This is a genomic window from Thainema salinarum CENA647 (assembly GCF_057732415.1).
Window position 1 is genome coordinate 980,418 of record NZ_JBYJZJ010000015.1, and the last position, 56,032, is coordinate 1,036,449.

Sequence of the window (56,032 nt, forward strand, 5' to 3'; positions counted from 1 at the left end):
GTCGATTCCATTCCGCCTGCTTACTTTGGCGGCAACATGGATAACCGCAACATTGGCGTGGGCACCTCCCTGTACCTGCCGGTCGCTGTGCCCGGTGCTCTGTTTTCCGGTGGTGATGCCCACGCGTCTCAAGGCGACTCAGAACTGGATGGCACCGCCATTGAAACCTCGATTACTGGCGTGTTTCAATTCGTTCTGCACAAGCAAGCCGACCTGGCGGGCACCATTTTGGAAGGAGTCAACTATCCTTTGCTAGAAACCCCTGATTCCTGGATTGTTCACGGCTTTACCTACCCGAACTATCTAGAAGCCCTGGGAGAAGACGCCCAGAAGGAAATCTATACCCTGTCGTCTCTCGATCCGGCGCTCAAGGATAGCTCCGCCAAGGCCCGCGACTTCTTGATGAATGGCATGAACCTGACCGAGGATGAAGCCTTTTCGCTGATTACGGTCGGTACTGACTTTGCGATTACTCAGGTGGTCGATGGCAACTGGGGCGTGCATGGCATCATTCCTAAGGGCATTTTTGCCGAGGAGAATGTGAAACCTATGCCAGCCGCGAGCTAAAGGTGAAGGTCATATCAACGCTACTGTTGTCAGACCGAGGCCAATGCAGACTGTCGCGAGAGCGCTGACTACTGACAGCCGCTGCATCATTCCAGCTCCAAAGGGGGAGTTTTCCAGCCACTGTCTGCCATAAACGGCGGCTAACCCCAGAGTCGTGAGCACCGATGCCAGACCCAAACTAAAGACGCCAATGAGCACTAACCCATAGGCGATTTGGTGTAGTGCAATCGCACTCAGCAGCAATACCAGGGCCGATGGGCAGGGCACCAACCCACCCGAAATGCCAATGGCAGCAGCGATCGCCAGTCCTCTGGGGCATGGTGATCATGGTGATGGCGGTGGTGATCGTGGCTATGGTGGTGCTGGTGATGGGCAGACCGCAAGCGCACTGATAGTAGATTGAGCCCCACCAGGCAAATCGCCACCCCGCTGACAGCTCCCAAAATCGGATACACCTGGTCAAGATCGACGTAATGGGAGGCCAGTAGGGTGGTCACTCCCAAAATGAAAACCGCCAGGGTATGAGTCACCGTAGTGGTTAGCCCCAGCCAGAGAGCGGCCTGTGGGGTGCCCCGACTGCCCACCAGATAAGCCCCCACCAGGGTTTTGCCATGACCTGGAGACAGGGCATGAACGGCACCGAAGCCAAAGGCGGCCGTTACGCCTGCCGCGATCGCCGTCGGCGTAAACTGCCCGTTCAGCAACGCCGTTAACCGGCTCGCCATCTCAACATGAGCCAGAATGAGCAGTGGAGCCATAGTGTTGTTCTTCTAGAAAATGCTCTTTTGGGCGATCGCCCCTTGCAATTTCTCGACGACTTCTGGCACCGTCAGCGCTCCCAAATCCCCACTCTGACGGGTGCGAACGCCCAATGTCTGAGCATCCATCTCTCGCTGACCGATCACAGAAATAACTGGAATCTTCTCTAATTCTGCGGTGCGAATTTGCTTACCCAAACGATCGCCGCTGGCATCGACCTCTACCCGAAATCCTTCTTGTTTCAAGGTCTGGGCCACCTGATTAGCATAGTCTCGCTGGGCATCACTCACCGGCAACAGTCGTACCTGTACCGGAGCCAGCCACAGGGGAAAAATCCCGGCATAGTTCTCCACCAGAATTCCAAAGAACCGCTCCAGGGAGCCAAAAATAGCCCGGTGAATCATAATCGGACGCTGCCGGGAGCCATCCGCCGCGACATAGTTCAAATCAAACCGCTCCGGCAGGTTGAAGTCCACTTGAATCGTGGAACACTGCCACAGCCGACCGATGGCATCCTTAATCTTGATGTCGATCTTGGGACCGTAGAAGGCACCGCCTCCGTCATCAACCACATAAGCCCAATCTTTAATCTCTGTGGGTCTAATTCCCCGTGGCTTGCCACGTTAGTGGTAGCGCGGGAGTGCGTCCCGAAGGGCAAATTCCGTAATGCCCCGTCCGCTTGCGGCGGGGATAGGAATTTGAGCGCCCCGCGAGATTTACTCCTGATAGTCCGGATGCAGCACTAGGAGCCAGATTGGAGCAAAAGCTGACCCAACAGGGCTTGGATGTGGAGTCACTCATTCGCGCCGTTCACCAAGTTGAGGCCCAAACGAACGATACGTCGGATGCTGTGGGCAAATGGGTCAAAATCTCCGGGTACGCTCTGCCACTGGAACGCACGACTCAGCAACAGGTCTCTCAGTTACTCCTGGTTCCCTTTGTGGGAGCCTGTATTCATGTTCCTCCACCGCCTCCCAATCAGATCATCTATGTAGAGCCGTCGGTTCCAATTGACGATCCGGGGCTATTCACCCCAGTTTGGGTAGAAGGTCAACTGCATCAACAGTCAGCGACCTATGATCTCTTTCGCGTTGATGGCTCTCGTCCGATTCAGGTCAGCTATGCCATCAGCCTGCAATCGATTACGATTGATTCCAGTCGATCCACGGCTAGACAGTCATTTCGGCAATCGCTGTCGTCGATGCCTCATCTCTCTACTCAGTATTCTGGCCAGTATTCTTGGTGGCAGGCGATACAAGTCCAGAGCACCGCTCTTTTTGGCCAAATGATGGGGGATATCCGCGCTGACCATTCGCCATCCGCTTTGCTCTGGGAGTGCTGATCGCCTTTGGTTATGGAGTCGTTCACACGCTGGGGCCAGGACATGGCAAGGTTGTGATTCTGTCCTATTTTGTGGGCAATGGGGGCAGCGTTCGACGGGGCATTAGCATGGGAGTACGGATTGCGGTTTTGCATGTGATATCTGCGATCGCAGTTGTCCTGCTCACAGATATCGTGATCCGACAGACTATTGGTTCGACACCTGCCAGCTATCGCCTGATTCGATTAGTCAGCTATGCTGCGATCGCACTTATCGGCGGTTGGATGCTGCGACAGGCTTTGCGATCAAAGCAATCATCAAAACAACCATTCTCTTCTCATCAATCTGTCCAAGCTGAGCTACCAACGGTGACGCAATTTAGCGATCGCATTCTTCAACCTACTCAACCATCACCTTCGAAGCGCTCTCAGCTTGACTATTGTCGTTGCTTTAGCTGTGACCGTCGTCCAGGAACTGCTGGATGGCTCTCACTTGCTGTCGGTGCTGTGCCCTGTAGTGGAGCGCTCTTAATTATGCTCTACGGTCTAGCAAATGACCTGGTTTGGCCAGCCATGCTGATGGTCTTGGCAATTTCGTTGGGTATGGGAATAACGCTATCGGCCATTGGCTTAACGGCACTCTGGGGCAGAGCATACCTCAGTCGCCGCATGGATCGGGCAGCTCAATGGCGGTATCCGCTTTTCCAGTTGCTGAATATCGTTGGAGCTAGCGGCATTTTGCTGGTGGGGCTGCTGTTATTTCTTTCAACGCTGAGCGGCGGCAGGCTGCTGCCTAGCTAGAACCCAGACGGTACTTAAGTTTTATTAAAGACAAAAGCTATTGTGGGACTTGCGCCAAGCGTAATTCCACAATAGCTATTCATCACTACTTGGCTGCGATCGCAATTGTTAGAGCGAGGTTTGTTGCTGACTGGTTTGGCACGTTGCACAACTGCATCCCAACGCATCTAAAAGAGCATCATCCTGGGTTTGGGTAACGGATAGTGCGGTTCCTGTTAGTTGAAATTGGCTCGCCTCAACCGGAGACATCGTGCTGGCTGATGCGGGGCCAGCAACTGCGATCGCGACTGCCAACGATCCCGCACAACCCAGTACAGACAAGACATTCTTTTGATTCATGGCGTTGTCCTCAAAAAATTTTTTGCAATTGATAGTCCCAAGATAACCAATGCAAACCGAAAGCGGTAGCGGTGATGCTAGAGGTTTAACGTACCGATTTCAACGCAATCGTAATGTTGGGCGTTGCTTAATCTGGGTGTGAATTGTGATGTGGGGGTGGTGCTCCCACATCACAATTCATACTTAAAATCAGAAATCCCTAATGTTGGGCTGATAAAAAGCTGTGTTTGGCTCAGAGTAGTGTGCCCATAACTGAAGCCTGCTCCGAAGCCGATATGTCATGCGTCCTGTTACAAATTCGTTCTAAGAGCGGTCTATCATGACTAATGGCAATAACGCCGACCTGATGTTGGTGGGCAAAATCTAGGATCACCTGCCAGATCAATGCCTGGGTATTGGCATCCAGCATAGCGGTCATTTCGTCGGCAATTAGGTAGCGGGTGTGGCGGTTGAGAATACGTGCGATCGCAACTCGCTGCAATTCTCCACCGCTCAGCTCATGGGGATAGCGGGTCATCCAGCCGGGATGAATGCCAAGAGCATCCAGGTAGTGGAGCTGAGGTGGATGGCCTTCCCGCAGGATGCGGTCAATGCGCCAGCGAGGGTTGACCGACAGTTCTGGATTTTGAAAGACAAGCTGCACCGGACAGTAGCCTCGGTTGAGCAGCGGCTGTTCATCCAGCGTAACGCGACCTTGAGTCGGCACCAGATAGCCCGCCAGTAGTTTGCCGAGCGTTGTCTTGCCGTAGCCGGAGGGAGCCATCAATCCAACGACTTCTCCGGGTGCGACAGACAAGGTGCGATCGCGCACTACCCACGGCAGCTTAGAACTGTAGCGAAACCAAAGCCCTTCACCTTTCAGCATGGATACACCTCACCCAACCTTGACGAACAAATCTGGCTTCAGGACGCGCCTGCTCACACTCGGACGTGACCCAGGGACAGCGATCGCTAAACAAGCACCCTGATGGCAAATTTTCAGGACTGGGCTGGTTTCCTGGTATGGGCACAAACTCGTTTTGGGGCAGTGAGCGCCATAGCGCTTGGGTGTAGGGATGGCGCAAGTTACCCGTCGTAAAGTCTTGTGCAGCGGCAATTTCAACGGTAGTTCCGGCATAAAACACCGCTACCCGATCAGCAACCTGTAGAGCCGCTTCAATATCGTGGGTAATCAGGATCACACCTCGTCCTTCCTGAGCCAGTTCCCGCAGATGGTTTAGGGTTTCAGCTACCACGTCAGGATGCAGCCCTGGGGTCGGCTCATCGGCAATGACTAAATCAGCTTGCGTCACGACTGCCGTAGACACGAGCACCCGCCGCGCCATGCCGCCTGAAAGCTGGAAGGGATAGCGACGAGGAGTGGTAGCAGGCAATTCGTAGCGGGCAAAGGTGCGGTCTCTCAGCGTTCTGGCCGCTCCCGCAGACAGGCCGTTCAGTTGTCCCACCCGCTGCACCTGTCGCCCGACGGTCATCAGCGGGTCTAAGTAACCAACTGATTGGGGCACAAGTGCGATCGCTTTTCCGCGCAGTGCTTCGCACCGCTCTGGCGTCAATGGTTCACCCTGGAACTTCATCGTTCCTGATAGCTGGGCATTATCAGGCAGAATTCCCAGGATGGCGTGGGCCAGAAGGCTTTTCCCCGAACCGCTGGCTCCCACAACGGCTACTAGTTCCCCAGCCTCGACGGTCAGATCCAGATCAGTAATCACGGTGAGCTGCTTTCGGTGCAGTCCCTGATCGTATTGGGTAAAGGTAATGCTGAGCTTAGAAACAGAAAGCATCTAAATTTACAAACAAAGTGTTCATGATTTTTATGTGAAATCTAAGATGATTAAAATCAAAGATGATAAGTCCACCCGAGTTCTTACAAAAACTATTAAAATCAATCTCGCAATTAAGTGCGTTGCTGATTTCTTAAGATTGATTGGAGGCCCAAAAAAACGATAGAAATGATAGAGCCATATAATCCTATATAAACGAATAAATCAGCTAGATTAAACATCGGCATTCGCCAAAGTCGGAAATCAATAAATTGAACAACGCCACCGGCAAGAATGCGCTCAACAGTATTGCTAATGCTCCCAGCCAGAAGCAGACCTAAACCTATCTGCAATGATTTCGTGATTTTCTTACCAGATCGAGAAAGCAGTTTCGATACCAACAAAATGATGAAGCTAAGGCATAGAATAAATATTATGCTTCCTAAGATCAGGACAGAGCGATTATTTGCGGAAATGGCAAAGCTATTGGTTATATCTAGATAAGTGAAATGCAAAACATTTGGTATCAGAGGAATCGTCGCCAATTCTGATGGGTCTTTTGAACCGAACAATATCCTGGCTATAAACTGTACTAATAGACTCAGAAACGCTCCAGCCGCAGCGACTATCCATACCAACTGATTGTTAGTCATTTTTTCTCTTTTCACCCCTTCTTGCCGTAGACGAAAAATATGATAGTGCAGTTTTTCTATCCCTGACTTGTCTTCGGATCAAGCAAATTCCGCACGTTTTCCCCCAGCCAGTCAAAAGCCTTAACCGAGAGCAACAGCAGCAGTCCCGGCATGACGCCGAGCCACCAGTAGCCAGTAGAAAGATGGCGCATGGATTCAGCCAGAATGATACCGATGGCGGGAATATGGGGCGATAGGCCAATGCCGATAAATGACAGAGCTGCCTCGTGCAGAATGGCGTGGGGAAACAGCAGAATCAGCCCCACCAGCAGTTGCGGGATGACGTGGGGCACCATGTGGTGGCGGGCAATCCAAAGGGAAGATTGGCCAAAGCGGCGGGAGAGGTGGACGTAGTCGGAGCTGTTGACCTGTAGCACTTCGGCGCGAATCACGCGAGCCAAGCTTGTCCAATGGGTAAGAGCAACGGCAACGATTACCCCAGTGGTGCCGCCGCCCATGGCAAAGGCAATCAGAATCAGCAGCACCAGGTGAGGCAGGCTGAAGAATACATCGATAATCCAGGTAATGACGGCATCAACCCAGCCACCTAGAGTGCCAGCGACTAACCCTAATCCAGTGCCAATCAAGGCACTGATGCCAGCAGCTAGCAGTCCGATTCGCAAGCTCAACGACATGCCGTGCAGAGAACGGCTGAGCATGTCTCGGCCCAACCAGTCTGTGCCAAAGGGGTGAGCCAGGGACGGCGGCTGATTACGCTGAGTGAGGATGGAACTGAGGCCGTCGTTGCCGATGACCCAGGGGCTAAAGATAACTGCCAGTAGAAATAAAGCACAGAGGGTAATCCCCCAGAGAGTTCGCTGCCGTCGATTATTCCCCAGTTTTTGACTCGGAGCTGCAATCTTAGTCGCCGTAACCGTCATGACTGCCAGCCTCCTAAGCGAATGCGGGGATCGACGATGGGATAGGCCAGATCCGCCAGGGTGTTGCCGGTGTAGACGAAGATGGCGCTGAAGAACACGATGCCCACCAGCAGCGGCACATCGCTTCGTAAGGCAGCTTGCACCGTGGCTTCCCCTAGTCCGGGATAGGCGAACACCTGCTCGACTAAGACGGAACCGCCGAACAGCTCACTCAGGGAGGCGAACTGCAGCGTTAGAGCGGGCAGAATCAGGTTGCGAAAGCCGTGGTGACGCACGACACCCCAGAGGCTTTCTCCCTGAGCGCGGGCAAATAGGATGTAGTCACTGTGCAGCACGTCAATCAGCTTCTGGCGGGTATGCAGAGCAATGTTGGCGATGCCGATAATACTAAGAGCGATCGCAGGCAGCAACAGGTGGTGGAGGTGCTGCCAGAAGGTAATATCCGCTGCCAGCACACCAGGCGGCGCGGCACAGCAGATGGGCGTAACCTTCAGCGAGACGGAGAAGATGATGAGCAGCAGTAGCGCCACCCAGAAGGTGGGCGATGAGGCCAGAGTATAGGCGTAGAGCCGAATCACTCGGTCAATCCAGGTGCCTGCCAGTGCCCCCGCTAGAATGCCCAATCCCAGACCGAGCAGGCCGGAGAGCAGCCATGCGATCGCAAGCATCTGTAGCGATACCCAAAAGCGGCTGGCGATCACCTCTCCTACGGGCTGATTAAAAACCATCGAGGTTCCCCAATTGCCCTGTGCCAACTGTCCCAGCCAGTCCCAAAAGCGCACAATCATTGGCTGATCCAGACCCCAGCGTTCGGCAATTAGCTGCCGCTGCTCTGGGCTAATCTGTATCATGTCAGCACCGATATATGCCTGCACCGGATCGATCGGCGACAGGCTCAGCAGCACAAAGGTAAATGTCGCCACTGCCAGCAACAGCAGCAACAGCCGCAGCAGCTTATGGGCGGCAAACGTGAGAACGGGCTTTAATTGCATGTCCACTCCCACTCAGCGATATTGGCAGTGATTGGCCAGCCGTGGCCGTGGGGTTCGACCTGGGGTTGGCCGATGTCGAGACAGTCGCTGACGAAGTAGGTGTGGTCTAGATTCACTAGCCAAGCCCAGGCTGCATCACCCTTAGCGGTAAACCCTGTTTGTCCATCCCACTGGGCCGCTTTCCAAAATGCGATCGCTTCTGCTTCCGAGGATGCTCCCATCGCTAGGTCGAGCGTCTCGTCAATAGCTTGGTTGGCATAGTACCCGGCGTTATTGAAATCCCCTTGGGCCGACTGGCTGTGGTAGAGGTTGTAGATTTCCGTCTGGTCGTGGCTGCCCCAGCCGAACACCACCACGTTGCTGTGCATAGCTGGTCCAATTTCATCCCAGCTTTTGCCCTCGACGTTGGCCTGAATGCCAATCGGCTTAAGCATTTCCGCCGTTGCCAGGGCCAGGGCTTGACGAGTGCTATCGCTGGCCGGATAGAGAATCGTAAATTCGGCCTTCAAACCGCCTTTTTCCAGAACCCCATCCCCATCGCTATCGGCCCAGCCCCCTGCGGCCAAGATTTCCTGAGCCTTTTCCGGCTGGGCATCTTCAATATCGGCACTGGGTTCTTCCCAGGCCAGCCCAGTGACGGGGCCGTAGGCGACGGAGCCATAGCCTTCTAGAACGCCATCGACCAGGGCTTCACGATCAATGGCGTAATTGACCGCCTGCCGAATCGCTAGATCTGCCGTCACGTTATTACCGATGGGATCGCCATTGGGCGTCGTCTCGCCAGTTGCGGGAACATAAGGAAACATCAGACCCCGATTATCGACGCTGGTGACATCGTACAAGGTCATGCCGTCGATGCTCTGCACCGCTAATGCTTGGGGAACGCTGGCTACTTGGGCCTGACCCGCTTTGGCAGCGGCAAACGCGGCATCCTCTTCAACGAATAGAAAGACCAGTCGTTCGATGCCAGGAGCTTCGCCGTAGTAGTTGGGATTGGCCTCTACAATTAGCTGCTGCCCTTCATTCCACTGCACCATCTGATAAGGGCCAGAGCCAATCGGGTTGCGGGCATAGTCCGGCCCGTGAGCGTGCTCCGGTACAATGCCCAACGTGATCAGACGGTTAACGAAGGTGCTCTGGGGTTCCTTCAGGCGCAGTTCAACTGTGGTGTCATCTACAGCGACTGCCTCGTCTAGCACGGTTACGTCCGTCAGACCACCACTTTCTGCCGCCTGGTTGAAGGTGTAAGCGACATCGGTTGCCGTCAGGGGTTCACCATCGGAGAAGACAGCATCACCGCGAATGGTCACCGTCCAGGTCAAACCATCCTCGCTGACCGTGTAGTCCGTCGCTAAGTCATTGACGATGTTGAGATCTTCATCTCGCTTCAGCAACGTACTTTGGAAGAGGGGAGAACCATAGCGTCCCCAACCCAGAGTCGGGTCGTAACCCTCCTCGCTTTCGCCGCCGATCGCTAGCACAATCTGCTCAGTCGAGCCAGTTTGGGCGGGAGCCGCCGCTGATTCTGAGGTGTCAGTTGATTCTGTGGAGCCAGAACCGCACCCGACTAACATCTGTCCGATCAATAAAAGGCCAATGGGCCAGCTAGAAACTTTTATAAGCTGATGCATTACCTGTAAAACCGATAGGCCATTGCTCTAGACTCAAGCGCCTAGAGTTGGAGGCTAACACTGCCCCTTCCACGAAAACAATCCAGGGGGGAGGGATAGCGAGTGGTAGAAAATCTAAATTTTTCTCTTGTTCTCACATCTTGCACCTTGCAAACCAAAGACCCAGAAGGGTTATTTTGCCGCCGTGTCGCGGCGGCAAAATAACCTCTTCGGGTTTGAGTGCAAGATGTGAGTTGTTCGCAATTCACCCGCTGCCTTTACTGGGTTATTCACTGACCAACTGCAAAGGGTTGCTAGAAAATTAGAATGCAGTATTATTTGAGAATAATAATCATTTTCATTGGGTCGGGCAATTCACTATGGTCAACACAGCAATCGATATGGTGCCAGTGACCGTTCTTACGGGCTATTTGGGAGCTGGTAAAACGACTTTGCTGAACCGCATCCTCACCCACGAACACGGTAAAAAGGTGGCGGTCATCGTCAACGAGTTTGGAGAAGTGGGTATCGACAATCAGCTCGTGATCGATGCCGATGAAGAAATCTTTGAGATGAATAACGGCTGCATTTGCTGCACGGTTCGGGGTGACTTAATCCGCATTATTGGCAATTTGATGCGACGGCGCGACAAGTTTGACCATTTGGTGATTGAAACCACTGGGCTAGCCGACCCAGCCCCTGTCATCCAAACTTTTTTTGTAGACGAAGATATGCAGGGTCAGCTAAACCTGGATGCGGTGGTGACGGTGGTTGATGCGAAGCACATCCATGACCACTGGGATGCAGACGAGGCTCAAGAGCAGATTGCTTTTGCCGATGTCATTTTGTTAAACAAGACAGATTTGGTCAGTGAGACCGAACTAGCGGATTTATAGCGGTTTGCAAAATTATGCAGTACGCTCGTTTGTACTGCTTTGGTCATGCCTATGCGTCCCCACTCCGCTGATTTACGTCACCGTATCGTCACCCTTTACGAGCAAGGTGAAGGATCCATTCGACAATTAGCCAAGCGCTTTCAAGTGAGTCAAGATAGCGTCCGTCTGCTTGTGAAACAGTATCGAGCTACCGGAAGCATCGCCCCCAAACCCTATGTCGGCGGTCCTCAACCCACGCTTCAAGCCAGTCACCATGAGGTGTTACGGGAGCTAGTAGAAGCGGATAATGATGCCACGTTGGCCCAACTGGCTGAGCGCTTAGCCGCCCGAACCGGCATCCAGGTGAGCGGTAGCACCATCAGTCGCACCCTCAGCAAACTGGGCATCACGCGAAAAAAAAAGTCTCAAGGCCAGTGAGGTCTATAGCGAAGCAAAACAGCAGCAACGCTATGACTACTGGCAAAGCATTCGGAATGTAGCCGTCGAAGATTTGGTGTTTCTTGACGAAACGGGAGTTAACTTGGCCATGGTGTTGCTGTATGCGCGCGCTCAACGAGGTCAACGGGCCTATGCCCAGCAACCGAAAGGCCGTGGCAAAAACCTCACGATCCTCGGTGCCATGAGCCTCAAGGCTGGGTTCCTTGAGGGCCTCAGCTTTACGGGTGGCACGACAGGCGATGTGTTTTTGTGGTTCATCGAAACGCTTCTCTGTCCACTCCTATGGCCGGGAGCGGTCGTGGTGATGGATAATTTGCCTGCCCATAAAGTGGACGGCGTCAGGCAAGCCATTGAGGCCGTGGGGGCACGAGTGATTTATCTGGCTCCTTATTCCCCAGATTTCAATCCGATTGAAAACCTGTGGTCAAAGTTGAAAGGGTATTTGAGAGCCGTTGAGGCACGAACTCCGCAAGCCTTGCATGAGGCGATCGCTCAGGGGCTTTCTCTGATCACCTTAGAAGATGTGCGTCACTGGTTCACCCACGGGTGCTACTGTGCTTAATCAATCTGCACACCGCTATACTTGCACCGGGTGCAAGGGTGATGTCGTAAGCGTTGTACGTCGGCCCGAAGTAGCTACTATTGGCCCGAGTCCCGTCTGCTGAGAATTCAGGTAGGTTGGTTTTACCCAGAATGACGGCTCCTGCTTCTATGAGAGAGGTGACGATTGGCGCACTCGTTTCGGGGATCAAGTCAACTCCGCCTGCTTCGCTGATAAAGCCGGAGTAGCCAGCCGTTGTGGGAAACCCTGCAATATCGACCGCATCTTTGATGACAATTGGTACCCCATGTAGAGGAGAGCGGGGGCCACTGGTTTGATACTCCAGATCCAGAAGCTGAGCTGTTGCGATCGCATCTGGGTTAAAGGCTGTAAAAGCATTATAGGTCGGTTCGTAGGTCTCGATTCGAGCCAGAAACGACTCAGTGAGATCGGCAGATGTAAACAAGCCGGACTCAAATCCGAGTTGAATATCCTGAACGGTCAAGCCAACGACATCAATTTTGCTGGTAAATGTGGCTGCGATGGCTTCGCCGGGAACAAGCGTTCCCATGGCACCAAAAGCTGCCACGGAGATGCTCCGCGTTAAGGTATTACAAGACATTATTTTTCTAATAGAAATCTAAGGGCTTTTGCTGACCATACTGTAATGTCAACGTATTTTTTGTAGCGTGATTGTCTAAATACTAAGCTGATATCTGCTTGATGAGGATAAGTTGCTATTACTGACTTAGTGGCGCAATTGGCTTCAACATCGCTTCAACATCAAAGGGTGCTTTTGCTTTACTTCAGATAGGTTTTCACAAAGTCGAGAATGGCCTTGTAGCCACGAGCCTGGTTCTCCTTTTTCACAAACCCGTGGCCTTCGTCCTCAAAGACGATGTACTCGACTGGGATATCACGAGCCCTAACCGCCTCTACAATTTCATCCGATTCGATTTGCAGCACGCGCGGGTCATTCGCTCCCTGCAAGACCATCAGCGGCTTGACAATGTGCTCTGTGTGAAACAGCGGCGACTTGGCTCTTAAAAATTCCTCGTCATCGAAGTCACCCATTTCCAGTTCAAGGGCTTTGCGACGAGACTCCCACCACGGCGGAATACTTTGCAGCGTCCGTACCCAGTTGGACACGCCAAAGATATCGACCCCAACATCGAATACTTCAGGCCGGAACGCCAGCGCTGCCAGCACCATATAGCCACCATAGCTACCGCCGATGATGCCAATGCGCTGAGGATGGATCAGACCTGTCTCAATCAGCATTTGTTTACTTTCTACCACATCGTCCAGATCCGCTTCACCATGCTTGCGATCGTCCAGGTGGTAGAACGTCTTGCCGTAGCCAGAACTACCGCGGTTATTGATGGCATAAATGGCATAGCCATGATTAACCAGATATTGAATCAGAGCAGAATAGCCCACTCGGCTTTGTCCGCCAGGACCTCCATGTACCCAGACTAAAGCCGGAACTTGAACCGATTCACTGGCCTGATGCGGCAGATAGAGAATGCCAGGAATCTCCAAGTCATCATAGGAGGCAAAACGAACCACGTTGCCTTCAACTAAATCGTTGGGATCGATATTGGGATTGAGCGAATGAGTTAGCCGGATTGGTGCGTCACCATTGAAGTCGTAGACAAAGAGATCGCGAGGCATATTGCTGCTACTGGCATAAAACGCCATCCGATCTTCAGTTGGTGCGATCGCAACCGAGCTAATTTCAGCATTGGGCAACTGAGGTAGCTCAACAGGTGAAAGGCTGACTGCATCATATATTCGGAGTTCAGTCCGGGCATCATTATTAATACTCAGCACCAAATATTTGCCGTGCTTGGATAAAAACATGTTGCTAATATCCCAGCCTGCCGACAAGAGCTGTTGATGGCTACCGCTGGCCAAGTTGTAGCGCATCAAATACAAAAACTCGCTGTTGTGATCGGTGAGGTAATACAAGAACTGACCATCGGGACTGAATCCAGCGGGTCGATGATGAATATCGCCGTCGTGAGCCGTAATATTGTTGAGTTGGCCAGTGTGGCAATCATACAAATAAATATCGCTATTCGCGTTGGTGTCATGTTTTGCGAAGGCAATAGTGCGACGATCTGGGGTGATGTCTTCAAAGTCCAGTCCCTGATTGTTTTCATATATGAGCTGCCGTTGATAGGACGCAGCATTGTACTCATAGACATCAAAAAAGCGCGAATCTCGCTCATTCGTCCCAATAAACCAAGACTGATCATCCTTAGCCCACCCCAGGAACACCGCCTTCAAGTTTTCACCGGGAGTCAGATCAGTTACGGTACCGTCAGGTGCTTGCACATAAATATGACTCAGTTCGTTGCCACCGCGATCGCTTTGATATAAAAAGCGCTCATCTGCTGGGAAGTAAGAAATTGCAAAAATTGAATCGGTGGATGAGTGGGTTAGCTGAATCGTGCTGCCGTCATGGATGCTGAGACGATAGGCATTGTAGATTCCGGAGCGGTCACTACTGACCAACAGGTTGCGCTGATCCAGAGAAAATGATGCACCTACATAGTTGGTTGTGCCTAGAAACTCTTCAATCGTATAGGTTTTGGGGACGTTCATCCGATTGCTCCTGCCGGAGTCAGCATTAAAAGCATTTCAACGATAGCACCGCTATCAATCCACTTGACAGGACAATATCGTATTCTCATTCCTTTGGGGGCTACCGTACCGTCATCGCGCTGCCGCCACCGCGCCGGATTGGTTCTGCCACTGCAGTAAGCGTATGATCTGGAGCGACATAGACACCTGTAGCTGCACCGATCTCGGGCGTAATCTGGAACTGATGTCCCGCCGCTTGTAGCGCTTGGCCAAGAGTGGTTTCTGCAAAACCGGGTTCAACCCACGTCACGCCGCTATTGCGCTGCGACAGCCGCGGAGCAGCAATCGCCTGTTCTAACGGCAAATCAAAATCAATTAAATTGACTGCAATACCCAAAACCGTCGTGATGATCGTCGAGCCACCCGGTGAGCCAAATGCGATCGCACTGCCATCGGGCGCAAAGACAAGCGTTGGAGCCATACTGCTGCGGGGTCGCTTACCCGGTTCTGGCACATTGGGATGCGGGATGTCGATATCAAAGTCGGTCAACTCGTTGTTGAGAATAAACCCGTAGCCAGGTACCACAATCCCTGAGCCACCAATGGATTCCAGCGTGAACGTGTAAGACACTATCATGCCATCGCCATCAACAACCGTCAGATGCGTGGTGGATTGCCCTTTGGGTTCAGCCACCTGGGGAAGTGCCGGAAACGTTGTCAAACTGGGGCTTGGATCTTGCTGGTACGGCAGCGGATTGCCCGGACTGGCTAGATAGTTAGCTTCATCTGCGGGAGCCTGCTCTGGCATGGCTGCGCGACGAGCCGTTGCATAGGCTGGACTGAGAAGACCCACCAATGGCACATCAACATACTCCGGATCTCCGAGATAGGCATTGCGATCGCTAAACGCCAAGCGTTCTGCTTCAATAATCTGGTGCCAGGCTGTTGCAGGTTCCATTGAGCTTAAATCAGCCCCTTCCAGCAGATTCAACGTCTGCGCAACGGTAAACCCGCCACTGCTGGGTAACCCCATGCCATACAGGCGATAACCGCGATATTGGCTGGCCAGAGCAGGCCGCACCCGCACCTGATAGCGATCTAGATCGGATTCGCTCAGGTAGCCGGGCCAAACGGGAAAGGGTGGGTTGGCAACCACAGGGGGTGCCTGTACTGTTTGAGCAATGGCTTGGCTAATCTCCCCACGATAAAATACATTGACACCGTCCTCTGCTAAACGACGGTAAGTCTGCGCAAGATCCGGGTTCCGAAAGGTACTGCCGACTGCGGGCACCTCATCGTTGGGCAAATAAAGCTGCTGTGTACTGGTAAACGCTGCAAAGCGCTCCTGATTGGCACGAATTTGGCTGGCAAAGGTTTCATCCACCGTAAAGCCAGCTTCGGCTAAATCAATGGCGGGTTGTAAGACGGTGGCTAAGGATTGAGTTCCATAGCGACTGAGCGCAGTGGCCCAATTGAGGGGTGTGCCAGGAACGCCAACGGCCAGCCCGCTGGTGACTCGATTGGGGAAGAAAGGCAGCGCTTCCCCTGTGGGACTCTCTAGATCTCGAAACAGATCTGGAGCCACTGCCGCAGGCGCTTCTTCTCGACCATCTAGGGTAATAACCCTGTCACGGTCAGGCTGGTAGATCAGCATAAATCCGCCGCCGCCGATGCCTGCTGAAAAGGGTTCGGTAACGCCCAGCACCGCCGCTGTTGCGATCGCCGCATCAACGGCATTGCCGCCCTTACGTAAGATATCAATTCCAATTTGGGTCGCTCTTTCATCCACGCTCGCGACCGCTCCACCCGTGCCCACAGCAACGGAACGCGGTTGCGATCGCACAGCAGTACTCCACAAGAACGTCACGAAGAGCAAGCAACAGATGCCAATGGCTAAGCTCATCCGAAGCAAGTGCTGATGGCTAGCGCGGAAGACACGAGATTTCATACGACTTTAGAAACGGTAGCAAGATGCTTCAGTATGACATCTTCTCCGAAAAAAACGCGTGGTTAGTTAATCCCATAACCGTCTCGTCCAAAATCTTGCACGCCTATTCCCTATCTAGAGGTTGGAGAGGAGCAGGTGGAAAGTGAGATCGCGGCACTGAACTTCTAATCTCTAGTGGGTCAATTTCGGATATGGCAACGATTATTGTCAGGCTTTCCCCCGCTTATTTCACCCTCCAAAACTATGTGAAATAAGTGAGTTTTGGGGTTTGTGATTGAGGCGATAGGAGATTTTGGAATCGAAGGGAGTGATAGCTGTGCATCGAGTCAGCTTTCTCCGATTTTGGCTGCGCTTCCCAAGATAAGCCTAATGCAGAGAGCGTAACCGATATTCGCGCGGCGAGACTCCAGTCCAACGTTTGAAGGAACGGGCAAAATTGGCGGGATCGGTGTAACCCAGCTCAACGGCAATCTCCAGCAATTTGACATCCGGTTGTTGCAGCAGTGCCACGGCTCGCTTAAACCGCACCTGATCCACCAGTTTTGAATAGGTCAGCCCTGCCTCAGCTAGGTGTCGTTGCAGCGACCGTACACTCAGCCCAGCAGTAGCAGCCACCAGAGTGATATGGGGGCAACCGTAAGGCAGCAGCGATTGCACGAGCTGCTGTAACGAGTCGAAGAACATGTGGGCTGGGGCCGTTTGCCGAAAGACGGCGTAGTCTGGAGAAGTGTTGGGATCATCGCCACTGGCAGTGGGGTTGTAGGGTAAGCTGAGGGCAGAACGAGGAATTTTGATGGCGTTGTAGGGACTCAGAAAGTGAATCGTGGTGCCAACAAAGTCATCCATCGTCAGCAAGGCTCGGCAGGGCAGCCCCTCTAGATGTAACTCGGTGGGCCGCCAGGTTGGCCCCAGCACCTGACGCAGGGCATTGAGGTAAAGACCCAGGTCATAGCGATGATTTTGCAGGTTACTGCCCTGGCCGGGGTTATCGCAGTGAAATTGCCACCAAACCGAGTCGCCGACCCACCGCAGATTAACGTGTTGTCCTGAATTGACCAAGCTCACCGTCTGTTCAATGGTCGTCAGCAGGTCAAACAGAGTGAGGGAGTTTTGCAAAATTTTGCCCAGGGTGCCCAACTTGTGGGCTGGGGTCTGCTTCCCAATGATGAAGCCCAAGGTCTCCAGACCCTCTAGGGCGGCAGCACTTTCGGCGAGGGCGGCCCCTTGATAGAGCGTCATCAGACCGTCTGGATGATCTAAAGTTGCAGGAGACAGGCTAACTTGCTCTAGCAGGCGATTGGTCGGCGCACCCGTTTGATTGAGAAAATCAACTATGGGCAGCAAGAGACAGACTCTGATCAGGGGAATTGTTTTCATTGAGACTCAGAGGGCAAATGGGGTTAAGTAACACGGTTCTAACGTTACGTTGGTAAATTTCCCTGAAAATAGAATATCAGAACTTTGATGATTCTTTGCGGTTTTGGCATGAAATGACTAGAAAACGAAATTTTCTGGTGTTATCACTAAAAAGTAAAGAGCAAGACAAGCTTTTTAAGAGCTAGCCTTTACCGACTCGAGTTCGGTTTTCCAGTGGGTGCGATCGGTATCAGATTGGCTAATCAAGCCCGTTCTGAGGTCAGGTAATCGGCCTGAGCCAGCTTAGGCATAGATCTTGAGGAAGTTTATATGTCTTGCCAGCAGGGCAGTCATGGGGTGATTTGCTGATGATTTTGGCGTGGGTGAGTGCCCAAATCAAAGGCGGAATCTGGACAATTCTTTTGGTAGCTTTGCAAATTCAAAACTAACAAAGTTGCGATTCAAATATTAAGAAAATCTGGTTTTTGATCGATTAGCTAGCCCTGCTGTTAGTCAATTTCGGGATGAACATTTTGTTTCAAATATTGAGTTTAAAGAACTTTTTTCTAATATTTAAAGCCTGTGTTGATTTAGTAATCATGATTAAGAAGAGGATTTACCCATGGACTTAAAAGAATTGCTCAGTAGCTTTGCCCAGATCACGGTGTTTGCCATGATGCTGTCGATGGGTATGGTGCTGGGGTTTGCGGGCATGGGCCGCCTGTGGCGTCGGCCATCGCTGCTGGCACGGTGTCTTTTGGCAGCATTTGTAGTAGTCCCTCTGGCGGCGATGGTGGTGACCAAGGTGCTACCTCTGCCCTTTGAGGTGCGGGCAGGCATTGCGGCGATGGCGGTGATTCCGGGTGCGCCGGTGATTTACCGCAAGATGCTGAAAGGGCCAGGGGATGCGGAGCTAGCGGGAAGTTTTCAGGCGACGATGGCGCTACTGTCAATTGTGCTGGTGCCCCTGTGGTTTGGCATTATTTCGGCGCTGTACCCCACAGTGGCGGCAGCACCGCTGGCGGTGGTATTTAAGCAGGTGATGATGGTGCAGGGCATCCCGCTGTTAGCGGGGGCAGCGATCGCCCAATGGGTGCCCGACCTGGCCGAAGATCTAAATGAACCTCTTAACCGCATCAGCAGCATGATGCTCATCGGTGTGGTGTTGTTAGTCGTGGTGATGGGGCTGTCGCTGGTGCTCAAGGCGGGGCCTCTACCGATTTTTGCAGTGATGCTCATGGCGGCGGCAGGGCTGCTGGCGGGCCACTACCTGGGCGGGACTGACCCCGTGCAGCGGCAGACGTTAGCGATCGCCAATGGTTCGCGCAATGCGGGGCTGGCCCTGGCGCTCATCACCCTCAACTTTCCGACAGTGGCCCAGGAAGTGCTGGTCACCATTGCCGCCTATGCGGTGGTGTCGGCGATCGCCGGAAAGGTCTACACCAACCTCTACCCAAAGCAGTTATCTCGGAGCGCACACCCTCAAGATGCGCCGGGAGTCTAGCCCTGGCGTTTGCACCAGGGACGGTAACTAACACATTTCTATAATTGAGCACTAAGTGAGGATTCTGATGAAATACCCGTTAGGTTTGATCAGTTTAGGCACGACGATGGTGATCGCGCTACTGCTGACCACTCAGGCTAAGGCCGATCCCCTGACCCCGTTAGGAGATGTCGAGGGGCAACCCTCCACTTTAACGAGGGAAGCACCACTACCAGAGATGGCTCTGGAAAGTGTGCCCGAAATCATGGCCGAGGTCGGTGAGCCTGAAGCCGTCGTACCCGCCGCAGATGCAACAGACTCGAACCAGTCGCCTCAACCCCCAGAAATCACCGTCGTTGAGCCAACCGATACTCGTGCCAACGTGAGTCCTGAGAATAGTGACAGGGCCGAGGATGAGGCTCTATTGCTGCTATCAGCATCTACCAGCAGCAACGACCTGCAACCGATCGAGGTACCCTTAGCCAGCGAGAGCGGGTTCCAAAAACCTCTCGCCCAGTCCCTCGACATGGTGCAAATGCCATCGGAATCATCACCGTCAAATCAGTGGCACTTTTTGGCTGTGCCCTACATCTATGTGCCCTTCAATATTTCGGGTTCAGTGACCTTTCAAGGTGAAAGCTTCAGGAACAATTTTGTGGGAGATTTCACCGATCCATCCCGAGATTTTGACTTTAGCCCCAGTGAGATTATCGCAACACTGCGAGACAGCCTAAACTTTGTGTTTTTTAGCGGGTTTGAGGCCTGGACGCCGAACTACAACGTGGGGATTTTAGCCAATTTAGACTACGTTTCCCTATCCAGTGGGAGCACTGTGACCAGGGATGTGCGGATTCCAGGAGCTGCGGCCTTTGTTCCCACCGAGGTAAATGCCAACTTAGATACCCAACTCTGGCGGGGCGATCTAGCGGCCAGCTATCGCTTTTATGATCCAGCGCGGGTGAACCCTGAGGGCATTCGTTCAGAGTACGACCTAGGACCGTTTGTATTTGATGTATCGGGCGGCCTGAGTTTAATCAGCATCAACACTGAGCTGGATCTGAGCACCAATCTGGGTGGAGAGGGACAGTTTGACAGTAGTCGAACCATCGTATCGCCGCTGATCGGCGGACGGGTGCGGTGGAATGTCAACCCTAAATTAGCGGTGATTGGGGCAGGCGGTATCTCTGGATTTGGCATCAGTGGCCTGATGCAGTACGGCATCCAGGGTGGGATTAATTGGATGTTCTCGGGCGACACCACCTTGGGGGCTGGGTATCGCTTTAGCTTCCTCGACTACAACACCGACCAGATCGACCTAGACGTCAACCAGAGCGGCCCCTACCTCAACATCGGCTTCCGCTTCTAGGCGGCGGGGCTTTCGGATGGGTGATGTGATGGCCCCTGAGGGCCAGTCTTTGACCATCGCATCACCCATTCCCATGGCAAACCCATAGACTGCATCACCATTTTCGTGCCCCTTTTTCACAACCTGAATTAACAAAGGACTATCGGTTATGGCCTCCCACGACGCTGTTCAACGGCAGATTCTCCCCATCCCTGACCAAACCCACTTTGGCATTACCACCTACGACGCCAAAGACCCCGATACGAAATATCCCCCGATTCAGGATATCCGTCCGCCAGCGGGTGCTCCCAACGTTCTGGTGGTACTGCTCGACGACGTGGGCTTTGGGGCCTCTAGCGCCTTTGGCGGCCCCTGCTACACCCCCACCTTTGAAAAACTCGCCGGACAAGGGCTGAAGTACACCCACTTCCACACCACTGCCCTTTGTGCCCCACCCGGCAGGCGCTGCTCACCGGGTGCAACCACCACTCCGTCGGCATGAGCAACATCACCGAAACCGCCACCGACGCTCCTGGGTGTCAGCCCGTGGGTACCGGATGGGTAGAAGCCACCCAGCCGATGATTTTCTCGGCGGATGAAACCACCGACATCGGCTATGAATCAGGTACCCCCGTCACCCCCGACTACAGTGCCCACAGCAGCAAGTTCACGGGCAAAATCCACTGGGTGCAGTTGGATGTGGGCAAAGATGACCACGACCACCTGATTTCTACCCGACGAGCGGCTACGGGTAGCGATGGCGCGGCAGTAGAGGCGCTCCAGCCCTCCGATTCCTGCGCTGCCATTGCCTCGGCAATCGGGGGGCTATGACTTCGCAAAAGCGTTGATGGGTACTCACCCTCCGCCCAGCTCCTTAAGCTATACCCCTTTTCATCTGGAGTTGAATCTATGGGTGACCTCAAGATTTACCCCGACGGCGCTCCCTTTACGGGCACCATTGGCCGCACCACAGAGGAATCGGCTTCCGCCTGGCCTGAGCTGCCCCGTGCCCCAGAGGGTGCCCCCAACGTGCTGTTTTTTGTACTGGATGACGTGGGTTACGGGCAGCTTGCCAGCTTTGGCGGTCTGGTCAACACCCCCAATCTGGAGCGACTGGCGAACAACGGTCTGCGCTACACCAACATGCACACCACCGCCCTGTGCTCGCCCTCGCGAGGCTGTCTGCTCACCGGGCGCAACCACCACACTCTGGGGCTGGCCTCCATTACCGAAACTGCCACAGGTTACCCCGGCGACAACGGCATGTTGCCTTTTGATAAGGGGATGCTGAGCGAAATGCTCGTACAGCAGGGCTACAACACCTTCTGCGTGGGCAAGTGGCACCTCACCCTGCCGGAGCACGGCACGGCTGCTGGGCCTTATGATCGCTGGCCCCTGGGGCGCGGGTTTGAGCGCTACTACGGCTTTTTGGGCGGCGACACCAACCAGTGGTACCCGGAACTCACCTACGATAACCACACCGTAGAGCAACCTTCTCAGCCAGAGGACGGCTACCACCTGAACGTTGACTTGGCCGACAAAGCCATTCGGTTCATCCAGGATGCCCACGTCAACGCGCCAGAGAAACCCTTTTTCCTCTACTACGCCACCGGGGCGGGCCATGCCCCCCACCATGTGCCAAAAGAATGGGCGGACAAGTACAGGGGCCAGTTCGACATGGGCTGGGACGAGTATCGCAACCTTGTCCACCAGCGGCAGTTAGCACTGGGCGTCATTCCCCCCGACACCCAGCTATCGGCCCCCGACCCGGATGTGCCCCTGTGGGACAGCCTGCCCGAGGCCGAAAAGCGTCTCTATGCCCGCATGATGGAGGTCTATGCCGGGTTTATAGAGCATACCGACTATCACTTTGGCCGCATTCTCACCTTTCTAGAAGAGATTGGTGAACTGGATAACACCCTGACCATGGTGATCTCTGACAACGGGGCTGGCTCCGAGGGCGGAGCCGGAGGGGGCGGTGAACGAAATATTGTTCTTTAACAACGTGGCGGAGGATTGGGCGGCAAACCTCAAGACGGTAGAGCGCCTGGGCGGCAAAGATGACTACAACCACTACGCCTGGGGCTGGGCCAATGCGGGCAATACCCCCTTCCGTCGTTGGAAACGGGAGACCTACCGGGGCGGCACCACCGCTCCCTGCATCGTCCACTGGCCAGCGGGCATTCAGGCCAGGGGGGAGATGCGATCGCACTATGCCCACGTTATCGACCTGGTGCCCACAGTGCTAGAGGCGATTGGCCTGGAAGCACCCCGCACCCTGCGGGGCGTCACCCAGGCCCCGATCGATGGGGTCAGCTTTGCCCACACCTTTAACCAGTCCGAACTGCCCACCCATCACCATACCCAGTACTTTGAAATGCTCGGCCACCGGGCCATCTACCATGACGGCGGGCGGGCGGTGTGCCCCTGGCCGGGGCCGAGCTGTACTGAGGCCGCCGCCCAGGGTCGGCAGTTGGGTTCCCCGATTGACCACCCGGTGCTACTGGATCTGGAAACTCACCCCTGGGAGCTATACCACGTTGACCAGGACTACTCCGAAACCCGCAACCTGGCGGCGACCCACCGCGACAAGCTGATGGCAATGATCGGTCGCTGGTGGGCCGAGGCGGGCAAGTATCAGGTGCTGCCCATCGACGGCAGCGTTCTGGAGCGCCTTAACCCCCCCCGCTCCACCCCTGTCAGACCGCGCCAGCAGTTTGTCTACTACCCCAACGGGGGACCAATTCCCTTTGCCGCCGCGCCCAAGTTGTACAACCGTCCCTTCAGCATTACCGCTGACGTGGTCATTCCGGCAGCGGGTGCCAAGGGGGTGTTGCTGGCCCAAGGCGGCAGGCTTGGCGGCTACGTGTTCTTTATTCAGAGGGGGAAGCTGCGATTTATCTACAACTATCTGGGCCGCGATCGCTTTGACCTGGCCTCGAACATCCCGGTGCCCGTGGGCGAAGTGACCTTGCGCTACGAGTTTGAGCCGACAGGTAAACCTAACTTTGCGGTGGGTAAGGGGGTGCCCGCCCTGGGGCAGATCTACATCAATGACACCCTCGTGGGAGCGGTGCAAATGCCCCACAGCGTGCCGCATATGTTCGGCACCGAGGGCCTGACCTGCGGCTATGACGGCGGCGATCGCGTTGCCCCTAAGGAGTATGCCGATGCCTTTGCCTTCACGGGGACGTTGAAGCGGGTGACGCTGGACATTTCCGGTGACCTGATTCCCGATGCGGAGCACGCCATGAAGGTGGCGATGGCGCGGCAGTAGGGTTTTCTCTAGATCTCGGAGTTCTTAAAGAACTCCGAGATCTAAAACGCCAAAACCATCTTTCTTTAGCGAGAACTATGATGAACAACTCTCATTTTCTACAGCAAGTCGGCGGGGGATGTCTGGCCCTCGGTATGGTTCTGAGCGTGGGTGAGATCGCGCCTGCCGAAGCCCAGGACCTCGACCCCAACGCGACCGAAGTCCTGCAATTTATGTCAGACTACCTGGCTGACACTGAAGCCTTTAGCGTCAACGCCGACATTGATTTTGAAATCATCGCCCGCACGGGGCAAAAGCTGCAATTCAGCAGCTATGCCACCCTGATGATGCAGCGGCCCACGGGGTTGTTTATCCAGCGGCGGGGGCCATTGGCCGATGCCGAAATTTTCTTTGACGGCGGCCAGATTACCCTGTTTGGGCGGCGGATTAATGCCTATGCCGAGATTCCCCTCAGCGGTACCATCGACGATGCCATCCGCACCATGGAAGCCGAGACGGGCCTGCCCTTTCCGGGGGCGGATCTGATGTTTGCCGATCCTTTCGCGGTGCTATCGGATGGGGTGGAGAGCAGCACCTACCTGGGCACTGCCTACATCGATGGCGTAGAAGTGCATCACTTAGCTTTCCGCGAAGCTGATGTGGACTGGCAGCTCTGGGTGCAGACGGGCGACATCCCCCTGCCCATGAAGTATGTGATCACCACCAAGTGGGTGACGGGTGCGCCGGAATATTCCATTCGCCTGCGCGACTGGAACACCAGCCCGCAGCTGGCCCGCGATCGCTTTACCTTCACCCCGCCAGCGGGAGCCACGCTGCTGGAAGCCCTGCCCCCCAGCGAACTCGAAGATTATCAAGAGGCTCAATAAATCATGCAACTGCAACCGATCAAATTCATCATTTTGAGCACCGTCGCCCTGCTGGCGGCGGGCACCGTGGCCGATGGGCTGTTTAACAGCGGCCTGGTGACCCAGCGGGCCGCCGCCGTGGTGGGTAGACCCGCCACCCCCGTCAGTGTTGCCGGAACCGCCCGACGCACCACCCGGCGAGTAATTCGGCGATCGACTATTTACGTCGCCAGCCTGCCGGGAAACTGTTCCACCGTGATCATCGAAGGGGTCAGTCTTTACTCTTGCGGCGGCACCTATTACGAGCCCTACGGCAATCAGTACGTCGTGGTGTATGTGGACTAGGTGACTGATTTCTCCAGCCACCATTCCGGTGGTCGTATCCCGCACCCTCAATATTCTCACCAGTCAGACAAAGCCTGTTAGGAGCGATCGCACCCATGCAAAACTACCCCAAAATCTCTGGTCCTAAACAATCGCTGCTGCTGCTGGCGGGTACCGCAGTCGGCGTGGCGCTCATCCTGGTGATTCTCACCCAGTTGCCCCTGGGGGCTGCTGCCGTGGCGAGTTCCCTGGGGTTGGCCAGTTTGATTGTGGCCTGCGCCTACATCGTCAAGCCTCTGTACTGGTGGATTGGGGTCGGGGCGATCGCAGGCATGCTCATTGGCCTGGGCGGCATTATGGCTGGGCATTTAGCCGCCGAAAAAGAGCCGATTGATTTATCCCTGCGCCTGATTATGGTGGTAGGCCAGGCCCTGGCCGGGCTCATTTCTGGAGTGCTGCTGGGTCGCCGCATTCCCCAGGCCCACCTGCCCACCCTGAAAGACTTTATCTCTAGCCTCAGCGCTGTCACCGTCAGCCTCTATGCCCTGATCGTCACCGGGCGCTTCATTGTCGATGGGCTAGACCCCGCCCGCACCCTCTCCAGTCGCCTGAGTGTTTCGACCACGATCTTAATCACCCTGCTGGCCCTACCCGGAGCCCTGGGCTACCTGCTCAGCCAACGCCGCCCGACCCCAGCCAGCCCTGGGAATACCCATAACCTGCACCCAGGAGGATAGCCACCATGCAATTTTCGATGATCTATGCCGACGACCAGGGCGAGACCCACTTTGGCATTTCTGACCTTCCCGAACAGGAATTAGCCGTGGGCCCCCCGCCCAACCCCCCTGGGCAGATGAGCGACTTTGGGGTCGTTACTACCATGTGCGCGATCGCGTTTCCAGCCGGAACGGAAGCCCCCGCCCACAATGCCCCCCAACCCTATGTGGTCATCGTCCTATCGGGTGAAGGTGAAGTCGCCACCAGCGATGGCGAAGCCCGACGATTTCACTCCGGCGAGGTACTGTTCTGCAACGACCTCACTGGCAAAGGCCACGTGACACGAGCAATTACCGACCTCCGGCTGGCCTTCGTCAATCGGCCCAATGCCTGACACCTTTACCAGGTGTTGATCACAAAAACCTGGAGGAAATTCCTATGACCTACCAACCTAAGACCCTGGCGGCGGCGACCACGGGCCTCAAGTTCACCGAAAGCCCCCGTTGGTATAACGACAAGCTGTGGTTCCTCGACATCCACGACAAGCGCATCAAAACGGTGGATCTGGCTGGCACGGTGACCACGGCGGTGGATTTGCCCTTTTTGCCCAATGCCTTTGGGTTTACCCCCGATGGCACGATGATCGTGGGCGATGCGTTTCAGCGCCAGATTTACCGGGTGGAGGGCACGACTCTGGAGCCCTTGGCCGACCTCAGCACCCTCACCACATTCTGCCTGAGCGATGGCATTGTGGATGCCCAGGGTCGCCTCTACGTGGGGGATATCGGCTATGACTTTGTGGATCCCACGGCGAAACCCGTCGATACCTGCGTGATCGCCCTGGTCACTCCCGATGGCCAGGCCTCGGTAGTGGCCGACAACCTGTCCTTCCCCAATGGCATGGTGATTACGCCGGACGGGAGCACGCTCATTGTCGGTGAAACCCTCGGCCAGCGCCTCACCGCTTTTGACATTCAGCCAGATGGCTCCCTCCGCAACCGCCATGTGTGGGCGCAGTTGTCCCCCACCGTTGGCCCCGATGGCATCTGTCTTGATGCTGAAGGGGGCGTGTGGTGTGCCAACCCCGAGGGCGAAGACAGTGTGGTGCGGGTCGTTGCTGGGGGCGAGATTACCGATCGCATTCGAGTCGATACCCATGCCTATGCAGTGATGCTGGGTGGGCCAGAGCGCAAGCACCTCTTCATCTGCACCTCCGGCTCCCACGATCCGGCGGAAATTCACCAACACCCCAGCGCTAGCTACCAGGTGGTGGAGGTGGCTGTTATTAGACGACAATGACATAGGCGGGTGAGACCTGCCGACGACAGTTACACAGCCGGGTAGAGAGCACCATTTTTTATCACCTGTTCCAGTTGTCGTCATAGAAAAAGACACTAGAGGCATCTCCCAAGAATGTGGGGAAGCCACCAGTGCCCAAACAAACTATTCAAAGTTATCAAATCAAAGTGTATAAGAAAGCGCGAGAGCTCGGCCTAACGCAGAGTGATGCAGCTGCGATTGCCGACTTTTCAGACCGAACCGGTCAACGAATTGAAGCAGGGACGCATCAACCCAATCGAGGTCGCTTGCGGGATTGGCGCACCAGCGCCGACCCGTTAGCTGGGGTATGGGAAGACGAATTGGAACCGATGTTGCGGCGTGAGCCAAGACTGAAGCCAATGACGTTGTTCGAGTACTTACAAGAGCGCTATCCGGGTCAATATCCGCAAGTGCTGCGCACCCTGCAACGGCGAGTGAAAACGTGGAAAGCATTGTATGGTGAAGCACCGGAAGTGATGTTTGAACTACGCCACGAGCCTGGGGTGATGGGCATCTCCGACTTCACGGAACTCAAAGGCGTTGAGATTACGATTAACGGTCAACCGTTTGAGCATCTGCTCTACCACTACCGCTTGGCCTATAGCGGTTGGCGCTATGCCCAAGTGATTCAAGGGGGCGAGAGCTTTATCGCTTTATCGGAAGGGTTGCAGAATGCGCTGTTTGCCAGTGGTGGAGCCCCCAAAGAGCATCGCACCGATAGCCTGAGCGCCGCCTATCGCAATACCGGTGGCACAGGTCGCAAACCGTTGACTCGCCTGTATGATGACCTGTGCCACCACTACCGTCTAGAACCGACGCGCAATAACAAAGGGATTGCTCACGAGAATGGCGCGATTGAGTCTCCGCATGGCCATCTGAAAAACCGCATCACCCAAGCGTTGTATCTGCGGGGCAGCCATGACTTTGAGAATGTGGCCGCCTATCAAGCGTTCATTGCGGCTTCGGTTGATAAGCTCAATCAGCAGCACCAAGCCAAGTTTACCGAAGAGCAGAAGCATTTACAGCCCCTGCCCAATCATCGGGTGGCTGATTATGAAGTCCTCACCGCCCGCGTGAGCACGCGCAGCACCATTGACGTGCGCTGCATCCTCTACACGGTGCCCTCCCGGTTAATTGGTCGTCAGCTCGAACTGCATCTGTATCATGACCGCATCTGTGGCTACCTGGAGCGCCAGTTGGTGGTGGAACTGCCACGGGTGCGCGTGACGGCCAACGATAAACGGCGCGCCCGGTGCGTCAACTATCGCCATGTTATCGAAGGTCTCAGGCGCAAACCCCGCGCCTTCCTCTACTGCACATGGCAGCACGACTTATTGCCCAATGACCACTATCGCTCTCTATGGCACCAACTGGAGACGTCTTTTGACCGCGATTCTGCCGCTCGGTTAATGGTTGAAGCACTCTACATTGCGGCTACGCAAAACCGAGAAGCGGCAGTGGCTCAGTATCTAGACGCGCAATTAGCCGCTGGCACAGTAACGCTGAGCGCGCTGCGTCAACACTTTCAACTCCTGAGCGAGTCCGTCCTGCCGAACATCCAGGTGCAACAACATAACCTCCAAGACTATGACCAACTCCTCCGAGCCGACGCCACCGATCAGTCCTTACCAGAGCCTGAGTCTGCACCTCAAACAACTGCGGCTTTCTCACATGCTCCAGCATTGGGAAAGCCTCGAACATCAAGCCATGCAAGACCAGTGGTCTTACGCTCAATTCTTGCTGGCACTGTGCGAATTGGAGGTGGAGCGGCGCTGGAGCCTGCGCCTCCAACGCGCCCTACAAGAGGCCCAACTGCCCCCGGCCAAAACGGTTTCCAACTTTGAGTGGGACCATCTTCCCCAGCTCAATCCGGCTCCTTTGATGCAACTGACCACCGACACCCGCTGGTTGGAGCGAGCCGAAAACTGTTTGATCTTTGGCCCCTCTGGCGTGGGTAAAACCCATCTAGCAACTGCGATCGCTCGCGCCATTGTGGAACTGGGCAAGCGGGCTAAGTTCTTTGCCGCAACCACCTTGGTTCAGCAGTTGCAGCAGGCTAAATTACAACTGCAACTGCCCGCTTTGCTCAAGAAACTCGACCGCTTTGACTTGCTGGTGATTGATGATCTCGGCTATGTCAAAAAGTCAGAAGCCGAAACTTCTGTCCTCTTTGAGTTGATTGCTCATCGCTATGAGCGGCGTAGTCTGCTCATTACCGCGAACCAGCCCTTCAGTCAGTGGGACGCTGTCTTTGCCGACACCATGATGACCGTTGCCGCTGTCGACCGGCTGGTTCATCATGCTCTGATTGTTGAAATGCAGGCCGATAGCTATCGCAAACGGTCGGCCGCGACGCGCTCCGCTCACGCTTCATCTCAGGCTTAATCCTCATTTGGTCAGCGATCATAGCTGTCGTGACAGCTATGATCGATTATTCATTCCGTTATTCATCGGCAACGGTTCAACTGACGGATTCGCCTATCTAGCTGTCGCGTCACGCCAAAAGCTTGACATTTGATAACATGAGCGGAGACAAGGTGGTTGCCGATGGGATGGCCCAGGTGACAGCGGTCATGACTGAACGGGTGAAAGCGTTCCAGGTGGGGAAGATACAACGCCGACATTTCCTGAACACCCATACATTTAGCCGTCAAACGGATAACGAGGCCAAGGGGCAAATCTATGTCCTTTTGGTTACAAGCCAGGACGGAGGTTTGCCATCCATAGTGTTGACGGGCCATTACGAATTCACAGTGGTCAAGCAGGGGAGTACTTGGCAATTCAGTCGCTGGATTGCCCGTGCGGATCAGGGCCTCGACTAACAAGCCGTAAGGAAGGAGAGAAATCATGGATGTGCAGAACGGAGCGGAGCCACACGGTTGGCTCAACACCGAAGCGCTGAAGACTCGCGTCGGCGAGTTCGAGTTTAAGAACGGCTACCCCACCGACGACACCGCGCAGCGCCTGCGCGATTTGCAGGTGCTCAACCGGGCGGTTGAGGTCTACCTTGCGCAGATGATGCCAGTGAGCGAGATCGGGTGGCGCGAAGCCATGCGGGCGTTCGGCTCGACCAAGCCGACGCAGGTGGTGATTTGGGAAAACCTAATGGATGCCAAGACGGTGCTGCTGACGGGAAACACTGAGACTGTCTACGCCGTGAGCCATCTCGCACTACACATCGACGGGCCCACGGTGGTCGAGGCACCGCCCCGGATGCTTGGCTTTCTGTCGGACGGTTTACAGCGCTACCTCGCGGACATTGGACCGCTGGGCAAAGACCAGGGCAAGGGCGGAAAATACGTCGTCCTGCCGCCCGGCTTCAAGGGCAGCGCACCAGAGGGATATTTCGCCGTGCAGTCCCCCACCTACTCTGTGTCCTTGGCTTTGCGGGGCTTCCAAGTTGAGGGCAAAACCGATCAGGCCGTGAGCCTGATGAAGCAGATCAAGATTTATCCGCTCGACAAGGCTGCGGCTCAGCCCGCAATGGAGTTCATGAACGGGTCCGGCAAGGACATCGACGCGGTGTTCCCGGACAACTTCCGTTATTTCGAGCTGCTCGCCATGCTGGTCAACGAGGAGCCGCTGGAGATTTTCGGCCCTCTGGAACGTTCGATGATGCAGGCCATCGGTATCGAGAAAGGCAAGCCTTTCCAACCGGATGCCCGGACGAAAGCGCTGTTGTCCGAGGCGGCGCAGTTGGGCGGAGCCATGGCAAGAGCCAACACCTACGCATCGCGATCCGGCCCCTTCTATCCGGATCGGAACTGGGAGGGTGTGCCGAGTGGCATGACTTACACGTTCGAGAAAGACGGCGTCCCGCAGGTCGATGCCAAGAACTACGTCTATTACATGGCCTGGGGCAACTCGCCTGCACTGATGGAGAAGATTGTCGGTCAGGGTTCGCAATACCTCTGGACCTATCGTGACGCCAACGGCAACTACCTCGACGGTACCCAGAACTATCGTTTGCACATCCTGCCCGACATCCCCGCGAAGAATTTCTGGTCGGTCGTCGTGTACGACACCCTCAGCCGATCGATGTTGCAGAACGGGCAGCCGTTCCCCTCAGTCAGCAGCTACACCAAACCTCTGGTCAACGCGGATGGCTCCATTGACATCTTCTTCGGCCCCCAAGAACCCAAGGAAAAGGGGAACTGGATCCGGACGGTGCCAGGTAAGGGCTGGTTTCCGTTCTTCCGCTTCTATGGTGCGACCGAGGCCTATTTCGACCGGACGTGGAAGCTCGAGAACATCGTAGCGGTGAGGCAATAAGATGCAGAACAAGTCGTGAACGGATGGGATGCGGTTCGGCCAGCGGCCGTTAGCCGTTACGGTCAAGGAAAAACAGAAGCTAACAAGACAGAAGCCAACAAGGAGGCAGAAACCATGGTGAAAGATAATCAAGCAGCAGGCCCCTACAACATCGTATTCATCCTGACGGATCAGGAGCGCCATTTCCGTCCGGATGAACTCCCCAAAGACTATCGCCTGCCGGCCCACGAGCGGCTAGCGCAGAACGGTATCGTGTTCGAAAACCACCGCATCAACTCCTGCGTGTGCACCTCCTCGCGCTCGGTGATCTACACCGGCCGCCACATCCAGCAGACCCGGATGTTCGACAATGCGAACTTCCCCTGGTCCAACAACCTGCCGTCCGACATCAAGACGCTTGGCCACCATCTCCGCGAGGCTGGCTACTACACCACCTACAAGGGCAAATGGCACCTCACCCGCGAGTTTGAGACCGAAAACACCCTTGAAGCACCGACGAAAATCTTCACCCAGGAGATGGAGTCCTACGGCTTTTCCGATTACCTTGGGATTGGCGACATCATCGCGCACACCCAGGGTGGCTACCTGCACGATAGCATGATCGCCGCCGCCGCGAGCTGGCTACGCGGCAAGGCCTCGGAACTGGCGCAGCAGCAACAGCCGTGGTTCCTGGCGGTGAATCTGGTCAACCCCCACGATGTGATGTTCTACGACACGGACGAGCCGGGACAGCCGATGCATGCCAAGTCGGGGTGCCGCAACGCTGGGTAGTGGTCTGTAGTGAACAGCGCCGTCAGAGTGACCTCAAGCAACTGGATAAGCAACTGGATAAGCAGGCTCACAAAGACCAAAAGCAGCTCCGTCAGTTGCGGCAGCAAACCTTTGCCTGTGCCGCCGATGCGCAGCAAGCCGCCCAACGGTTGGCAGACAAGTGGCCACTGCACCAGCTTGCAGCGGTTACCGTAGAACAGCAGGCGCACTATGACCAAGCAGGACGTCCCGCTCAAGGCCAGGCTCCCTCATACTACAGCTTTCGTCTCCAGGCCGAAGTGGTCCCGTCGCCATCGGCAATTGCCCTCTCTCAGCGACGGGCCGGCGGTTTATCTTAGCCACCAATGTGCTCGCGGCAACCGACTTCACGGCCAGTCAAGTCCTCGCCACCTACAAAGATCAGCAGTCTCCAGAAAGGGGCTTCCGCTTCCTCAAAGACCCCTTGTTCTTTACCAGCAGTGTGTTTCTCAAGACCCCGACGCGGGTGGCGGCGCTCGCCTTCGTCATGGGCCTCGCTTTGATGGTTTATACCTTGGCCCAACGCCAATCGCGGCAAGCACTGGCCGCACAAGGCGAAACGATTCCCAATTAACTCGGTAAACCGACTGCCAAACCCACACTGCGATGGGTCTTCTTGTGTTTTCAGTCCGTGCATTTACTCCACTGGGAACAGCGCTCACAGATTTCTAACTTGACCGATACACGAGCCAAAATTCTCGGCTTCCTTGGGAGCACCTTGTCAAAAATGCTATTTCCTCTGCTGATAACCTGCGAAATGTAGGATATATGAAAACAGTCGTCATAATGCAATTTATGCCGATTGTTCTGCGTGTCAACGTTGAGTCACTGGCGGTTGCTTCCCATGTCAAACCAGAACAATGTCTGTATTGGTATTGAATGAAGCGGGTTTGTTGGCCAGTACGGCAAACTGAATGGCGGCAACTGAGCCATCCCCATCTGGATCGTAGAACAAGTCGCCGGTTGTGCTGTTATAGCGGAACCCGTCCTGTCGGGTGGCTCCCTGACCCAAGAGGAAAGCGGGAATATGAATCTTGTCCCCTTGGGCTGAGTTAAAGTCTCGAACGGTATCGACTCCGTCAAGGTCATAGCTGAGGGCAAATATATCGGCACCCCAACCGCCTAACAGCGTGTCAGAGCCTACCCCACCCACCAGTTCATCGTTACCCGCACCGCCGATGAGGTTATCGCTTCCATCCCCTCCTAAAAGACTGTCATCTCCGGCATCACCGATTAAAGTGTCATTACCAGAGTTGCCCCAAAGGGTGTCCTGATCAGCGCCACCGACAACCGTATCATCGCCATTGCCTCCCGAGAGCCAATCATCACCACCATAACCATTGAGGTAATCATTGCCGTCGTTGCCATAGAGAGAATTGGCAGAGGAATTCCCGTAAATAGTATTGTTGAGGCTATTGCCAACACCGCTCCTTGCAGTACCTGTTAACGTGAGATTCTCGACCTGATCTGGAAGAGAAAAATTAACAGAGCTGATGACGATGTCTGTTCCCTGATTCAAGCGTTCGCTAATGAAGTCAGCTGTCGAGTCGACATAGTACGTATCGTTGCCGGCTCCGCCGTACATCGTATCGTTGCCGATACCACCATAGAGGTAATCATTGCCGACGAGACCATACAAGATGTCGTCGCCATTGCCCCCATTGAGGGTGTCATTCCCGGCATCTCCAATCAGGTAATCATTACCATATCCCTCGCCCCCAAAGAGGTAATCATCGCCCTCACCACCGAATAAGAAATCATCGCCATTGCCCCCGTTGAGGCTATCATTCCCCCCACCACCATAGAGATAGTCGCTGTGATTGCCACCATCGAGCGTATCGTTGCCGTCAAAGCCATAGAGGTAGTCACTGCCGTCATACCCATAGAGGGCATTGGCAAGATGATTGCCTCGAAGGGTGTTGTTGAGACTGTTCCCGAGCCCGCTATAAGCACTGCCCGTTAGCGTGAGATTTTCAATGTGATTTCTGAGGCTAAAGTTGATCGAGCTGATCACCGTATCGGTGCCCTCATTCCAGTATTCAATTGTCTGGTCGCCGCTGGAGTCCACAAAGTAGGTGTCATCGCCTGGCCCGCCATACATCGTGTCATTGCCAGGGCCACCATCGATACTGTCATTGCCACTGCCAGCGTAATAGATGTCGTTCCCTGTTGTGCCTTTGAAAGGATACTTCAATTCATCATGATTCGGAGTCCCGTAGAACGTCGCCATAGGTTTCTCTAGAGTGGATCAAAATTTCAACGTGAATTTCAGATGGTCCTGATGAGTGACTTGACATCTTCCCCTGACACCTCGTTTGCACAAGGAGACGGATCAGGACAAATCGCAATGCACCCCGTCAACGGATTTGGCCAAGCTCAAAAGAGGATAAAATCACTGCGAATCCAGCCGACCGCTTGTGAGCGAGGAAAGCGCACCTGACACCAGCTCAACTCACTATCGGGCTGATCCGTATCCTGGAGACACTGGAGCAACTGAACTTGATCACCTGGAATGCCATATCCCACAGCGGCTGAATGAATCGTGGCCTGACGGCGTAGATTGATGCGGGCATTGGGATCACTGGCTCGGAGTGTAACCATGCCGCTGCTGCCGGATGGGCGATTAGCAATGGGGGCATGATCAGGGCCTGGAATGCCAGCCGTGTCCCAGTACACGTAAATCCGCTCACTCGCCGTCTGAAAGATTAAGCCGCGCTCGGCCAAGCCAGCCTGACGATAGGCGGCATTGCCATTTTGGTCAACGTAGTTTCCGGGTTGGTTGCCGACGGGCATGAGGTCGTAGCGACGACCATTGGAGAGCTGAATGCCGACGATCCCCTGTCGCTGAGAGAAGGTACAGGCCGTTACTTCAGAGACCTGCGCTGAACCGAGAGGATAGAGATCGCAACGGGCATCAACCGTATCGGCCTGGGCGACAACTGGAAGTGTAGCGGCAGCGAACGCTGTAATGGCAGAGCTAAAGACAACTCGAATGTTCATAAACTCGTTCTTCAAAAAGAGACGTAATGCGGCCTCGGCACCGATGGATGGCATCATCACATCGGTTTCCGTCTATGAGATGCGAGGCCAGTATGGGAGACTTCACAGCGATGGCCGCTGTTTACGTACTGACCGATAACCCTGTTGACGTGAACTACCTTGAAAAAGTTACGAGCGTTCGAAGGAAAAGGTGCAACTCAGTCGGTACGGGAATCAAGCTGCGATCGCAACCGTTCTGAGGTCATCTCAAGCCCGTAGATCAGAAACCAATGTGCGATCGCAACGGGCTAACTAAGCAAGAAAAAACACCCATGCGAGGATGGGTGCTGATTTCACCATGTAAACAACAAATTTGACCTAAAAGTGCCGGGATTAAGCCTCGTGTAGAGCCAAAGCTACATAACGCTTGCCCATAAACCGCATGGTTTGCGAGTTGGGGCTTTCAAGCGTAGTGTCTTTGAATCGATATTGCGTGGTGGTCGTGGATATGCCGCGATAGGTCATCCCAACGGTTTGTTCCGCAACGATGGTGGGGAGAGTTGCAGCAGCAGATGAGTAAGCGTGGCCACGATAGGTGAGTTGCATAGTGGGGGCTCCTGAAATGAAATCAAAGGGGTAACTGTCCGTTGATGCCTATCGTCCAAGACTGACCTGAACCTCCTCTGAGCGTGTTCTGAAATTCACTTAAGGGGTTGATGAGAAACCTGAGTGCCATTTTCAGCCAAAACTCAGATTGGATGAACCCGTCAGCCGCTGCGACTCAATCGGGCGAAAAGATGAACTTTGGTATCAGGTATCAGCATTTGATGACGATAGGAGTATGCTAATAACAAGAGGTGAATACTTCTTCCCTCGGTTTGAACAATTCAGTTCACGTTAAATAGGAGGTTTGCTATCGATTTAACGACTGAATCTGATCCGCCAAAAACAGCAGCACTCTACATCGTTGTTGATCAGTCCTCGACTAATCGATAAGAGAGCTCTGCGATAGATACCCAGAGACGCAACAAGCAAAAACGACGGTATCGAGGCATCTCTACACAGTATCAATCATGTGAGGAAGTCCCTTGACTGAAGAAACTGAGTGCTGTGAGCAATGATTTACGTTTAATCTCTGTGGGTCTAATTCCCCGTGGCTTGCCACGTTAGTGGTAGCGCGGGAGTGCGTCCCGAAGGGCAAATTCCGTAATGCCCCGTCCGCTTGCGGCGGGGATAGGAATTTGAGCGCCCCGCGAGATTTACCTTTTCAGTGAATAAATACTAGAAAACGCCTTGGCTTGATCTTCATAGCCAAGGTGTTTTCTATTGGAGCTATTTCTAATGGGTGATAGATGCAAATCGTAGTGCAGGAACGGCATTATACTTGCCCACGAATCGCATCTTGCTCTGTTGTGCTAACGCTGATCGCTGATCTGCGATCGCAGCATACCACCTTTGTTCGGCATGAAACAGAAAATCCCCGGCGCTTGGCCGGGGAAAGGGTGCTATCGCGTGTCATAGGAGCAGAAACAGCGTAGACCCAAGCTCGAAAAGGCTATTCAGTTACCTGTACAGGGTTGCTCAACGCCTGATGAGGAGCGGTTTCTGCATTTGCAACAGCAGCCAGGCCCCCGATCAATAAAGTGAAGAACAGCAGTGCCATCAACATCGAGAAGACTCGCTCTCCAGCCGTCATTTGGCTCCAGGGCTTGCTATCTACAGTACTGCCGCGGCTAGCACCCGTTGCAAAGCCGCATCCGCCAAAACCACCACAACTCATATGCTCTCCTTTGTTTAACTTTCAACTGGTTTAACCGTATCCAGAGATGCCTGCTAATGGAGCATAAGCATCGTTATGAATGTGGTTATCGAGGCCAATAGTGCTGGGTTGTATGCCTGAGATGGGAGTGGGCAATTGACGTGACCGTGCGAGAGCTAAGGGCAAGAAAGCCCCAGCTCTTGCCGGGGCTGAACCTGAGGGATTGTAAATTAGATTGTGTCAAAGGTCAGAGATGAGATCTAATGAACTATTGAACCTAAGAGACTCGTACTATGACTTTTCGACCTGAACTCCTGGATGAATTGCTTAAAGGCTATCAGAATCCCGAAGACCTGCTGGGGGATGGAGGGATTCTTAAGCAGCTCACGGCGGCTTTGGTGGAACGCTGCTTGAATGCGGAAATGAAAACCCATCTGGACGAGCAACAGGCGGAGCCTGAAAGCGACGTCAAGCCAACTCGTAACCGCCGCAACGGCCACAGCAAGAAGACCATCAAAGGGGAGTTTGGAGAGGCTCAAATCAATGTTCCCCGTGACCGCAACAGTGAGTTTGAACCCATCATCGTCAAGAAGGGGCAGACCCGCTTCGAGGGCTTTGATGACAAGATCTTGTCCCTCTATGCCAGGGGCATGAGTACCCGTGACATTCAGGCTCAACTGCAAGAGCTGTATGGCGTTGAGGTCTCAGCCGGGCTGATTTCGAACGTCACGGATGCGGTTGAAACGGAGCGTAAAATTTGGCAAAATCGCGCGCTCGACCCGGTTTATCCTATCGTCTATTTTGATGCCATCGTGGTCAAAGTCCGACAAGACGGGCGGGTGACGGGCAAAGCGATTCACCTGGCGCTTGGGGTTAACTTGTCTGGCACCAAAGAACTCTTGGGGATATGGATGACCCAGAACGAGTCTGCCAAATTTTGGCTTCAAGTGCTAACAGAGCTGCAAAATAGAGGGCTCAAAGACATCTTTATCGCCTGCTGTGATGGGCTCACTGGCTTTCCGGATGCCATTGAAGCGGTCTTTCCTCAAACCCAGGTGCAGTTGTGCATTGTCCATATGGTGCGAAATTCACTCCGCTATGTGTCCTACAAAGACCGCAAGGCGGTTGCAGCAGACCTCAAGCTGATTTACACGGCCAGCACTGAGACGGAAGCAGAGCAGCACTTAGTGGAGTTTGCCCAGAAGTGGGACAAGCAATATCCGACCATTAGCAGGTCTTGGCTCAATCATTGGCAGCGGATTATTCCCTTCTTTGCTTTTCCACCGGAGATTCGTAAAGCCATCTATACCACCAATGCGATTGAATCGATGAATATGACTCTTAGAAAGGTGATTAAAAACCACCGAGCTTTTCCAACCGATGAATCTGCCTTAAAAGTTATCTACTTGGCAATTCAAAATATTGCCCAAAAGTGGACGATGCCCATTCGCGACTGGAAACCCGCTCTCAACCGCTTCGCGATTGAATTCAGCGATCGCTTTCCAACTTGAGTTTTTACCTTTGACACAATCTATTTGACATACCCGAACCTGAACCGTTGCAGTTTTACGCTTCATACCCTCAACGTCATAAATCCTTTCGGTCTTGCACTCCTGCTAAATGACCAAGCTCACCTCGATGGGTGCGGCACATCACCCAACTGAGCCTGAAATGCTCAAGAGTGGGCCTGAATCCCTTTTATAGACAAAGCCCCCTTACATTTCAGGAATCAAGCCAATGACTCTCTCCTACCTCGGCCAGTCTTACACCATGCCCCAAATTGAAATCGGCAACCTAGAAACCGTTGAACGCTCTGGCCTGTATCGCGGTGTGGCCTATCGATTCACTCAGAAATCTGCTCAACGGCGTGAAACGGCACGGCTTCGCTATCGTGGCGTAGACTATCAGCGCTAATCCTTCTCTCCTGCTCCCTCCGACAATACTCTCCTCCTGTTAGCCTGATCTCAAAGATCAGGCTTTTTATTTAGTCGCTGGGGAGTTGCGATCGCAACTTGTATTCCGTGAGCCTTCACTGGCTTAGTTCAACCTGAAAAGCTACTGGCTCAAATTGCCATCCAGATATAAATGTAGAGCCTCCCAATCGCTCGACAGTCTCAATCACTACCCTTCTTCAGTTTCATAACACAGGCAGGGCATTATCCAGAGGGTGTCGCATCGGGAGTTGCTGGGAGCTGAACCTGTTGGAACAGGAAACAATAAACCAAAGGCAAATTGATGGTTATGAACAAACGCTTTATGCAATCAAGCTTTTTAATAATCGCAGCGGAGTTGGTATACAGCAGGAAACTCAATGGGTTCAATGTTCTATCCAAGAGCCATTTGTCGCTGTTGAAGATACCGAAAGGGGAATAGCGCGTGTTGAGCAAGCTCGCAGTGAGAAAGTTTGGGGATAGACTTATCGTGTCCGTTTCTTTAGGGTGAACCACGGAACACTCGATAACCTAAAACACTGTTTACCCGTTGATGGCGTCCCTCTCCAGATTTGTCGGGAACTATTACATCCAATTCTAAAAAGCGTATATTGGGCACATCGTCCCTATCTAGCGTGAGCTCATAAACTTGAAATCCGTTGCGATCTACTCTTAATGCATTGGTTGCATTGGTCTCTAGATTTACCCGTTCCGTAACTCCTAGCGCGGAATCATAGCCAGTCAACTGTATAAAGAATCGGTCACCTGTCAGAACGCGCAGATGTACTCTGACAGAAATGGAAGAGGCATCGTTAGGGTTAAATTCATACGGGATTGGACACCTCAACTTTCTATGTTCTGTTTGTGCATCATTCTGCCAGCCTGACTGAGGACTACTTAAATAGAGACCATTGGGACGACTGTCAGTATCAAAATCTTCTGCCGTTAGCGGAGTACACATAGAAGCCGGGTAGAACATTTCTGTACTGGCTTGTGCTTGTCTAGGTAAATTCGTCAGCGGCAAAATTGCACAACATATAAGTAAAGTAATTCGCTTCATAGACACTGATAAACTCCATCGTCCTGCTCGCAATCTTGTTTTGAAGATTAAGTAGGTCGAGTGTAGACACCATCTATTAACCGTCGCATTACCTCTAAGGGTGCTTTTCATTAATCGTGCGATTGCAACTCCACCCCATGACCAAGTTCACCTCAGCCTGGTCTTCGTGCTTGGGCTTTTTAGTTGGTAAGGTGAGATCGCACCTTACCGATCTGCTCAAATGATCGTCCAGATGATGATTCATCGTTGTTCCGTTCATTCGTGTTGCTTTTGTTTTACTTGGTTAAAGTGACACGAACAAATTGGCGAAATGGAAAATGAGATCGCACTCTCGACCTATCCGTTCTCTCCTTCAGCTACCCCGCTATGATTGAGCAAGCCCCCCCTTATGACTCTCCTGCTCCCAATGACTGCTGCCGATCTGCCCGCCCTGATTCATCTGCATGGCGTTGTCGAACGCCTCACCTTCCATGCTGATGACACCGGCTATACCGTCGCTCGCCTCAACGTCACCAGCGAACCCGAGCTGATTACCATTGTCGGCACCTTCGCCCATATCGAACCCGGCCAAACCCTCAAGCTGTTCGGCTTCTGGCGCGAGCATCCCAAATACGGCAGCCAATTCCAAGTCAAACACTACCAGGAAACCAAACCCGCTACCCTCACGGGCATTGAAAAGTACCTGGGCAGCGGCTTAATCAAAGGCGTTGGCCCCGTCACCGCTCGCCGCATCGTCAATCACTTTGGCCTAGAAACGCTGGATGTAATTGAACAGGATATCCAGCGACTGATTGAAGTGCCCGGCATTGCGCGCAAACGGATTGAGCTGATTCAAGCCGCCTGGATCGAACAGCAGGCCATCAAAGAGGTGATGCTGTTCCTGCAAGGTCACGGTGTCTCCACCACCTATGCCGTCAAAATCTACAAAACCTATGGCAACGATGCCATCGCTGTCGTCACTCATAACCCCTATCGCCTCGCCACCGATGTCTACGGCATTGGCTTTGTCACCGCCGATGCAATTGCCCGTAACCTGGGCATTGCCCCCAACTCCGAATTCCGCTACCGAGCGGGACTAGTCCATGTCCTGAGTGAAGCCGCTGACCAAGGCCACTGCTATCTGCCCAAAGCTGAACTGGTGCAGACAGCCATGAAGCGGCTCACGATTGAGGATCATCAGCCCCATCCCGAAGTCTTAGACCCGCTGATTGAGCAGATGGCCAGCGAGCAAGAGCTGATCCTGCATCATCATGACGAGCAAGCCTGCTGCTACAAACCCGCCTTCTACGCCGCCGAGCAACACCTGGCCCAGCAGATGCAGCTGCTCCTCTCGCACCCCGTAGCAGTCGATGTAGCCCGCGTCCAGCGCTGGATTCAGCGCGTCATTGACACCACGGGTCTGCCCCTCTCCCTGGAACAACAGCAGGCTGTGGAGATGGCCGCTAGCCAACGGGTGCTGATTTTGACCGGCGGCCCCGGCTGCGGCAAAACCTTCACCACCCGCACCATCGTCGCCCTCTGGAAAGCAATGGGAAAACGTCTACTGCTGGCGGCTCCCACCGGACGAGCCGCCCAGCGCCTGAGTGAGATGACCGGCAAAGAGGCTAAAACCATTCACCGCCTCTTGGAATTTGACCCCAGCCACCTGAGCTTTCAGCGACATGAAGCCAATCCGCTCGAAACCGATGCCGTCGTAATTGATGAAGCCTCCATGCTGGATCTATTTTTGGCCAATGCCTTGCTCAAAGCCATTCCAGCCCAGGCTCACTTACTGCTGGTAGGCGATATCGACCAGCTGCCCAGCGTTGGCCCCGGTAATGTGCTGCGCGATCTGATCGACTCCGGCTGCATTCCCGTGGTGCGACTGACGCAGGTATTTCGGCAGGCTCAGGCCAGTCAGATTGTCGTCAATGCCCACCGAATTAACCACGGCGACTTTCCTCAGCTCGAATCAGTGTCTCCCCGACCCCGTAGCGACTGCCTGTGGCTCGGAGCACCGGAACCCGAACCCGGCATCCAAGGCATGAAAGATCTAATCCAGGAGCTGATTCCGACATTAGGCTTCAATCCCGTCCGCGATGTGCAAGTCCTCTGTCCCTCCCGCCGGGGAACGATGGGTACCCGCAATCTGAATCAAGTGCTGCAAACCTGGTTGAATCCGGCTCATCCCCAAACCGCTGAGCTGAATCGCGGCAGTCAAATCCTGCGGGTGGGCGATCGGGTGTTGCAGCAGGTGAATGACTATGAGCGAGATGTCTTCAATGGCGACTTAGGCACCGTTGTCGAGATTGATGCCGAGGAGCAGGCGGTCACGGTGCAGTATGACCAGCGGTGGGTCACCTATGACGCAGCCGATTTAAATGAACTGACCTTAGCCTGGGCAGTCACCATTCATAAATCGCAAGGCAGCGAATATCCAGTAGTAATTCTGCCGCTGTTTACGCAGCACTACCTGATGCTGACCCGTAACTTGCTCTATACCGGACTCACCCGCGCCAAGCAATTAGCCATCATTGTGGGCCCCAAGAAAGCGGTTGCGATTTCAGTCGGACAGGTGCGCGATCGCCAGCGATATACGCTGCTAGACTGGCGCATCAAAGCTACATTTCCGAGTATCAGTTGTGATAATCTGTGATGTCCTAAAAAATGACAACAACGGCATCCAGACTGGCAGCGCTGAGTGATTTCCTGCATGAGTTGAGACTAGCTAGAGTGCTGCAAATGCGCAGAAAAGCCCTCTACCGTTAAAAGTTTAGGAAATATCAATAACCGAGTTGGATGCCGTTAGTTGGATGTGAAACAGATTCAATCGGAAATCGATACTGACCTCCTTTAATTAAGCAATTGAATTGTTCCTTGAACAAGGAGTTTTTTAGCTCCTTGCTAATAGACTACCCCGTTGATGCTGGGGATTCCGCAGAGTGGATACCAAAGTTTACGATCCCGGATGCAGGCAGATGGTTCATCTTACCTTGAGCAGGTAATGCGATCGCAGAGGTGGGCCATTCTAAGAGGGGGGGGATGCCCAACTGTTGCGTACTTATTCGTGTTCTCTTTATAGCAACTTATTAAAGTAACACGAATAAGTACGCAAACACGAACCTGGCTCTTTGTAGCACTCAACAATAAAAAGTGCCCACCACGTGGAATCAGCATGGTTGATATATCTGGGTTAATGGCACTGAAATCTGTTGCTTGAAAACGTAGTGTAATTTTTAGTGTAATTATCAACTAGCATTAACTACTGCCAATAATCGGGTTCTGTTATGCATATCCAAATTCATCATTCGTCTTGATCCATACATCAACGAGGATCGAAGACGGCAAGCAGTTGGGAACCTGCTGAAAGCGCTGTAGATACTCCGCTACCTCACCGCGGCTTTCAGGTTCTCATAAGGTTGGAGATTAAGCCATGCTGAACAGGGAAGATGGCTGAGCAATATATCGTTTGCCGCAAAATCGCATGGTGCGCCAGTTGGGAGTCTTCAGCGGCTGAATTTGGAACTAATAGTGCTTTGTTGTAGTGGGAACACCGTGATAGGTGCTAGGAAGTTTTTGCTAGCGATAATGATGGACAAGATTCGGATGCGTTGTAGTAAACTTGGCCTCGATGCGTAAGTTGTAGGGTGGGACTCTTGTGCTGGTGATGAGTTTAGTGTCTTGCTGGGAGTGAGAGCACACTACTGAATCACATGGAGCACACACTTGCGCAAACGTAATTGCTCCTAACTCCATCATCTAATTAGACTGACGAACAACACTGTTGCTGTATGCCAACCTCTCCCTCTCTGTTTCCTGAAGAAGAAAACTACGCTGCCTTTTTGAGTGACCTGAAGACGCGCATCCGTCAGGCGCAGATTAAAGCCGCGCTGGCTGTCAATCGCGAGCTTGTGTTACTTTACTGGCACATTGGTCAGGATATCCTCCAACGACAGCAACAACAGAGTTGGGGGAGCAAAGTCATTGACCGTCTGGCCAAGGATCTGAAGCGAGAGTTTCCCGATATGAAAGGATTCTCCCCTCGCAACCTGAAATATATGCGGGCATTTGCTGAAGCGTATCCGGACGAACAAATTATGCAACAGCTTGTTGCACAAATTCCCTGGGGGCACAATGTTCGTCTGCTCGATCAGGTCAAAGACCCGCAGGCGCGATTGTGGTATGTTCAGCAAACGCTCCAAAATGGCTGGAGCCGCAATATTTTGGAGATGCAGATCGAGACGGGACTGTATGAGCGCCAAGGCGAAGCCATTACCAATTTTGAGCGAACTTTGCCACCTGAGCGCTCCGACCTCAGCCGCCAGATCCTAAGAGACCCCTACAATTTTTCGTTCTTAACTTTGGATGCAGCTGCTCAAGAACGGGACTTGGAGCGTGCTTTAGTTGAGCGGATACGTGATTTCTTGCTAGAGCTGGGTGTTGGGTTTGCATTTGTCGGCAGTCAGTATCGTCTTGATGTGGAGGGTGACGAGTATTTCATTGACTTGTTGCTCTATCATCTGAAGCTGCACTGCTATGTCGTAATTGACCTGAAGATGACAGAATTTAAACCCGAATATGCTGGCAAGATGAACTTCTATGTCACTGCAGTGAACCGATTACTGCGAGACGAACGTGATGATTCCACGATTGGAATTGTTCTCTGTCGCTCAAAAAAACGCACGGTGGTAGAGTTTGCGCTGGAAACGGTTCAAAATCCCATTGGTGTTTCGACCTACAAACTACGGGAAGAACTACCACCCACATTGCGAGATCGGCTTCCTTCAGCAGAACAGTTGGAAGTGGAATTGGAGACAGCCATTCAAGAAATTGAAGCTCAGATTTCTACTAATACGACTGAGACCATTGATTGAGCCTGTTTAGTCCAATCCGTTTACCCGTATGGTTGATAAGGACACTAAGATGCTGTTCCAACTCTGATATTTTGCCGTACTATTGGGACATCTATTTGGATGAGCGTACCTATTATTCCGGAATAATAAGCGAGTCTCGACGACAAAAATATGAATAAAAATCAGATCCGAGTCGCTTTGATGAGTAACGCTGGAGGGTCAGGTAAAACCACTCTTGCGGTCAATGTTGGCTACGAACTTTTGTTGGCAGGTTTCTCGGTCTGCCTATTTGGACTTGACCCCAACGCATCACTGAAGGCATTTGTTGGTTTGGGGGGCGAGAATCCAGGCCCAGATGAAAAAATTGACTGCATTCTCGAAGATGACTTTAACGGAAATTGGCCCCTCTATAACTGCTGGCAAAAAGATAGGATGCAAGTTCTGCTGGGAGATGAGTCCTTGAGTGAGCTGATTGAACGGCTTTCGACGGCTGATCGAAAAACGGAAATCTTAAAGGATCGGTTGGAAGATTATCCCCTTCCCCATGATTATCTGATCTTTGACTGCCCTGGAACGATCGATTTAGCCCATAAAATGGCACTTACGGCTGCCAACTTCGTTGTCATTCCCATTCAACCCGACTCCAAAGACATGATGAGCGCGGCAACATTGCTAGCTTGGGTGATGGAAAAGTCCGATAAACTTAGGCTTCGTCCGGCTCCAAGAATTCTGGGTGTTGTTCCGAATCGAGTCCAGGATCGAGCGTTACATCGAGATAATTTAGGTCTGACTGAGAAGCCTGCTGAGGATGGCTTTCCTACCTTACCGGCTTTGTTAAGCCAGATTGGAGTGCATTGCTTTAACTACATCAAGGATTCTGCTGAAGTAAGCAATGCCGCGGCTGCTGGGCTGCCCCTGCGGGCCCATCGACCCAGCCATAAAGCAAATCAGAACTTCAAAGAAATTGCCCAAGCCCTTATGGCTGTGCGGTAGAGCGTATAGGTAAGACAATGGCACAAAAACGTCAGGCAACTCAGCAGCCAATTTTGCAAAAGTTTCAACAGGTCGGGGTTGCCCAGATGGGGCAGCTTCAGCAGCGTGATGAAGAGATCGCTCAGCTTCGACAGCAGCTTGAAGATCTGCAAAACGCTCCTTCCTCTGCAGGCGGAGTTCCACATTATCCCATTCAGGATTTTGTTCCCCTCCGGCTGGGCGATGGGTTAACTCAGCCGCGTAAATATTTTGATCCGGCTGCACTCGAAAAGCTACAACGATCCATTGCCAAGGTGGGTGTCAGAGAACCGTTGCTGGTGCGACGTGGAGCGGACGGTAAGCTTGAAATCGTCTCGGGTGAAAGCCGCTGGCGATGTGGTAAAACCTTGAAGTTAGAGACATTACCCGCGATTGAAAGTGACCTCAATGATGAACAGGCACTTGAAATTGCGCTGATCTCTAACCTGATTCGCGAGAACCTAAATCTTGTTGAAGAGACAGATAGTATCATTGCGCTAATCGGCCTTAAGTTTAAGCTAGACACCGAAAGCCTGTCTCAGGCTCTGATTCGCATTAAGAATCTGCGCCGCGCTCGTCGTCTGGATGATGAACAAGTTGTCGAGGAAATGAGTGACTATTATTCCGGAATAATAACCCTGGATGTTCTCTCACAACTGGATCGAATCTTTGCTCAGTTTGGTCTGACGCTGGAAAGTTTCGTGACCAATCGACTGATTGCTGTGCAAAAGATGCCTGGGCAGTTGTTAGATGCTGTTCGAGAAGGGCGAGTCGCTTTTTCTAAAGCAGATGTGATTCGTCGCTCTAATTTGCCATTAGACGTTCAGGCTGACTTGCTGCGAGAAGCCGAGGCAGGTCTGGCTAAACGTGCGCTAATAGAGCGTGTTAAAGAGCTAAAGCAGGCTAACTTTGATGATAGTTGTGGCGCTGATATGGATCCCCCACAGCAATTTCGTCGATCTGCTCAACAGCTTTATAGTAAGAATGCATGGAATCGTATTCAAGCAGATTCAAAGCTGAAGAAGAAGTTTCAACGCTTGCAGGCATTAGCGAATGAACTCATTGAGGCGCTGCAGGAACAGGACTAGTCAGCTAGAACTCTTGCCCATCGGGCAGATTGATGACGCCAGTTGTTGGTTGCGTTGGTTGTCCTGTGCTGTAGCTATCAACCTCTTCGTCCTCTGGCGGCATGGGCAGTAACCGATCTGCCTCCTGAAGCCGGATACGAATTTGTTCCTCCATATTGAGATCAGGTCTGCGGTTCTGCGCTCGTCGAATCATGCGATCGCGGATGGTCTCCCACAGCCCTTCGCACTCTTTCTTGAGCTGGATGTCGGTTTTAGGAATTGGCATCCGGTCGTAGTGGATTGGCCACTGGTTGTAAGCCGGATTGATGTAGAGGCATTCCCCGACTCCAAATCGCATGACCTCATCTGGTGTGATGAGCTTCTTGGTACGGATCTGCTCCGATACAGAGCGATTGCGTCCCCAATCATCTCCTCGGCTGCGACTATAGGAACGGGTTCGGTAGGTAACTTCTGTTTCCCCCATCTCATCGCTGTATCGTTGGGCAGTTTGAACATCTCCTGGATTAAACCAGAAGCGGGTACTACAGGCTGATAAGAGTGCCTTGGCTTGCTCTTGCCCATAGGTTTCAACAATCTGCGGAAAGGACTGGAAGCCAAAGATGCCCGTGAAGCCCTTAGAGCGATGTTGATTGGGCCAGCTTGGAGCTTGAGGCATGTAGATAGTCGGAAACTCATCCGCACTGAAAATCAACGGAGCCTGGCGCTGTATGGAACAATTCAGATTCACGACCACATTGATGATGGCAGCTAACAGCGGATTAATCACATCTTGCCGGAAAATGTCAGACTGGAAGACCAAGATTTCCCGACGTTCGAGGATGGCTGAAACGTTGGTACTGCCCAGCAGCGATTGCAAGAGATCGGGTGACATAAATCGAGTCAGGACATCGCTGGCGGTAGCGAGAATACCTGAAGCGGTTTTCTCGCTGGCTCCCGTGCTCATAAACTGAGCAAAATTGACTTGAACAAAGTAAGGCAGCCGTTCTTCTTTGGCTGCATAAGATAGTCGCTTGACCAAGTTGGGCAACTGCACGACGCAGAACGCCATCGCTAAATCTGGATACTGAGTAGACTTAGCAAACTGAAGCAAGGCTTGAATCAGGCGTTGCCCCGCAGGCCCAAAGAACGCATCCGCTTTACCGCCCCCACGAGTCAGATTGCGATGAAACACTTCGGCTAGTACCCCAGCGGTTGTGCTGTCGTTGGCATCTTTTACGAAATCCAACGGATTGATGATGCAGCTATAGGGCCTTCCCGGTGCAAAGACCTGGACATTGTACTGATACCGAGCGGCCAAAGTGGCCAGATAGCTGAGCTGTCCTCCTTTGCCATATTCATCCGCTTTGTAGTCGTAGAGCAGAATGGGATGGCCTTGCTCCACCGCCGAAGCAACCATTGGATCAATCACTGAAAATGTCTTGCCCGATCCGGCCTTGCCGATGACCACTGAACTACGATTTGCCTCTGGAACATAGACTGTCGATGGTTGTCCAGTAATAGTTGTTGCTAGCCCTGCCATCCAGCCATTGTGTAACCAGTTGGGTGGTGAACCACACCAAAGTACGACGTCATCTGCATCATCATTTTTGAGCTGTCGGTAGGCTGTGTTGCTCGCTTTCAATTTGTCTCCTCGTCCCGCAAACCGTCCAGAACGTGAGATGAGTCTTACGAGGAGTCAGCGCAATCAGAATATAAACCCCAATCACCAGCCCCATCATCAGCAGTCCTCGAGGCGACCAGAGGATATCGGTAATCACCTGCCACGCTTCGATCAAGGGCTCGGTAAACGCATTAGCCAATAGCATCAAATTAGATCCTCGACTTCTACCTGACTATTTAAGGGTTGAGACTCTGGCACCTCGTCAGCCGCGCCCTCAATATTGGCCTCAATACCAAGTTCTGCCAAAGATGTCAGAACCGCCATATCGATCTGGAGCTGATTGGCTGCGGTTCTCAGTGGCAGGCCATTGCGAGCCATTGTAATCGCCTGCCGCACTGCAAAGACAATCGGATCATCGGATGGCGTATAGTTCTCTTCAATAGCAACGGTCAATCCCTGCTCAATATCCTCTAGGGTGGCTTCACCTGCCTCAGTGCGGACTACGTTGGAGCGAATAGTTTCTGCATTGAGGGCTTGCATCTCTCTAACCTCTACAGCTGGTGCGATCTGCAATGCCGCTCGATTCATGTTGCTCAGGAAAGCGATCTGAACTTCGGTAGAGGTCAAACAGATACGTGTAGGTCTTGCCCGTCGCATCTACGGTCGTTACGACTGAGGTTGGGAATGGCCGCAGTATACGTTCCATCGATGTGGAGAGCCTGAATCGGGCGCAGAATGATTGTGCGAGCAGCTCCACTATCGATTGGAGCGTTGGTGTCATAGACAATCCGAGATAGGTCGCTGAGCTGTATGTAAGTGATCACCTCGCCCGTGCTAGAGAAGTCAATCACACTGTTGCGACCGGGATAGAGCATCACTGGCGAAGCATAATTCCTGGCTCGTTCTTGCGACACAACGCTGGTGGCTGGGATGGCTTCGTTCGGATTGGGTATGGGGATATCCGGTAGAGAACTCAATTGCTGAGCTTGAGCTTTGCTACCAGCCGCTGTCAAAACGATGCCGCTTAGGAGCAGCCAGGGAATGAATTGAAAGGCACGCATTATCGAATCACCTCCAGCAGTCCATTCGCAAAAATTGAAACCTCTTGTCCTTCTGGAACAAATAGGTAGGGAGAGGATGACGTTTGGTTTTGCCCCTCAATGCGGTTTATCACCCGCTCACTCACTGGTGTGAAAAAGCCGTCTAACGCAGCGGCGACCACGTTATCATCCTGACCACTCGTGACAGTTGTGCTTGTACTGGTTGTCGTATTCCCTCCAGCTTCTGAGGTGGCGGTGGTAACGGCATCGGGCGCGTTCAATACCGCCCCGATATTGCCCAGTGCCGATAGTGTACCGACTAGCAGATCCTCCCTAAAATCACGGCTACCATCGTCATCTTTGACCTGTGCCACAAGGGGTCTATTATCCTCCCCGCGAACCATCAGTACGCCTGGCTCAACAGTTTCCTGTCTGACTTGATTCTCGGCATCTCGATATACAACCGCTACCACCTGCTGCCGTAAAATGTTGGCGTCTAAAATCTCCGTGAGCTGAGTAATCAGTACTGTGCCTGCTTCAAGGGCAACTTGACCGTTAATATCCATCAGTGGTTCTGATAACTCAATCGCAAACCGCCCTTGAGCAGACAGTTCTCCGCCAGCATAAACTACCGGAACGATAACCTCTCCTGTCGTTGAAGTCCCGATGGCCACTTGATGACGGCGAGTGACTTCTGTCCTTCCTGTACCACCTTCCTCCGCTGCTGTGATCGGACGCTGCTGAATAATGCCTTGTGCTCCCGGTGTTAAGGAGGAAACTAGCACATCTCGATTAGGGTTTTGTTGCTGCTGGCTGGCCATTTGGAGGGCGGACGTGTTCTCTCAGTGTCTCCATCGATTGGTAATGGAATCGGGGCATCGCCTATCGTATCTGTTGGAAGTGATAAGGATGCGGATTGTTGATCAGCCTCTGATCTGTTTAGTGTTGCCTGAGTCCAATTTGCTTCTGATGCGTCGATTGCAGGTTCCGATTCCAGAGCCACTTCCGCGCCCGCTGCTCCAGCGGTCGATAGTCGTGTCCATTGCTCCAGTGGATCGACCGTGTCTTCGGATGGCCGTGACGAGATTGGGGTTGGTGATGCTGCCACTGGTTCTCTAGGCGGAGAAGCAATAGGCCGAGCGGGTGCTGGTATGGGTGCGGGTGTTGGTTGCGATCGCACAACTCGTGTTGGTGTCGTAGGAGGTGGCTCAGATGTCTCCGTCGAGGATTCCTCTGCCTCTGGTGTGGGCTGTTGCGGTGTTTCTGCTAGCCGTTGCCGAGGTTGCGATCGCTCCTGCTCAACTAGGGCCAGCTCTGCCCGCATCTGGTCATCAGCGCCATAGCTAGCAGCGGATTCTGACGGGAGGGGGCGTTCATTGCCCTGCTCTTGAGCCTGTTGGCTGTTTCCAGTAAAAAAGCCGGAGAATATCCAAATCACAATTACGATCACGCCCAACGCACTCGTAACTAATCCCAATCTGGAGAGGGGTGAGTTTTCCACGCCCCGCTCCCGTAGCTGTGCTGGGGCCATCAATCAGTTCATCTGTTGTGACAAGTTCATCATCATAATCGGTGTCTACTCCGGCAAACTGAGCCCGCTCCTCATAGGAAATATCGTCCTCTGTGCTGCCGTTTTGCTGGTGTTCGGCTTGTGCCGTTGCAGGTTCAACCGGAGCCGTTTCGATCCGACTGCCAGTGAATTCGGTCTCCTCGTTTGCTAAAGAGGACAGATTGGGGGTTTGATCATGTTGCTCCATCTAATCCACCTCCAGAGGTTCAACTTTGACAATGACTAGGCCGTTGGCCAGCAGGTCATACATCTGCTTGCGCCAAGCCAAGGGTTCTAGGTCATCAAACACCGGCTCGACGGGCGGAATAGCCTGCATCGTGATGGTTCGATTCATCGGAATCTCTGCGACCTCCTGATTTCGGTCACGCTCAATACGCGTTGCCACAATATCTACTTCCCAAAGCCCCTCACCGACCTGGCGAGGATCAGAGACTGCAAAGAAGCGTACAGACGATTTGATGCGTCCCTGCAGGACGCCGGGAGAGATTTTCTCAGTACCCATCAGCCGCAGAAATTCCTGTCGGAACCCTTTATCCATGAGGTATGACGCTAGATAAACTTCTGTGGGAATCTTTTGCGTAGTACCTTCAATGGCATAGCCCTGATCCTCAGCATTAGAGCCTGGAATCTGGTTATCCCACTCAAATGTGAGCTGCATCCAGCGCACTGCCGTGTTCTTAATCACTTCCGCCTCACGATGAGTAACATTAAATTCCGTTGCTTTGGCCGTGGTGCCATCTGATTGCTGCACATAGATACTGTCTCGTTGTGCCAGTGCTCGATTGTTGAAGAGCAAGAAGAGATTGGCAAAGACGCTGACGAGTAGACCGATGCCCAGTATGCCCATGACGATGATGAGCGAATTTTCGCTTTTGATCGGCAGATATACCGGCTGCTCTGGTGCCGAGATATCGGTGCCATTCATCTCCGTTTCTTCCCCTTCCGCCTGCATGGTGGTGAATTGGGAATCATCCTGCTGGTTGCGAACCAATCCTTTTAACTGCTGCATCATTTTGATTTGAGAACTGCAAATTTTGCGGCGGTCGAAAGCCCCCCTGTAACGGTGCTAGCAATGCTGTTGGCCCGACGACTAATTGCTGAGAACAAGGACGTGGCACTCCAGGTAGCCAGTGCGGTGACTAGACCGGGTGCAAAGATTGAGATAAAGAGCAGAAACCCTAGATTTTGGGAAACTTCTAGTGCTCCACCCTGCGTATTGGCTAACACTGCCGCGACAATGCCAACGAGCAGGTTGTAGCCAATCTGAAGACCAATCAGGCCGACGAAGCCTGAGAGCCAGGCCCAGATGGGCCGACCAGCGACAGGCAAAATAGAAAGTGCCAGCGCGATCTGGAGCGAGTACCGCTGCAATCAGTAAGGCCGCTTCCACGATGTTGACAAAGGCCCACTGAAGTCCGTACAAGATTGTCTGGATAATCGGTAGCAACCGATCCTGCAGCACGCTAGCAAAAGCCCCGCTGAAGTCTCCTTGAAGTGTGCCGGTGCCAACCTCAACTAAATCACCGATGGCAGAGATGCCGGTTCGGTTAATCGCCGATTCGGCAAACGCTTCCAGCGGACCGAAACTAATATTGCCGTTTTGGGCTTCTAAAGCTTGATAGATGGCTTGCACCTCTTCCGCCTTACTGTCCCAACACTCCAGAAAAGGATCACCCGTTAATCCCTCACATTCGCTATAAACCTGCTTGATGCGCTGAACTCCTAGGTTATTCAGTCCAAACTGGGTGATGGCATCCTGAAGGGTATATCCCACAATTTGCTGGGAGAGAAGTCCAGTTGTCAGGCGATAACCTACGGCCCGGAGCACTAAAACTGACTCCGATAAAAGTCTGCCGTTGTTGCCCAGAAACAGCAGCACCACTAGCGGAAAGGTAAAAAGTTCGACCACTGTACCGAGATAGCGCGATTTCATAATCTCGTTGCCGAAGCGAACGAACATATACAGGAAGCAGAGCGCCAGGATACCCCGAGAAAACTGCACAATGGTTTGCCAGAACGGGAATCGGCTCGGATCAGATCAATCCAGGTTTCATTCCAGGACGCGATCGTGTCCTCGCTTAATTGGAGTGCTCCCTGAATGACATCGGCGGCAGCTTCCGATCCCTGCTGAGCCAGGATCAGAGCGTGGGTTAGCTCACTCATGGGTTACACTCCTCCTGGATTGATGCCCACTCCTGGCATGATGATCTGACCGCCCTGGACAATGCTTCTGGAGTAAGCCGCTGCCGTTTCCCGGCGGTCTTGAATCCGGTCGCCTTGTAGCTCTCTAACTGCATCGACGAGCATCTTATTTCTTAGTGCATCATCCCGTGCTCGGAGCTGGTGTCCCACGCTGTCGAGGGTGCTGGTTTGCTGCTGCGCTGCCAGTTGTGCACTCAGATTTCGCAGAATGTTCTGAGAAACATCCTGTTCTTCAGAGTCAGTGGCTAACTCTTGAGAGGTCTTGAGCGCGACCTTGGCGGCTTCGGCATTCTCTCGAAGCTTTTGCTGCCCAGCCTGGGTGAGAGCTGTCTGATCAGCCACTTCATCAGTCATCTGTCGGTCGAATTGAGTAACGAGGTCGCGCTTGATGACTGGAGATCCGCTGCCGCCGGTTTTGGTGGCTGCGACCTCTTCAAATGCGGAGGGTTGAGCATTTTCAATTTCCTGCTCAATCTGTTTGGGGTCGGGTAAACCCAGTGCGCCAGTGGAAATTTCGATGGTATTGCTGTTCTTCTTCACACTGCCAGAATTGGCAAGACCGCCGAGGGGATCTTCAACCATATCGAGCAGGTCGAGGTTGAGTAGGTCAAATAATCGGTTGATATCAAAAATGGACGTAATCGTTTGTTCTAGCGAGGCAAAAGCATCCTGTACTGCTCCCACGGCGTCAAGCGTATCTTTTACCTCGCCAATCGTGCCGTTTTCGTCCAGGAGGTCGCCCGTCGTCCTCAATGGTGCTCCCAATGTTGCTGAGCTGATCCTGAATAGCGGTATCCACATCGCGAGTCACAGTTTCAATATCCGCCGCTGCCTCTTCTATGTCATTCAATTCTCCATCCCCGGTATCGATATCCTCTAAGTCAAGGTCATTGACTGGGCTATCGGCGTTGGGATTAAAGGGAGGTGTAGCCTGGGCATAGACGGCCTTTCCCATGCTGGCGCTCAGGAGTAAAGCTGCCGTCAGCGTCACAGTGAGTTGTTGATATCGATGTCGAATCATACTGTCCTCGTCTTTACTAAATTGCTCACGTTGCCCATATCTGGATCGACAGCTTGAGTGCGACGCCGGGCTTGCGGTGATGCTTGAATGTCCCGAAACTGATCACCCCGCGCATGGCTTGAACATACTGACCCGTAAAGTCTTTTAGCCCCTCTAGATAGCCGCGAGTAGTTGGTGGATAGAAGGCCATCACCCGGCTGCGGGCGAGCTGTTCGGCTTCGCTATTTGCCAGGGCCGCCAGCATCAGTGGGTTGGCGTAGTACCGGGTTCGCCAGAAGCGCCCTTGCTCTTCTATCAGCCAACGAGTAAATAAATCGGCTTTGCTACCCTTAAAGCGTTCGGTGGCGTTGTATTTGATGACATTGGCGGGATAGTCTAATGCCTGCATATAGGCGTTACAGCCTGCATGGGGTAGTTTTGCCAGTAATGGTGATGCTGATATTGGCTAAAATCTTGGCTGAAGCACTACACTCGACGATCGCATCTTAGGTCTTGCGCTAAAATCACCGCGCTGATTCCTTCCTTTCGCCCGGTGGCAAAGGTTTCCCCCACGATGTCAGCAAAGCCTCGTTTACTCAGCAAGACCGACAGCTCATCTCCGACAAACAGGGAACGGTTATGAGCCAAAGCATTGCGCAGTGCTGCCATTTGTGCGGAGAGCGCCATGATGTAGGAATTACTTTCGTTGGTTAGCCCCGACAGCGCGTAAAACGTGATCAGGGGCTCTGGATTTACCGAACTGGGTCGTCCAATGGCATCACCGATATTTGGATCTACTAGCTTGGCTCCTACCTGGGCCACAATCTGGTTAATTGCTTGTGCGTCTATGTCTTCATAGCTTTTGAGGTCAAGCTGCTCTCGTGAGCAAAACTTCAAAAAATCATGAAGCGTGGGCATCTTCTGCCAGGCATCCGACTGCCAGCCTTGCTCGATCGCCTCGTTGTAGCGTTCGGTAATTTCAGGATCAGAAAAAAAGACATCTAGCGTCCGCAGAACGATGCTGTTGACCCGCTCTAGCAACTGCTGGTCATTAATCTGTCCCATTGCGATTGCAACAATGGCCTGCCGCACAAAATCCTTCCACCGCTTGAACCGTTGTAGCTGGTCATCGGCTTGCAGATTAAGCAAATTGGGTGGCTCCAGCAGATTGAGTCGTTCGTGCAGGATATCGACATAGGCTCCGTACTTGCCGAGGGATTGCACAGCCGTCTGAAAAGTTGAGTCACCGCCGCTACTGAGGTCAATCCCGACGACCGGAATATTTTGAGCCAGGGCATCTTCGATAAACCGCCAGCCAAGTACAGACTTACCCGAGCCGGTAGTGCCCGTGATCAGCACCCGCCCCGTGCCGCTGAAGAGATTCCACATAGAGCGGCTTTCCCCCTTCTTCGGTCAGAAACTCCACGCCCCGCTGTTGGATGTTTTTAGGACAGGTTAGCGGTAGGAAGCCAGCGACGGTTTCAGTATCTAGAACAACGCGTCGCTCAGAAAAGGCGTTGTAGCGCGTCAGCAGCGGAAATGTATTAATCGGTAGGGTCTCTCAACCACACCCGCCAGCAGACATCATTTTCAACGACGGCTTCGGCGGCTCCAAATGAGTTAACAGAAAGCCTGCGCGATCGTCTTCATCACAAGCCCGCTCCGTCTTCCGCCAGACAATATGAATGTACAGGCTACCAGCAGGGGGCGCTGTCCCTCATAAATTTTTATTAGAGCTTGCTCTGCCTGTTGTCGCTGGAGACTGGCCGATACGTCTTCGACCTGTTCCGTACACGGCTGCTCGTTGAGCCTCAAAATAGCTTTGGCGGTTCATTTTCTCCAGCTCATCCTGGGTAGACCAGGCTTCTTTGCGAGTGACCTCTACGACGCATTCGGTGTCCCGAATCCAAGCTTGAGAGAGTCGATCCCAAATCCATTTGAGCTGCTGCCGGGTATTGCGCCTATAGCTCTGGAGGAGCTTCACTGACGGCGACCTTTCCGACCAGACCATTAACGTACACGTAGCCGTGTTGTCGCTTATGCTTGGGGCAGGAAGACTGACCGCGATCGCCTTGTAGCAGTAGTGTTACCAGGTCTTT

63 protein-coding genes and 2 pseudogenes (1 of these 65 running past the window's edge) are annotated in these 56,032 nt (G+C 53.3%); 30 read left to right on the plus strand and 35 right to left on the minus strand.

Translation table 11 applies throughout. The annotated features are described in order from the left end of the window. On the plus strand, window positions 1–567 hold the final stretch of the coding sequence (locus tag AC286M_RS06185) for an acetamidase/formamidase family protein (RefSeq protein WP_488203540.1). It extends 828 nt beyond the left edge of the window; the window shows 567 of its 1,395 coding nt (coding positions 829–1,395); its start codon lies off the left edge, out of view; its stop codon occupies window positions 565–567. Window positions 568–576: 9 nt separating this feature from the next. Here the strand turns inward: AC286M_RS06185 and AC286M_RS06190 are convergent, their stop codons facing one another. From AC286M_RS06190 to AC286M_RS06200, 3 genes are read right to left on the minus strand one after another with little or no spacing between them, the layout of a single operon-like run. Further along, the gene (locus AC286M_RS06190; RefSeq protein ID WP_488203541.1) at window positions 577–834 is read right to left on the minus strand and encodes a hypothetical protein; all 258 of its coding nucleotides are present in this window, start codon (window positions 832–834) and stop codon (window positions 577–579) included. Then, complete coding sequence (locus AC286M_RS06195; RefSeq protein WP_488203542.1) at window positions 801–1,325, minus strand: HoxN/HupN/NixA family nickel/cobalt transporter; 525 nt, start codon at window positions 1,323–1,325, stop codon at window positions 801–803. Before AC286M_RS06195 ends, AC286M_RS06190 begins: the two co-directional genes overlap by 34 nt. Before the next feature lie 12 nt (window positions 1,326–1,337). After that, window positions 1,338–1,898 (minus strand): His/Gly/Thr/Pro-type tRNA ligase C-terminal domain-containing protein, encoded by a 561-nt coding sequence (locus AC286M_RS06200; protein ID WP_488203543.1) that lies wholly within the window; start codon window positions 1,896–1,898, stop codon window positions 1,338–1,340. A 182-nt stretch (window positions 1,899–2,080) separates the two neighbouring features. Here AC286M_RS06200 and AC286M_RS06205 point away from each other — a divergent pair, with 182 nt between their 5' ends. Together AC286M_RS06205 and AC286M_RS06210 are read left to right on the plus strand one after the other, a co-directional pair. Then, window positions 2,081–2,668, plus strand: a complete 588-nt coding sequence (locus AC286M_RS06205; RefSeq protein WP_488203544.1) for a DUF3299 domain-containing protein — start codon at window positions 2,081–2,083, stop codon at window positions 2,666–2,668. Next, a complete protein-coding gene (locus AC286M_RS06210; protein WP_488203545.1) occupies window positions 2,662–3,447 on the plus strand; it encodes a nickel/cobalt transporter in 786 nt (261 codons plus the stop codon). The genes AC286M_RS06205 and AC286M_RS06210 overlap by 7 nt, the downstream gene beginning before the upstream one ends. A gap of 108 nt (window positions 3,448–3,555) precedes the next feature. Here AC286M_RS06210 and AC286M_RS06215 read toward each other — a convergent pair whose 3' ends face one another. From AC286M_RS06215 to AC286M_RS06245, 7 genes are all read right to left on the minus strand, one after another. Further along, the gene (locus AC286M_RS06215; RefSeq protein ID WP_488203546.1) at window positions 3,556–3,786 is read right to left on the minus strand and encodes a hypothetical protein; all 231 of its coding nucleotides are present in this window, start codon (window positions 3,784–3,786) and stop codon (window positions 3,556–3,558) included. A 232-nt stretch (window positions 3,787–4,018) separates the two neighbouring features. Continuing rightward, the gene (locus AC286M_RS06220; RefSeq protein ID WP_488203547.1) at window positions 4,019–4,651 is read right to left on the minus strand and encodes an ABC transporter ATP-binding protein; all 633 of its coding nucleotides are present in this window, start codon (window positions 4,649–4,651) and stop codon (window positions 4,019–4,021) included. After that, window positions 4,638–5,567, minus strand: a complete 930-nt coding sequence (locus AC286M_RS06225; protein WP_488203548.1) for an ABC transporter ATP-binding protein — start codon at window positions 5,565–5,567, stop codon at window positions 4,638–4,640. Before AC286M_RS06225 ends, AC286M_RS06220 begins: the two co-directional genes overlap by 14 nt. Window positions 5,568–5,680: 113 nt before the next feature. Further along, the gene (locus AC286M_RS06230; protein ID WP_488203549.1) at window positions 5,681–6,199 is read right to left on the minus strand and encodes a signal peptidase II; all 519 of its coding nucleotides are present in this window, start codon (window positions 6,197–6,199) and stop codon (window positions 5,681–5,683) included. Between the two features lie 56 nt (window positions 6,200–6,255). Next, entirely contained in the window at window positions 6,256–7,119 is an 864-nt protein-coding gene (locus AC286M_RS06235; protein ID WP_488203550.1) for an ABC transporter permease, read from the minus strand. Further along, window positions 7,116–8,111 carry an ABC transporter permease gene (locus AC286M_RS06240; RefSeq protein ID WP_488203551.1) on the minus strand — a complete coding sequence of 332 codons (996 nt, stop codon included), beginning with the start codon at window positions 8,109–8,111 and terminating at the stop codon, window positions 7,116–7,118. The genes AC286M_RS06235 and AC286M_RS06240 overlap by 4 nt, the downstream gene beginning before the upstream one ends. Then, window positions 8,102–9,685 carry an ABC transporter substrate-binding protein gene (locus AC286M_RS06245; RefSeq protein WP_488203552.1) on the minus strand — a complete coding sequence of 528 codons (1,584 nt, stop codon included), beginning with the start codon at window positions 9,683–9,685 and terminating at the stop codon, window positions 8,102–8,104. The genes AC286M_RS06240 and AC286M_RS06245 overlap by 10 nt, the downstream gene beginning before the upstream one ends. 416 nt (window positions 9,686–10,101) lie before the next feature. On the opposite strand from AC286M_RS06245, the gene AC286M_RS06250 reads away from it, so the two are divergent. The 3 genes and pseudogenes from AC286M_RS06250 to AC286M_RS06260 form a co-directional block, all read left to right on the plus strand. Then, on the plus strand, window positions 10,102–10,617 hold the full coding sequence (locus AC286M_RS06250; protein ID WP_488203553.1) for a CobW family GTP-binding protein: 516 nt from the start codon (window positions 10,102–10,104) through the stop codon (window positions 10,615–10,617). A 45-nt stretch (window positions 10,618–10,662) separates the two neighbouring features. Further along, entirely contained in the window at window positions 10,663–11,034 is a 372-nt protein-coding gene (locus tag AC286M_RS06255; RefSeq protein ID WP_488202941.1) for a helix-turn-helix domain-containing protein, read from the plus strand. 22 nt (window positions 11,035–11,056) lie between these two features. Then, a pseudogene (locus AC286M_RS06260) lies at window positions 11,057–11,617 on the plus strand (IS630 family transposase); the annotation flags it as partial. Here the strand turns inward: AC286M_RS06260 and AC286M_RS06265 are convergent. The 4 genes from AC286M_RS06265 to AC286M_RS06280 all read right to left on the minus strand — a co-directional run bounded on the left by AC286M_RS06265 (window position 11,592) and on the right by AC286M_RS06280 (window position 17,510). Continuing rightward, the gene (locus tag AC286M_RS06265; RefSeq protein ID WP_488203554.1) at window positions 11,592–12,167 is read right to left on the minus strand and encodes an amidase family protein; all 576 of its coding nucleotides are present in this window, start codon (window positions 12,165–12,167) and stop codon (window positions 11,592–11,594) included. The pseudogene AC286M_RS06260 and the gene AC286M_RS06265 overlap by 26 nt on opposite strands. 230 nt (window positions 12,168–12,397) lie before the next feature. Then, entirely contained in the window at window positions 12,398–14,206 is a 1,809-nt protein-coding gene (locus AC286M_RS06270; RefSeq protein ID WP_488203555.1) for an alpha/beta hydrolase family protein, read from the minus strand. A 100-nt stretch (window positions 14,207–14,306) separates the two neighbouring features. Continuing rightward, window positions 14,307–16,133, minus strand: a complete 1,827-nt coding sequence (ggt, locus tag AC286M_RS06275; protein ID WP_488203556.1) for a gamma-glutamyltransferase — start codon at window positions 16,131–16,133, stop codon at window positions 14,307–14,309. A 366-nt stretch (window positions 16,134–16,499) separates the two neighbouring features. Then, window positions 16,500–17,510 carry a helix-turn-helix domain-containing protein gene (locus AC286M_RS06280; RefSeq protein WP_488203557.1) on the minus strand — a complete coding sequence of 337 codons (1,011 nt, stop codon included), beginning with the start codon at window positions 17,508–17,510 and terminating at the stop codon, window positions 16,500–16,502. A 601-nt stretch (window positions 17,511–18,111) separates the two neighbouring features. On the opposite strand from AC286M_RS06280, the gene AC286M_RS06285 reads away from it, so the two are divergent. The 13 genes and pseudogenes from AC286M_RS06285 (at window position 18,112) to istB (ending at window position 29,185) form a co-directional block, all read left to right on the plus strand. After that, window positions 18,112–18,993: a bile acid:sodium symporter family protein gene (locus AC286M_RS06285; RefSeq protein ID WP_488203558.1), complete on the plus strand. Its 882-nt coding sequence runs from the start codon at window positions 18,112–18,114 to the stop codon at window positions 18,991–18,993. Between the two features lie 67 nt (window positions 18,994–19,060). Further along, entirely contained in the window at window positions 19,061–20,338 is a 1,278-nt protein-coding gene (locus AC286M_RS06290; RefSeq protein WP_488203559.1) for a porin family protein, read from the plus strand. Between the two features lie 148 nt (window positions 20,339–20,486). Next, window positions 20,487–20,819: a sulfatase-like hydrolase/transferase gene (locus AC286M_RS06295; RefSeq protein ID WP_488203560.1), complete on the plus strand. Its 333-nt coding sequence runs from the start codon at window positions 20,487–20,489 to the stop codon at window positions 20,817–20,819. Continuing rightward, window positions 20,762–21,148 (plus strand): hypothetical protein, encoded by a 387-nt coding sequence (locus tag AC286M_RS06300; protein WP_488203561.1) that lies wholly within the window; start codon window positions 20,762–20,764, stop codon window positions 21,146–21,148. Before AC286M_RS06295 ends, AC286M_RS06300 begins: the two co-directional genes overlap by 58 nt. Window positions 21,149–21,226: 78 nt before the next feature. Continuing rightward, on the plus strand, window positions 21,227–22,318 hold the full coding sequence (locus tag AC286M_RS06305) for a sulfatase-like hydrolase/transferase (RefSeq protein ID WP_488203562.1): 1,092 nt from the start codon (window positions 21,227–21,229) through the stop codon (window positions 22,316–22,318). After that, window positions 22,296–23,594 (plus strand): alkaline phosphatase family protein, encoded by a 1,299-nt coding sequence (locus AC286M_RS06310; RefSeq protein ID WP_488203563.1) that lies wholly within the window; start codon window positions 22,296–22,298, stop codon window positions 23,592–23,594. Before AC286M_RS06305 ends, AC286M_RS06310 begins: the two co-directional genes overlap by 23 nt. Before the next feature lie 77 nt (window positions 23,595–23,671). Further along, window positions 23,672–24,460, plus strand: coding sequence for a DUF2092 domain-containing protein (locus tag AC286M_RS06315; RefSeq protein WP_488203564.1), 789 nt, complete (start codon window positions 23,672–23,674; stop codon window positions 24,458–24,460). Between the two features lie 3 nt (window positions 24,461–24,463). Next, window positions 24,464–24,784 (plus strand): DUF6515 family protein, encoded by a 321-nt coding sequence (locus AC286M_RS06320; protein WP_488203565.1) that lies wholly within the window; start codon window positions 24,464–24,466, stop codon window positions 24,782–24,784. A gap of 95 nt (window positions 24,785–24,879) precedes the next feature. Further along, window positions 24,880–25,500: a hypothetical protein gene (locus AC286M_RS06325; RefSeq protein WP_488203566.1), complete on the plus strand. Its 621-nt coding sequence runs from the start codon at window positions 24,880–24,882 to the stop codon at window positions 25,498–25,500. A gap of 5 nt (window positions 25,501–25,505) precedes the next feature. Continuing rightward, window positions 25,506–25,874 carry a cupin domain-containing protein gene (locus tag AC286M_RS06330; RefSeq protein WP_488203567.1) on the plus strand — a complete coding sequence of 123 codons (369 nt, stop codon included), beginning with the start codon at window positions 25,506–25,508 and terminating at the stop codon, window positions 25,872–25,874. Between the two features lie 44 nt (window positions 25,875–25,918). Then, window positions 25,919–26,779 carry an SMP-30/gluconolactonase/LRE family protein gene (locus tag AC286M_RS06335; protein WP_488203568.1) on the plus strand — a complete coding sequence of 287 codons (861 nt, stop codon included), beginning with the start codon at window positions 25,919–25,921 and terminating at the stop codon, window positions 26,777–26,779. A gap of 167 nt (window positions 26,780–26,946) precedes the next feature. Next, a pseudogene (istA, locus tag AC286M_RS06340) lies at window positions 26,947–28,008 on the plus strand (IS21 family transposase); the annotation flags it as partial. 379 nt (window positions 28,009–28,387) lie between these two features. Further along, a complete protein-coding gene (gene istB, locus AC286M_RS06345) occupies window positions 28,388–29,185 on the plus strand; it encodes an IS21-like element helper ATPase IstB (protein WP_488203569.1) in 798 nt (265 codons plus the stop codon). 62 nt (window positions 29,186–29,247) lie between these two features. Here the strand turns inward: istB and AC286M_RS06350 are convergent, their stop codons facing one another. Then, entirely contained in the window at window positions 29,248–29,649 is a 402-nt protein-coding gene (locus AC286M_RS06350) for a hypothetical protein (protein WP_488203570.1), read from the minus strand. Between AC286M_RS06350 and AC286M_RS06355 the strand changes: the two genes are divergently transcribed. From AC286M_RS06355 to AC286M_RS06370, 4 genes are read left to right on the plus strand one after another with little or no spacing between them, the layout of a single operon-like run. Beyond that, complete coding sequence (locus AC286M_RS06355) at window positions 29,648–31,072, plus strand: DUF1254 domain-containing protein (protein ID WP_488203571.1); 1,425 nt, start codon at window positions 29,648–29,650, stop codon at window positions 31,070–31,072. The two genes, AC286M_RS06350 and AC286M_RS06355, sit on opposite strands and share 2 nt — an antisense overlap. Window positions 31,073–31,087: 15 nt before the next feature. Next, window positions 31,088–31,843, plus strand: a complete 756-nt coding sequence (locus AC286M_RS06360) for a sulfatase-like hydrolase/transferase (protein ID WP_488203572.1) — start codon at window positions 31,088–31,090, stop codon at window positions 31,841–31,843. After that, window positions 31,825–32,181 (plus strand): hypothetical protein, encoded by a 357-nt coding sequence (locus tag AC286M_RS06365; RefSeq protein WP_488203573.1) that lies wholly within the window; start codon window positions 31,825–31,827, stop codon window positions 32,179–32,181. Before AC286M_RS06360 ends, AC286M_RS06365 begins: the two co-directional genes overlap by 19 nt. 8 nt (window positions 32,182–32,189) lie before the next feature. After that, complete coding sequence (locus AC286M_RS06370; protein ID WP_488203574.1) at window positions 32,190–32,435, plus strand: hypothetical protein; 246 nt, start codon at window positions 32,190–32,192, stop codon at window positions 32,433–32,435. Between the two features lie 273 nt (window positions 32,436–32,708). On the opposite strand, the gene AC286M_RS06375 is transcribed toward AC286M_RS06370, so the two are convergent. From AC286M_RS06375 to AC286M_RS06390, 4 genes are all read right to left on the minus strand, one after another. Further along, window positions 32,709–34,091: a calcium-binding protein gene (locus AC286M_RS06375; protein ID WP_488203575.1), complete on the minus strand. Its 1,383-nt coding sequence runs from the start codon at window positions 34,089–34,091 to the stop codon at window positions 32,709–32,711. A gap of 146 nt (window positions 34,092–34,237) precedes the next feature. Continuing rightward, complete coding sequence (locus AC286M_RS06380) at window positions 34,238–34,918, minus strand: SH3 domain-containing protein (RefSeq protein ID WP_488203576.1); 681 nt, start codon at window positions 34,916–34,918, stop codon at window positions 34,238–34,240. A 315-nt stretch (window positions 34,919–35,233) separates the two neighbouring features. Then, window positions 35,234–35,446 carry a DUF4278 domain-containing protein gene (locus AC286M_RS06385; RefSeq protein ID WP_488203577.1) on the minus strand — a complete coding sequence of 71 codons (213 nt, stop codon included), beginning with the start codon at window positions 35,444–35,446 and terminating at the stop codon, window positions 35,234–35,236. Window positions 35,447–36,395: 949 nt separating this feature from the next. Beyond that, a complete protein-coding gene (locus tag AC286M_RS06390) occupies window positions 36,396–36,620 on the minus strand; it encodes a hypothetical protein (RefSeq protein WP_488203578.1) in 225 nt (74 codons plus the stop codon). Window positions 36,621–36,892: 272 nt separating this feature from the next. Here AC286M_RS06390 and AC286M_RS06395 point away from each other — a divergent pair, with 272 nt between their 5' ends. The 3 genes from AC286M_RS06395 (at window position 36,893) to AC286M_RS06405 (ending at window position 39,013) form a co-directional block, all read left to right on the plus strand. Next, entirely contained in the window at window positions 36,893–38,110 is a 1,218-nt protein-coding gene (locus AC286M_RS06395; RefSeq protein WP_488203579.1) for an IS256 family transposase, read from the plus strand. 226 nt (window positions 38,111–38,336) lie between these two features. Next, complete coding sequence (locus AC286M_RS06400; protein WP_488202718.1) at window positions 38,337–38,513, plus strand: DUF4278 domain-containing protein; 177 nt, start codon at window positions 38,337–38,339, stop codon at window positions 38,511–38,513. A 287-nt stretch (window positions 38,514–38,800) separates the two neighbouring features. Further along, window positions 38,801–39,013: a hypothetical protein gene (locus tag AC286M_RS06405; protein ID WP_488202719.1), complete on the plus strand. Its 213-nt coding sequence runs from the start codon at window positions 38,801–38,803 to the stop codon at window positions 39,011–39,013. Between the two features lie 19 nt (window positions 39,014–39,032). Here AC286M_RS06405 and AC286M_RS06410 read toward each other — a convergent pair whose 3' ends face one another. Beyond that, window positions 39,033–39,590, minus strand: a complete 558-nt coding sequence (locus AC286M_RS06410) for a hypothetical protein (protein ID WP_488202720.1) — start codon at window positions 39,588–39,590, stop codon at window positions 39,033–39,035. 388 nt (window positions 39,591–39,978) lie between these two features. Between AC286M_RS06410 and recD2 the strand changes: the two genes are divergently transcribed. From recD2 to AC286M_RS06430, 4 genes are all read left to right on the plus strand, one after another. Next, window positions 39,979–42,225 (plus strand): SF1B family DNA helicase RecD2, encoded by a 2,247-nt coding sequence (gene recD2 / locus AC286M_RS06415; RefSeq protein ID WP_488202722.1) that lies wholly within the window; start codon window positions 39,979–39,981, stop codon window positions 42,223–42,225. Between the two features lie 1,135 nt (window positions 42,226–43,360). Beyond that, on the plus strand, window positions 43,361–44,443 hold the full coding sequence (locus tag AC286M_RS06420; RefSeq protein ID WP_488202723.1) for a PDDEXK nuclease domain-containing protein: 1,083 nt from the start codon (window positions 43,361–43,363) through the stop codon (window positions 44,441–44,443). A gap of 150 nt (window positions 44,444–44,593) precedes the next feature. Further along, a complete protein-coding gene (locus AC286M_RS06425; RefSeq protein ID WP_488202724.1) occupies window positions 44,594–45,415 on the plus strand; it encodes a ParA family protein in 822 nt (273 codons plus the stop codon). A gap of 17 nt (window positions 45,416–45,432) precedes the next feature. Further along, window positions 45,433–46,521, plus strand: coding sequence for a ParB/RepB/Spo0J family partition protein (locus tag AC286M_RS06430; RefSeq protein ID WP_488202725.1), 1,089 nt, complete (start codon window positions 45,433–45,435; stop codon window positions 46,519–46,521). Between the two features lie 4 nt (window positions 46,522–46,525). On the opposite strand, the gene AC286M_RS06435 is transcribed toward AC286M_RS06430, so the two are convergent. From AC286M_RS06435 to AC286M_RS06505, 15 genes are all read right to left on the minus strand, one after another. Continuing rightward, window positions 46,526–48,142: a type IV secretory system conjugative DNA transfer family protein gene (locus AC286M_RS06435; protein ID WP_488203580.1), complete on the minus strand. Its 1,617-nt coding sequence runs from the start codon at window positions 48,140–48,142 to the stop codon at window positions 46,526–46,528. Continuing rightward, on the minus strand, window positions 48,102–48,326 hold the full coding sequence (locus tag AC286M_RS06440) for a hypothetical protein (RefSeq protein WP_488203581.1): 225 nt from the start codon (window positions 48,324–48,326) through the stop codon (window positions 48,102–48,104). Before AC286M_RS06440 ends, AC286M_RS06435 begins: the two co-directional genes overlap by 41 nt. After that, a complete protein-coding gene (locus AC286M_RS06445) occupies window positions 48,326–48,709 on the minus strand; it encodes a hypothetical protein (RefSeq protein WP_488203582.1) in 384 nt (127 codons plus the stop codon). The genes AC286M_RS06440 and AC286M_RS06445 overlap by 1 nt, the downstream gene beginning before the upstream one ends. 35 nt (window positions 48,710–48,744) lie before the next feature. Continuing rightward, window positions 48,745–49,182 (minus strand): hypothetical protein, encoded by a 438-nt coding sequence (locus tag AC286M_RS06450; RefSeq protein ID WP_488203583.1) that lies wholly within the window; start codon window positions 49,180–49,182, stop codon window positions 48,745–48,747. Beyond that, a complete protein-coding gene (locus AC286M_RS06455; RefSeq protein ID WP_488203584.1) occupies window positions 49,182–49,946 on the minus strand; it encodes a hypothetical protein in 765 nt (254 codons plus the stop codon). Before AC286M_RS06455 ends, AC286M_RS06450 begins: the two co-directional genes overlap by 1 nt. Continuing rightward, window positions 49,940–50,599: a hypothetical protein gene (locus AC286M_RS06460; RefSeq protein WP_488203585.1), complete on the minus strand. Its 660-nt coding sequence runs from the start codon at window positions 50,597–50,599 to the stop codon at window positions 49,940–49,942. Before AC286M_RS06460 ends, AC286M_RS06455 begins: the two co-directional genes overlap by 7 nt. Continuing rightward, window positions 50,535–50,918, minus strand: a complete 384-nt coding sequence (locus tag AC286M_RS06465) for a hypothetical protein (protein WP_488203586.1) — start codon at window positions 50,916–50,918, stop codon at window positions 50,535–50,537. The genes AC286M_RS06460 and AC286M_RS06465 overlap by 65 nt, the downstream gene beginning before the upstream one ends. Further along, a complete protein-coding gene (locus AC286M_RS06470; protein ID WP_488202729.1) occupies window positions 50,919–51,743 on the minus strand; it encodes a hypothetical protein in 825 nt (274 codons plus the stop codon). A gap of 78 nt (window positions 51,744–51,821) precedes the next feature. Continuing rightward, on the minus strand, window positions 51,822–52,664 hold the full coding sequence (locus AC286M_RS06475) for a hypothetical protein (protein WP_488203587.1): 843 nt from the start codon (window positions 52,662–52,664) through the stop codon (window positions 51,822–51,824). Beyond that, window positions 52,661–52,894, minus strand: coding sequence for a hypothetical protein (locus AC286M_RS06480; RefSeq protein ID WP_488203588.1), 234 nt, complete (start codon window positions 52,892–52,894; stop codon window positions 52,661–52,663). The genes AC286M_RS06475 and AC286M_RS06480 overlap by 4 nt, the downstream gene beginning before the upstream one ends. A gap of 3 nt (window positions 52,895–52,897) precedes the next feature. Continuing rightward, window positions 52,898–53,686, minus strand: coding sequence for a hypothetical protein (locus AC286M_RS06485; RefSeq protein ID WP_488203589.1), 789 nt, complete (start codon window positions 53,684–53,686; stop codon window positions 52,898–52,900). Further along, window positions 53,622–53,954 (minus strand): hypothetical protein, encoded by a 333-nt coding sequence (locus AC286M_RS06490; RefSeq protein WP_488203590.1) that lies wholly within the window; start codon window positions 53,952–53,954, stop codon window positions 53,622–53,624. The genes AC286M_RS06485 and AC286M_RS06490 overlap by 65 nt, the downstream gene beginning before the upstream one ends. Window positions 53,955–53,979: 25 nt before the next feature. After that, a complete protein-coding gene (locus AC286M_RS06495) occupies window positions 53,980–54,342 on the minus strand; it encodes a hypothetical protein (RefSeq protein WP_488203591.1) in 363 nt (120 codons plus the stop codon). 77 nt (window positions 54,343–54,419) lie between these two features. After that, window positions 54,420–55,322 carry a putative type IV secretion/conjugal transfer ATPase gene (locus AC286M_RS06500; RefSeq protein WP_488203592.1) on the minus strand — a complete coding sequence of 301 codons (903 nt, stop codon included), beginning with the start codon at window positions 55,320–55,322 and terminating at the stop codon, window positions 54,420–54,422. Between the two features lie 328 nt (window positions 55,323–55,650). Beyond that, entirely contained in the window at window positions 55,651–55,917 is a 267-nt protein-coding gene (locus AC286M_RS06505; protein ID WP_488203593.1) for a hypothetical protein, read from the minus strand. Between the last annotated feature and the right edge of the window lie 115 nt (window positions 55,918–56,032).

Coding starts and splice junctions, on each gene's coding strand:
- AC286M_RS06490 (WP_488203590.1), bottom strand. CDS start 53,954: ATGATTCGACATCGATATCAACAACTCACTGTGACGCTGACGGCAGCT.
- AC286M_RS06480 (WP_488203588.1), bottom strand. CDS start 52,894: ATGAGTGAGCTAACCCACGCTCTGATCCTGGCTCAGCAGGGATCGGAA.
- AC286M_RS06445 (WP_488203582.1), bottom strand. CDS start 48,709: ATGAATCGAGCGGCATTGCAGATCGCACCAGCTGTAGAGGTTAGAGAG.
- AC286M_RS06235 (WP_488203550.1), bottom strand. CDS start 7,119: ATGACGGTTACGGCGACTAAGATTGCAGCTCCGAGTCAAAAACTGGGG.
- AC286M_RS06240 (WP_488203551.1), bottom strand. CDS start 8,111: ATGCAATTAAAGCCCGTTCTCACGTTTGCCGCCCATAAGCTGCTGCGG.
- AC286M_RS06475 (WP_488203587.1), bottom strand. CDS start 52,664: ATGAAATCGCGCTATCTCGGTACAGTGGTCGAACTTTTTACCTTTCCG.
- AC286M_RS06265 (WP_488203554.1), bottom strand. CDS start 12,167: ATGGGAACGCTTGTTCCCGGCGAAGCCATCGCAGCCACATTTACCAGC.
- AC286M_RS06215 (WP_488203546.1), bottom strand. CDS start 3,786: ATGAATCAAAAGAATGTCTTGTCTGTACTGGGTTGTGCGGGATCGTTG.
- AC286M_RS06380 (WP_488203576.1), bottom strand. CDS start 34,918: ATGATGCCATCCATCGGTGCCGAGGCCGCATTACGTCTCTTTTTGAAG.
- AC286M_RS06495 (WP_488203591.1), bottom strand. CDS start 54,342: ATGCAGGCATTAGACTATCCCGCCAATGTCATCAAATACAACGCCACC.
- AC286M_RS06430 (WP_488202725.1), top strand. CDS start 45,433: ATGGCACAAAAACGTCAGGCAACTCAGCAGCCAATTTTGCAAAAGTTT.
- AC286M_RS06410 (WP_488202720.1), bottom strand. CDS start 39,590: ATGAAGCGAATTACTTTACTTATATGTTGTGCAATTTTGCCGCTGACG.
- AC286M_RS06315 (WP_488203564.1), top strand. CDS start 23,672: ATGATGAACAACTCTCATTTTCTACAGCAAGTCGGCGGGGGATGTCTG.
- AC286M_RS06335 (WP_488203568.1), top strand. CDS start 25,919: ATGACCTACCAACCTAAGACCCTGGCGGCGGCGACCACGGGCCTCAAG.
- AC286M_RS06395 (WP_488203579.1), top strand. CDS start 36,893: ATGACTTTTCGACCTGAACTCCTGGATGAATTGCTTAAAGGCTATCAG.
- recD2 (WP_488202722.1), top strand. CDS start 39,979: ATGACTCTCCTGCTCCCAATGACTGCTGCCGATCTGCCCGCCCTGATT.
- AC286M_RS06250 (WP_488203553.1), top strand. CDS start 10,102: ATGGTCAACACAGCAATCGATATGGTGCCAGTGACCGTTCTTACGGGC.
- AC286M_RS06470 (WP_488202729.1), bottom strand. CDS start 51,743: ATGATGCAGCAGTTAAAAGGATTGGTTCGCAACCAGCAGGATGATTCC.
- AC286M_RS06390 (WP_488203578.1), bottom strand. CDS start 36,620: ATGAGTTGTGGTGGTTTTGGCGGATGCGGCTTTGCAACGGGTGCTAGC.
- AC286M_RS06420 (WP_488202723.1), top strand. CDS start 43,361: ATGCCAACCTCTCCCTCTCTGTTTCCTGAAGAAGAAAACTACGCTGCC.
- AC286M_RS06285 (WP_488203558.1), top strand. CDS start 18,112: ATGGACTTAAAAGAATTGCTCAGTAGCTTTGCCCAGATCACGGTGTTT.
- AC286M_RS06330 (WP_488203567.1), top strand. CDS start 25,506: ATGCAATTTTCGATGATCTATGCCGACGACCAGGGCGAGACCCACTTT.
- AC286M_RS06280 (WP_488203557.1), bottom strand. CDS start 17,510: ATGAAAACAATTCCCCTGATCAGAGTCTGTCTCTTGCTGCCCATAGTT.
- AC286M_RS06385 (WP_488203577.1), bottom strand. CDS start 35,446: ATGCAACTCACCTATCGTGGCCACGCTTACTCATCTGCTGCTGCAACT.
- AC286M_RS06465 (WP_488203586.1), bottom strand. CDS start 50,918: ATGGAGCAACATGATCAAACCCCCAATCTGTCCTCTTTAGCAAACGAG.
- AC286M_RS06500 (WP_488203592.1), bottom strand. CDS start 55,322: ATGTGGAATCTCTTCAGCGGCACGGGGCGGGTGCTGATCACGGGCACT.
- AC286M_RS06230 (WP_488203549.1), bottom strand. CDS start 6,199: ATGACTAACAATCAGTTGGTATGGATAGTCGCTGCGGCTGGAGCGTTT.
- AC286M_RS06245 (WP_488203552.1), bottom strand. CDS start 9,685: ATGTTAGTCGGGTGCGGTTCTGGCTCCACAGAATCAACTGACACCTCA.
- AC286M_RS06225 (WP_488203548.1), bottom strand. CDS start 5,567: ATGCTTTCTGTTTCTAAGCTCAGCATTACCTTTACCCAATACGATCAG.
- AC286M_RS06355 (WP_488203571.1), top strand. CDS start 29,648: ATGGATGTGCAGAACGGAGCGGAGCCACACGGTTGGCTCAACACCGAA.
- AC286M_RS06305 (WP_488203562.1), top strand. CDS start 21,227: ATGGGTGACCTCAAGATTTACCCCGACGGCGCTCCCTTTACGGGCACC.
- AC286M_RS06375 (WP_488203575.1), bottom strand. CDS start 34,091: ATGGCGACGTTCTACGGGACTCCGAATCATGATGAATTGAAGTATCCT.
- AC286M_RS06255 (WP_488202941.1), top strand. CDS start 10,663: ATGCCTATGCGTCCCCACTCCGCTGATTTACGTCACCGTATCGTCACC.
- AC286M_RS06295 (WP_488203560.1), top strand. CDS start 20,487: ATGGCCTCCCACGACGCTGTTCAACGGCAGATTCTCCCCATCCCTGAC.
- AC286M_RS06440 (WP_488203581.1), bottom strand. CDS start 48,326: ATGCTATTGGCTAATGCGTTTACCGAGCCCTTGATCGAAGCGTGGCAG.
- AC286M_RS06195 (WP_488203542.1), bottom strand. CDS start 1,325: ATGGCTCCACTGCTCATTCTGGCTCATGTTGAGATGGCGAGCCGGTTA.
- AC286M_RS06425 (WP_488202724.1), top strand. CDS start 44,594: ATGAATAAAAATCAGATCCGAGTCGCTTTGATGAGTAACGCTGGAGGG.
- AC286M_RS06320 (WP_488203565.1), top strand. CDS start 24,464: ATGCAACTGCAACCGATCAAATTCATCATTTTGAGCACCGTCGCCCTG.
- AC286M_RS06290 (WP_488203559.1), top strand. CDS start 19,061: ATGAAATACCCGTTAGGTTTGATCAGTTTAGGCACGACGATGGTGATC.
- AC286M_RS06350 (WP_488203570.1), bottom strand. CDS start 29,649: ATGATTTCTCTCCTTCCTTACGGCTTGTTAGTCGAGGCCCTGATCCGC.
- ggt (WP_488203556.1), bottom strand. CDS start 16,133: ATGAAATCTCGTGTCTTCCGCGCTAGCCATCAGCACTTGCTTCGGATG.
- AC286M_RS06450 (WP_488203583.1), bottom strand. CDS start 49,182: ATGCGTGCCTTTCAATTCATTCCCTGGCTGCTCCTAAGCGGCATCGTT.
- AC286M_RS06270 (WP_488203555.1), bottom strand. CDS start 14,206: ATGAACGTCCCCAAAACCTATACGATTGAAGAGTTTCTAGGCACAACC.
- AC286M_RS06220 (WP_488203547.1), bottom strand. CDS start 4,651: ATGCTGAAAGGTGAAGGGCTTTGGTTTCGCTACAGTTCTAAGCTGCCG.
- AC286M_RS06400 (WP_488202718.1), top strand. CDS start 38,337: ATGACTCTCTCCTACCTCGGCCAGTCTTACACCATGCCCCAAATTGAA.
- AC286M_RS06325 (WP_488203566.1), top strand. CDS start 24,880: ATGCAAAACTACCCCAAAATCTCTGGTCCTAAACAATCGCTGCTGCTG.
- istB (WP_488203569.1), top strand. CDS start 28,388: ATGACCAACTCCTCCGAGCCGACGCCACCGATCAGTCCTTACCAGAGC.